51 protein-coding genes (1 of these 51 running past the window's edge) are annotated in these 57,671 nt (G+C 54.4%); 21 read left to right on the top strand and 30 right to left on the bottom strand.

Going from position 1 to position 57,671, the window contains the following annotated elements; translation table 11 throughout:
* Positions 1 to 574, top strand: partial view of an acyl-CoA desaturase gene (locus COA55_RS02510; protein WP_290500476.1) — the 3' portion only. It extends 620 nt beyond the left edge of the window; only the last 574 of its 1,194 coding nucleotides appear in the window; its start codon lies off the left edge, out of view; the stop codon is at positions 572 to 574.
* A 140-nt stretch (positions 575 to 714) separates the two neighbouring features.
* Here the strand turns inward: COA55_RS02510 and COA55_RS02505 are convergent, their stop codons facing one another.
* The 15 genes from COA55_RS02505 to COA55_RS02435 form a co-directional block, all read right to left on the bottom strand.
* Positions 715 to 2,388: a pilus assembly protein TadG-related protein gene (locus COA55_RS02505; RefSeq protein ID WP_290500474.1), complete on the bottom strand. Its 1,674-nt coding sequence runs from the start codon at positions 2,386 to 2,388 to the stop codon at positions 715 to 717.
* 201 nt (positions 2,389 to 2,589) lie between these two features.
* Positions 2,590 to 2,871, bottom strand: a complete 282-nt coding sequence (locus COA55_RS02500) for a hypothetical protein (protein WP_290500472.1) — start codon at positions 2,869 to 2,871, stop codon at positions 2,590 to 2,592.
* A 2-nt stretch (positions 2,872 to 2,873) separates the two neighbouring features.
* Positions 2,874 to 3,551, bottom strand: a complete 678-nt coding sequence (locus tag COA55_RS02495; protein WP_290500471.1) for a tetratricopeptide repeat protein — start codon at positions 3,549 to 3,551, stop codon at positions 2,874 to 2,876.
* A gap of 26 nt (positions 3,552 to 3,577) precedes the next feature.
* A complete protein-coding gene (locus tag COA55_RS02490; RefSeq protein ID WP_290500470.1) occupies positions 3,578 to 4,444 on the bottom strand; it encodes a type II secretion system F family protein in 867 nt (288 codons plus the stop codon).
* On the bottom strand, positions 4,437 to 5,360 hold the full coding sequence (locus tag COA55_RS02485; RefSeq protein ID WP_290500469.1) for a type II secretion system F family protein: 924 nt from the start codon (positions 5,358 to 5,360) through the stop codon (positions 4,437 to 4,439). The genes COA55_RS02490 and COA55_RS02485 overlap by 8 nt, the downstream gene beginning before the upstream one ends.
* Entirely contained in the window at positions 5,360 to 6,532 is a 1,173-nt protein-coding gene (locus COA55_RS02480) for a CpaF family protein (RefSeq protein WP_290500467.1), read from the bottom strand. The genes COA55_RS02485 and COA55_RS02480 overlap by 1 nt, the downstream gene beginning before the upstream one ends.
* 131 nt (positions 6,533 to 6,663) lie before the next feature.
* A complete protein-coding gene (locus tag COA55_RS02475) occupies positions 6,664 to 7,821 on the bottom strand; it encodes a hypothetical protein (protein WP_290500465.1) in 1,158 nt (385 codons plus the stop codon).
* A gap of 9 nt (positions 7,822 to 7,830) precedes the next feature.
* Entirely contained in the window at positions 7,831 to 9,057 is a 1,227-nt protein-coding gene (locus tag COA55_RS02470; protein ID WP_290500464.1) for a pilus assembly protein N-terminal domain-containing protein, read from the bottom strand.
* Positions 9,047 to 9,943 carry a Flp pilus assembly protein CpaB gene (gene cpaB, locus COA55_RS02465; RefSeq protein ID WP_290500462.1) on the bottom strand — a complete coding sequence of 299 codons (897 nt, stop codon included), beginning with the start codon at positions 9,941 to 9,943 and terminating at the stop codon, positions 9,047 to 9,049. The genes COA55_RS02470 and cpaB overlap by 11 nt, the downstream gene beginning before the upstream one ends.
* A gap of 201 nt (positions 9,944 to 10,144) precedes the next feature.
* On the bottom strand, positions 10,145 to 10,600 hold the full coding sequence (locus COA55_RS02460; protein WP_290500461.1) for a hypothetical protein: 456 nt from the start codon (positions 10,598 to 10,600) through the stop codon (positions 10,145 to 10,147).
* Positions 10,601 to 10,614: 14 nt separating this feature from the next.
* Entirely contained in the window at positions 10,615 to 10,848 is a 234-nt protein-coding gene (locus COA55_RS02455; RefSeq protein ID WP_290500460.1) for a hypothetical protein, read from the bottom strand.
* Between the two features lie 355 nt (positions 10,849 to 11,203).
* Positions 11,204 to 11,371, bottom strand: coding sequence for a 50S ribosomal protein L33 (gene rpmG, locus COA55_RS02450; RefSeq protein WP_007151127.1), 168 nt, complete (start codon positions 11,369 to 11,371; stop codon positions 11,204 to 11,206).
* A gap of 22 nt (positions 11,372 to 11,393) precedes the next feature.
* Positions 11,394 to 11,630 (bottom strand): 50S ribosomal protein L28, encoded by a 237-nt coding sequence (rpmB, locus tag COA55_RS02445; protein ID WP_290500458.1) that lies wholly within the window; start codon positions 11,628 to 11,630, stop codon positions 11,394 to 11,396.
* 239 nt (positions 11,631 to 11,869) lie between these two features.
* The gene (gene radC, locus COA55_RS02440; RefSeq protein ID WP_290500457.1) at positions 11,870 to 12,544 is read right to left on the bottom strand and encodes a DNA repair protein RadC; all 675 of its coding nucleotides are present in this window, start codon (positions 12,542 to 12,544) and stop codon (positions 11,870 to 11,872) included.
* Positions 12,545 to 12,546: 2 nt separating this feature from the next.
* A complete protein-coding gene (locus COA55_RS02435; RefSeq protein WP_290500455.1) occupies positions 12,547 to 12,936 on the bottom strand; it encodes a four helix bundle protein in 390 nt (129 codons plus the stop codon).
* A 175-nt stretch (positions 12,937 to 13,111) separates the two neighbouring features.
* On the opposite strand from COA55_RS02435, the gene coaBC reads away from it, so the two are divergent.
* The 5 genes from coaBC (at position 13,112) to slmA (ending at position 19,449) form a co-directional block, all read left to right on the top strand.
* Positions 13,112 to 14,311 carry a bifunctional phosphopantothenoylcysteine decarboxylase/phosphopantothenate--cysteine ligase CoaBC gene (gene coaBC / locus COA55_RS02430; RefSeq protein WP_063519826.1) on the top strand — a complete coding sequence of 400 codons (1,200 nt, stop codon included), beginning with the start codon at positions 13,112 to 13,114 and terminating at the stop codon, positions 14,309 to 14,311.
* Between the two features lie 150 nt (positions 14,312 to 14,461).
* Complete coding sequence (gene dut / locus COA55_RS02425) at positions 14,462 to 14,914, top strand: dUTP diphosphatase (protein WP_063519827.1); 453 nt, start codon at positions 14,462 to 14,464, stop codon at positions 14,912 to 14,914.
* A 119-nt stretch (positions 14,915 to 15,033) separates the two neighbouring features.
* Positions 15,034 to 17,433 carry a phosphomannomutase/phosphoglucomutase gene (locus tag COA55_RS02420; protein ID WP_290500452.1) on the top strand — a complete coding sequence of 800 codons (2,400 nt, stop codon included), beginning with the start codon at positions 15,034 to 15,036 and terminating at the stop codon, positions 17,431 to 17,433.
* 216 nt (positions 17,434 to 17,649) lie between these two features.
* Complete coding sequence (gene argB, locus COA55_RS02415; protein ID WP_007149034.1) at positions 17,650 to 18,549, top strand: acetylglutamate kinase; 900 nt, start codon at positions 17,650 to 17,652, stop codon at positions 18,547 to 18,549.
* Positions 18,550 to 18,864: 315 nt separating this feature from the next.
* On the top strand, positions 18,865 to 19,449 hold the full coding sequence (gene slmA, locus COA55_RS02410) for a nucleoid occlusion factor SlmA (RefSeq protein ID WP_063519391.1): 585 nt from the start codon (positions 18,865 to 18,867) through the stop codon (positions 19,447 to 19,449).
* Between the two features lie 21 nt (positions 19,450 to 19,470).
* Here slmA and COA55_RS02405 read toward each other — a convergent pair whose 3' ends face one another.
* The 3 genes from COA55_RS02405 to rph form a co-directional block, all read right to left on the bottom strand.
* The gene (locus COA55_RS02405) at positions 19,471 to 20,097 is read right to left on the bottom strand and encodes a hypothetical protein (protein ID WP_063519392.1); all 627 of its coding nucleotides are present in this window, start codon (positions 20,095 to 20,097) and stop codon (positions 19,471 to 19,473) included.
* A gap of 2 nt (positions 20,098 to 20,099) precedes the next feature.
* Positions 20,100 to 20,762: an orotate phosphoribosyltransferase gene (pyrE, locus tag COA55_RS02400; protein ID WP_290500447.1), complete on the bottom strand. Its 663-nt coding sequence runs from the start codon at positions 20,760 to 20,762 to the stop codon at positions 20,100 to 20,102.
* Between the two features lie 88 nt (positions 20,763 to 20,850).
* Positions 20,851 to 21,567, bottom strand: a complete 717-nt coding sequence (gene rph / locus COA55_RS02395) for a ribonuclease PH (RefSeq protein ID WP_290500445.1) — start codon at positions 21,565 to 21,567, stop codon at positions 20,851 to 20,853.
* Between the two features lie 341 nt (positions 21,568 to 21,908).
* Here rph and COA55_RS02390 point away from each other — a divergent pair, with 341 nt between their 5' ends.
* Positions 21,909 to 22,760, top strand: a complete 852-nt coding sequence (locus COA55_RS02390) for a YicC/YloC family endoribonuclease (RefSeq protein ID WP_290500443.1) — start codon at positions 21,909 to 21,911, stop codon at positions 22,758 to 22,760.
* 292 nt (positions 22,761 to 23,052) lie between these two features.
* Positions 23,053 to 24,270, top strand: a complete 1,218-nt coding sequence (locus COA55_RS02385; protein WP_290500442.1) for a site-specific integrase — start codon at positions 23,053 to 23,055, stop codon at positions 24,268 to 24,270.
* Between the two features lie 185 nt (positions 24,271 to 24,455).
* Here the strand turns inward: COA55_RS02385 and COA55_RS02380 are convergent, their stop codons facing one another.
* From COA55_RS02380 to COA55_RS02365, 4 genes are all read right to left on the bottom strand, one after another.
* Positions 24,456 to 25,688, bottom strand: a complete 1,233-nt coding sequence (locus tag COA55_RS02380) for an FAD-dependent oxidoreductase (protein WP_007149013.1) — start codon at positions 25,686 to 25,688, stop codon at positions 24,456 to 24,458.
* Between the two features lie 102 nt (positions 25,689 to 25,790).
* A complete protein-coding gene (locus tag COA55_RS02375; protein ID WP_007149730.1) occupies positions 25,791 to 27,446 on the bottom strand; it encodes a choline dehydrogenase in 1,656 nt (551 codons plus the stop codon).
* Positions 27,446 to 28,858, bottom strand: a complete 1,413-nt coding sequence (locus tag COA55_RS02370; protein WP_039926512.1) for a cytochrome P450 — start codon at positions 28,856 to 28,858, stop codon at positions 27,446 to 27,448. The genes COA55_RS02375 and COA55_RS02370 overlap by 1 nt, the downstream gene beginning before the upstream one ends.
* A gap of 14 nt (positions 28,859 to 28,872) precedes the next feature.
* Positions 28,873 to 29,193, bottom strand: coding sequence for a 2Fe-2S iron-sulfur cluster-binding protein (locus COA55_RS02365; RefSeq protein WP_007151505.1), 321 nt, complete (start codon positions 29,191 to 29,193; stop codon positions 28,873 to 28,875).
* Positions 29,194 to 29,315: 122 nt separating this feature from the next.
* Between COA55_RS02365 and COA55_RS02360 the strand changes: the two genes are divergently transcribed.
* Complete coding sequence (locus COA55_RS02360; RefSeq protein ID WP_007150482.1) at positions 29,316 to 30,359, top strand: AraC family transcriptional regulator; 1,044 nt, start codon at positions 29,316 to 29,318, stop codon at positions 30,357 to 30,359.
* A 69-nt stretch (positions 30,360 to 30,428) separates the two neighbouring features.
* On the opposite strand, the gene COA55_RS02355 is transcribed toward COA55_RS02360, so the two are convergent.
* Entirely contained in the window at positions 30,429 to 31,034 is a 606-nt protein-coding gene (locus COA55_RS02355; protein ID WP_007151233.1) for a TetR/AcrR family transcriptional regulator, read from the bottom strand.
* Positions 31,035 to 31,215: 181 nt separating this feature from the next.
* Here COA55_RS02355 and COA55_RS02350 point away from each other — a divergent pair, with 181 nt between their 5' ends.
* The 10 genes from COA55_RS02350 to COA55_RS02305 all read left to right on the top strand — a co-directional run bounded on the left by COA55_RS02350 (position 31,216) and on the right by COA55_RS02305 (position 44,874).
* Positions 31,216 to 32,160, top strand: a complete 945-nt coding sequence (locus tag COA55_RS02350; RefSeq protein WP_008930237.1) for a metal-dependent hydrolase — start codon at positions 31,216 to 31,218, stop codon at positions 32,158 to 32,160.
* Positions 32,145 to 32,984, top strand: coding sequence for an SDR family NAD(P)-dependent oxidoreductase (locus tag COA55_RS02345; protein ID WP_022983810.1), 840 nt, complete (start codon positions 32,145 to 32,147; stop codon positions 32,982 to 32,984). Before COA55_RS02350 ends, COA55_RS02345 begins: the two co-directional genes overlap by 16 nt.
* An 86-nt stretch (positions 32,985 to 33,070) precedes the next feature.
* The gene (locus COA55_RS02340; protein WP_230457773.1) at positions 33,071 to 33,982 is read left to right on the top strand and encodes an alpha/beta hydrolase; all 912 of its coding nucleotides are present in this window, start codon (positions 33,071 to 33,073) and stop codon (positions 33,980 to 33,982) included.
* A complete protein-coding gene (locus tag COA55_RS02335; protein ID WP_007149384.1) occupies positions 33,979 to 35,622 on the top strand; it encodes an NAD(P)/FAD-dependent oxidoreductase in 1,644 nt (547 codons plus the stop codon). Before COA55_RS02340 ends, COA55_RS02335 begins: the two co-directional genes overlap by 4 nt.
* Positions 35,623 to 35,956: 334 nt before the next feature.
* Positions 35,957 to 37,318: an outer membrane protein transport protein gene (locus COA55_RS02330; RefSeq protein WP_063509526.1), complete on the top strand. Its 1,362-nt coding sequence runs from the start codon at positions 35,957 to 35,959 to the stop codon at positions 37,316 to 37,318.
* A 34-nt stretch (positions 37,319 to 37,352) separates the two neighbouring features.
* Entirely contained in the window at positions 37,353 to 40,433 is a 3,081-nt protein-coding gene (locus COA55_RS02325) for an Ig-like domain-containing protein (RefSeq protein WP_008930242.1), read from the top strand.
* Between the two features lie 161 nt (positions 40,434 to 40,594).
* Positions 40,595 to 41,563 carry an alpha/beta hydrolase gene (locus COA55_RS02320; protein WP_363969278.1) on the top strand — a complete coding sequence of 323 codons (969 nt, stop codon included), beginning with the start codon at positions 40,595 to 40,597 and terminating at the stop codon, positions 41,561 to 41,563.
* On the top strand, positions 41,560 to 43,071 hold the full coding sequence (locus COA55_RS02315; protein WP_290500436.1) for an NAD(P)/FAD-dependent oxidoreductase: 1,512 nt from the start codon (positions 41,560 to 41,562) through the stop codon (positions 43,069 to 43,071). The genes COA55_RS02320 and COA55_RS02315 overlap by 4 nt, the downstream gene beginning before the upstream one ends.
* 10 nt (positions 43,072 to 43,081) lie before the next feature.
* Positions 43,082 to 43,948 carry an SDR family oxidoreductase gene (locus COA55_RS02310; protein ID WP_007150445.1) on the top strand — a complete coding sequence of 289 codons (867 nt, stop codon included), beginning with the start codon at positions 43,082 to 43,084 and terminating at the stop codon, positions 43,946 to 43,948.
* Between the two features lie 41 nt (positions 43,949 to 43,989).
* Positions 43,990 to 44,874 (top strand): metal-dependent hydrolase, encoded by an 885-nt coding sequence (locus COA55_RS02305; protein ID WP_007149555.1) that lies wholly within the window; start codon positions 43,990 to 43,992, stop codon positions 44,872 to 44,874.
* A 146-nt stretch (positions 44,875 to 45,020) separates the two neighbouring features.
* Here COA55_RS02305 and COA55_RS02300 read toward each other — a convergent pair whose 3' ends face one another.
* From COA55_RS02300 to COA55_RS02270, 7 genes are read right to left on the bottom strand one after another with little or no spacing between them, the layout of a single operon-like run.
* Positions 45,021 to 46,622 carry a GMC family oxidoreductase N-terminal domain-containing protein gene (locus COA55_RS02300; protein WP_007150726.1) on the bottom strand — a complete coding sequence of 534 codons (1,602 nt, stop codon included), beginning with the start codon at positions 46,620 to 46,622 and terminating at the stop codon, positions 45,021 to 45,023.
* On the bottom strand, positions 46,609 to 47,724 hold the full coding sequence (locus COA55_RS02295) for an acyl-CoA dehydrogenase family protein (protein WP_008930247.1): 1,116 nt from the start codon (positions 47,722 to 47,724) through the stop codon (positions 46,609 to 46,611). The genes COA55_RS02300 and COA55_RS02295 overlap by 14 nt, the downstream gene beginning before the upstream one ends.
* An 8-nt stretch (positions 47,725 to 47,732) precedes the next feature.
* Entirely contained in the window at positions 47,733 to 48,893 is a 1,161-nt protein-coding gene (locus COA55_RS02290; RefSeq protein ID WP_007150215.1) for an acyl-CoA dehydrogenase family protein, read from the bottom strand.
* Positions 48,894 to 48,940: 47 nt separating this feature from the next.
* Entirely contained in the window at positions 48,941 to 50,491 is a 1,551-nt protein-coding gene (locus tag COA55_RS02285; RefSeq protein ID WP_008930249.1) for a long-chain-fatty-acid--CoA ligase, read from the bottom strand.
* A gap of 58 nt (positions 50,492 to 50,549) precedes the next feature.
* Positions 50,550 to 51,530: a PaaI family thioesterase gene (locus COA55_RS02280; protein ID WP_230457772.1), complete on the bottom strand. Its 981-nt coding sequence runs from the start codon at positions 51,528 to 51,530 to the stop codon at positions 50,550 to 50,552.
* Positions 51,505 to 52,506, bottom strand: a complete 1,002-nt coding sequence (locus COA55_RS02275) for a BtrH N-terminal domain-containing protein (RefSeq protein ID WP_007150864.1) — start codon at positions 52,504 to 52,506, stop codon at positions 51,505 to 51,507. Before COA55_RS02275 ends, COA55_RS02280 begins: the two co-directional genes overlap by 26 nt.
* Positions 52,506 to 53,375, bottom strand: coding sequence for a metal-dependent hydrolase (locus COA55_RS02270; RefSeq protein WP_155134678.1), 870 nt, complete (start codon positions 53,373 to 53,375; stop codon positions 52,506 to 52,508). Before COA55_RS02270 ends, COA55_RS02275 begins: the two co-directional genes overlap by 1 nt.
* A 297-nt stretch (positions 53,376 to 53,672) precedes the next feature.
* Here COA55_RS02270 and COA55_RS02265 point away from each other — a divergent pair, with 297 nt between their 5' ends.
* Both COA55_RS02265 and COA55_RS02260 read left to right on the top strand, forming a co-directional pair.
* Positions 53,673 to 56,000 carry a TRAP transporter large permease subunit gene (locus tag COA55_RS02265; protein WP_290500433.1) on the top strand — a complete coding sequence of 776 codons (2,328 nt, stop codon included), beginning with the start codon at positions 53,673 to 53,675 and terminating at the stop codon, positions 55,998 to 56,000.
* Between the two features lie 888 nt (positions 56,001 to 56,888).
* Entirely contained in the window at positions 56,889 to 57,671 is a 783-nt protein-coding gene (locus COA55_RS02260) for a hypothetical protein (RefSeq protein ID WP_290500432.1), read from the top strand.

Genomic DNA, 57,671 nt, shown 5'->3' with positions numbered 1-57,671 from the left:
GCTGCACAACAATCACCACACCTATCCAAATTCCGCCAAGCTGTCCGTACGCCGCTTTGAATTTGATGCCGGCTGGGCCTGGATTCGCCTGTTCGAAATACTGGGACTGGCCAAGGTGAAAAAAGTCGCGCCGAAACCGGCCTTGGAGAAAAGTGCCCACGGAATTGACCTTGATGCCCTGCGCGGCGTCATGCAACACCGTTTTCAGGTTATGCGTCATTACCGCAAAACCGTGATCACCCCGGTCTTCAAGCAGGAACAGGCTCGCGCCTGTGACGCCACACGCGACCTTTATGCCCGCGCCCGAGCCCTGTTCCATCGCGACACCACTCTGATCAAACCGGGCCAAGAAAAGCGCCTGCAGAAGCTGACGGAAAGCAACGAAACCCTGCACGCCATCTACCAGTTCCGCCTGCGTCTGCAGGACATCTGGTCCCAGACCAGCCGTAATTCGACAGAAATGGTGGAAGCGTTGGAGCAGTGGTACCACGATGCCCGCGAGTCCGGCATTGCCGCCCTGCAGGATTTCGCCGATCAGCTGACCCGTTATCGGCCTGCTACCACGCAACACTGACACTCAAAATCAGGTGGCCAAATTCACTATGCCACTACATTTTTCATCTCGCCAAGATGAGCAGAGCCGATCAGAATCAACAGAGCGCCCGTCGCCACCCAGCGCACGAAACGTTCATGGCAACCCGATCGCCTGTGGCGTTAGTCTGGCGGCTCAATACCTTCAATTAAATGGATGCTCTGAGTCACAGATAAAAGCTGCAGGCGACTCTCGCCAAGCGATAACCCAAGAGCGTCAAGCAAAGGTTCAAGTACGCCGGTTACAATTGGCTGAAGGATCCCTCTAAGCAATCCCGTCAGCGGTGATAGCACCCCGCCAAGATCGATACCCAACAGTTCTATCTGGGTATCGTCCAGCAAATCGTCCAAGGCATTGTTCACCGCATCATCACTGCCACCCAACGACACAGCCGGCTGTGGTTGCGGGTCGAAGAGTTCCACATCAAAGAAGCTCCGCTGATTCCAGCTCCCCTCTCCTGGGTCACTCTCACCTACCTCCGCTTCCAATACGGATAGCCCCACGCCCAGCAGGTTGACATCCAAATCCAGATTTCCTGTTAGCGCCAACAAACTCGGTCGACCACGGACATGTATATCCACCTCATTTTCATTACCCCCTTGGGCACAGCGTGCTGCTGTCAATTCCGCCTCACCGCTCGCGACATTCAGCTCCAGATCAATGTCGCCCTCCAGGGTCAACAACACGGGAATACCCGCATCCACCTCAATGTGCACCTGCGCCCCTATATCTCGCGACCGCAATCGGGGCCAGCCCCAGTCCCCGGTATCCTCGTCTTCTATACGACGGGCAGCTGAGGTCAGGGATGCCGGCGCTTGGTCGATTTCTAAAGTCAGTGTCAAAACTTCAACCCCTAACCCGGAAAGAAGCGGGCCCACGATCGTCGTCTCATCCAGCAAATCAATATCGATACTGGTTGGCAACGCTGCCCCGACATTCATCACCAGGGCATTCACCACACCAAGCAAAGGCACCTTGGACCCCGGAGGAATGCTGGATTGCTCAATCCCGGAAAAAATGTCAGTCAGGTCCACATTTGTGCCCACCAAAGTTGATGATATTTGCTGCAAACCACTGCTCGCTCCATCAAGTCCACCGACCACCCCGAGCGCATTCACAACAACATTCGCTGCCTCTTCATCTCCCAAGAATTCCTGAAGAGGTGTATCCCCCGCCAACTCAGATAGCAACTCCTCTATATCGATCAGCGTATTGCCAAGCTCATTAAACTGAAGCGCAGACAACGAAACAGGAGCCCCGAGTATTTCCGAAAAAACAGCGTTAAGAAGAGCCGACTGGGTAGTATCCAAATCGGCAGCAAAGCTTTCCATGGATAATGAGGCGACAACCTCCTTGCGTGCCACAGCATGCGCCACCATGTCATCTTCTACTACAAACGCAAGGAGGCCGCCCACTGGGCGGCTCAAGGTTATCGCCACACCATTGCTACGCCTTGCATCACCATTGACGGAGGAAACCACATATTCTCCCATCGTTGATTCCACAAGCACACGCTGCGCGGCCGCAACCGTCACTTCACTATCAGGGAAAAAGCTATCCAGGTCACTCTGCGCAGTCCCTGGATCAAACACAGCCAGCTCGCTTCCAAAACAAGCCTGCCCCTCGTCCACCATTCTGGTAGCCAGAGAATTGGCCATGGTCTGCAATTGGCGCTTCTCGTGATACAGCCTGGCACCATCCACCACCAAAGCCGCCATCATAAAAATAAAAAACAGCGACACCACCCAAGTCAGGGCAGTGCCGTGCTGCTTTTGTTTTATAGTTGAGGAAATCATGGTGGCCTCTCCACTGTTTGATAATGGAGGGAGGGAGTCATGGCCAGATCAAGATCGCAACCGGGCAGTTGATTACCCTCTCCCTGTTCCTTTTCTCTGGAGAAAAGGAACGTCTATTCTGTTATAGCAGGCGGCTATGATGCCCCTCGCTTGAGAATGATGGCGGTCATGCTCCTTTGAGCATGGCCGCATCAAATAGCGTTAGTTGTTCTGTTTCAGTGAGTTTGCCCGTTCCTGCAAACTTTCCGGAATACTGGATTTGAAGGTATCACCAATACGCCGCTGGCTATCTACATACAGTTGGGCCGGGAGCTCACTGCTTTCGGCCACCGGTGTTTTTCGTTGCTGCTCCAGTAACCAGTCCGTCACCGTTGCGCGCTGCGGATTGGAAACCGTTTCCGAAAGACCGAATTCATAACTGCTATCTGCAACTACCAGGCCGCTCAGCATCAAGGCGGCACCTGCAATCATCCACTTTTTCATGGTTATTTCTCCATCTGCCCGGCCAGTTTTTTGGCGTAGGCCAGCTCGTCATCCGTGAAATGGTAGGTTTCCTGCAACAGCTCCAGGCCAGCCTGGTTATGGCCCAACAAATAGGCGACAGCCAGGTTCTGCCGTGATTGGCCGTTACCATTTTGCAATTCCAAGGCCGTACGCAGATGATATTGTGCGTTGTCATACTGGCCAGCCAACAACAACGCGTATCCATAGTCATTACGCACCGCTGCGGAGGCGGGAGACAGGTTTACCGCCGTTTCAAAATCACCCAGCGCCTTATCCAGGTTGTTTTGTTTCAACGCGATCATGCCCAAACCGTGAAACGCTTCGCCGCTTTCACATTTGTCACGCATGGCGGTAAAAACCAGAGAGGCACGTTGTAAATCTCCGTTTTTTGCCAGTAACTGCCCATAACGCTGCCAGTATTCCTGGTTGCTCTGCACACTCTCCTGGAGGTGAGCCAGTGCCGCATGGTTTTTGCCCCTGGCCATCAGAGTATCCACCATTTCCAGCACGACCCGATGCTCAGGATCCACATCCGCTGAACAACGCACCTTGGGATTGAACGAGGCAACATCCGCAGTCACCGGCGCCGGCGTCCGGTGTGCACAAGCGCCCAACATCAGCGCCATACTCACCATGATCCCTGATTTTTTCCATTCCATGTCTTGCTCCTGCTTCCAATCCCGAACTAGCGAGTTAACGCCTGCACAATATTGATCCCCGCTGGACCACCAATGATGATAAATAGCGCTGGCATCATGAATACCATCATGATCACTGTCATTTTTGCACCAACCCTGTTCACCTGCTCTTTCACCCGGCTTCTTTCCACATCCAAAGCCTCATTAATCAATTGCTCGATACTTTCGGTGATCGCACCGCCCAACGCCCCGCTCTGTTTCAGCAAACGGGTCAGGCTATGAAGGACAGGAATATCTTTCCCTTCGCCAATATCATCCAGCGCCGCGCTGCGATCCGCGCCACTTTCCATCAGGCGATTGAAACGGTCCAGACGAAAAGCCAGCCCTGGAATCAACGGCCTTGCCTGTAGCGCGGCAACGCGGAAGCCCCGCTCAATGGTTAGACCCGCCTCCAGCAGCATGGCCAGCATCTGTGCCAACTCGATGGCTTCCAGATTTTGCTGATAACAGGCTTTCCCTGCCAAACTACGGATATAGCGCCTGGAGCCGATAAAGCCGATGACACCCAACGCCATCGCACCCAGAAAGCCAGCCAACAATGCCCCCAGCAATAGCAACATGACCGGGAGTAGCCAGCATGCCAGCAGATAAATACCTTGGATTTTTTCCGGTTCCCGCCCCGTTATTCTCAGCGCCTTAAACACTTCCTTATAGTCATCGCGCATAAAGGGGGATGCAGTAAGTCGTGATGAAATCCCCTCCATCACCACATTTCGAGCCTCGGGTTCCGCGCTGGCGCCGCGCTGATTCAAACGCTCCAATACCCGGCGACGCTGCTCCCAGCGTCCTGCCTGCACCAACGCTAACCAGCATGCGACAACAGCAAACAACAAGGCGAGCAGGTAACTAGCCACGGCCCACCCCCTGCACCATGCGGAAAATAATCATTGTTCCCACCACGATCAGACCAATAGAGACCGCCAACATCTTGTGCCCAGTCTCTGTTCCCAGCAAAACATCACGGAAGCTCTCGTTCATGGCAATCAATCCGGCACCAATTCCCATAGGCAGGATGGCAAAAGCCACCGCCGTAAAACGGGTTTCCGCTGTGGCCGCCATGAACTCCCTGCGCATTTCCTGCTGGGAACGTAATGACTGAGAAACCTTCTTGAGAACAGGGCGAATGGAGCTACCAAACCTGCCGGATGTCCGTAACGCGACAGCCACGAACACCAGCGGCGGAACCTTGTACAGCTTGGCGAAATCATCCATTAGCCAGGTATAATCCCGCCCAGCCTCTACCGCGCTGCGCAAGCGGAAGGCAAGCGGCTCGAACACTGGGGCAGCATCATTGAAAGAGTCCACCAACGCTTGCTCCAATGATCGTCCTGCGTCCACGCCCCGGATAACATCATCGATGGCCCCTGGGAGGCTTTCAAATACCGTACGGCGGCGGCGCTGATAACGTAGATTCCAGTAAAGCACGGCCAGCAACACCGCCACCGCCGGCACCAAAAGGGCAAACAAAACGCCAACCAGCACCAGCACCAGCAAGGCCGCCGCCACCACACCAATCGCCAGTAACAGCAGAGTAGACTGGCCCAGCTCCAAACCCGCTTTCAGTTGCAACCGCTCAAAGCGCCCACCAACCAATTTGACATCCCGCTCCACCGGCGAAACCTCAACCGCTTTACGATTCAGCCGGGCATTCACATGTTGCTTTTCTGCTTGCCGAGCACGCACACGCAACAACCACCACTGACCAATCAGCAGCAACACGGCCAGAATGGCCAGGTTTCGCGCTGCGGTTAACAGGGTATCTGCGTCCATTACGCACTCACCCCCTCTTTGCTTCTGTACAGATATTCCAGGTGATACGCCTCATTCTCTGTAGGCGTCAGCGCAACCACTTCGCTCACTTGCCGGCGGCCATCCGGCAAGCGAACCAGTTGAATAATCATGTCCAGTGCCGAGCCAATCAATCGGCCAATCGCCTGCTCACTGGCTTCATAGCCACTCACCGCCAACAGCGTTTCAATACGCACCAGGGCATCCCGGGTGCCGTTGGCGTGGATGGTGCTCATTGAGCCTTCGTGGCCGGTGTTCATGGCTTGCAATAATTCGATAATTTCGCTGGACCGTACCTCACCCAGGATGATTCGGTCAGGCCGCATACGCAGCGCATTCACCACCAGTTCTCTGGCGGAGATACGCCCTTTCCCTTCGGTATTGGCAGGCCGCGTTTCCAGCCTAACCACATGTTGGTGGTTCAAGACCAGTTCCGCAGAATCCTCAATGGTGAGAATCCGCTCGTTACCGGGAATATACTGGCTGATCAGGTTCAGCATGGTGGTTTTACCGGTGCCTGTGCCACCGCTGACCAGAATGTTTCGGCGGCTCTGCACCGCATTGATCATTACCTGCAGACATTCTTCGGTCATTGAGCCGCTGCGGATCAGCTCTTCCGCGCTCAGGTGATGACGGTTGAATTTCCGAATAGAAATAGAAGGGCCATCCAGTGCCAACGGCGGAATAATGGCATTGACCCGGGAACCGTCCGGCAAGCGGGCATCCACCATGGGGCTGGCCTCATCAAGGCGACGGCCAAGCGGGGCCAGAATACGGCGAATCACCCTCACCACATGGGCATCATCGACAAAACGCGCCTGGGCCCTCTGCAACACACCCGAGATTTCCACGAACACGTTTTCCGGACCATTCACCAACACATCATTGATGCGGCTATCACGAAGCAGGGGTTCCAGCGGCCCGAAACCGGTTACCTCGTCAATCATATCACGGGCCAACTGACTCAAATCCTGCGTAGACAGGGGAATACGCCGCTCGGCGATATGCTGATGCACCGCACGGGTAATGGCATCATTGATACGGTTGCGATTACTTTTCGCCACCTCGATACCATCTTCATCCAGCTTGTCGACTACTCGCTGATGGGTATGCGCCTTGAGCTGCTGATATTCTTCGTCGATACGTCCGGCCACAATGCGTCCTTTCTGGTTTCCCGTAGGGCGGGCATTTCCGTAGAAAATCGCTACCGCCCTTTTCCCTGCCACGGCGGAAATTGGCTAGCGCCAATTTCCGCCCTACGCTATTTTTCGCGCTCAACGGTTTTTCATGCCCGCTTTTTCTGTTTCTGTTCTACACCCAGCAACGCCGCCGCCAATGCACGAATTTTTTTGCTGTACGGGCTTTTTGCCGCACTTTCCTGCATCGGCATCCCCAGGTTGATCGCTTCCAGACGACTCTTCCAATCCATGGGCAACGCTGCTGCCACATCCAACCCTGTGCTTTCAGCGATTTCATCAACGCTGGGAGGGAGCGCGGATTCGTGGCCATCCAGAACCAGGTGTACATGGCTTCCTGAAGGCAGGTGCGGACGCCAATCGCCAACATGTTCTCGCACAGAACGCAATTGCACGACTTCCGGGTTCGCCGCTACCAGCAAATCCTTCACATGTACCCCGATGGATTTCACCCAGGCAGAGTGTTGTTCGCTGCCCACATTCAACACAATCAAGTCGAACATGTTCATCAACCGGGAAAGCGCAATAAACAAATCCGCACCTCGGTCTCCGAGGAAATCCCCCCCTTCTCCGCCTGCCAACAAGCGCAAACCGGGACGAAACTCCTCCAGAGCATTATCAATCAATGTCTGGTCCAGCGTATCCGGGCTGGAAAGAAGCTGGCCAAGATCAAAACTATTGTGTCCATCCAGATGAAAAATCTGATCATTTCGGCTGGCCACATCAATCGCCAGAATTCGGCTGGCCGCATTCGATTCTGACAGCGCCGCCGCCAGGTTCTGGGTAAGAAATGCCGTATCAACGCGGCGATCCACCCCCGCCACCAGCACAAGATTGCGCCGCTGGGAATGCAGTTCCTCTTCCCAATGAGCAGGGCGAACCAATTGATGGCGGCGAAGACGGTCACGCAATTCCGCCGCATCACTACCGACCACCACGCAATCACGCGCGCCTGCACGCATGCATTGCAGCAGGGTGTCCTGGTCCACCAGGCGACACAGAGCGACCACGGTAACCCAAGGCCGGGCATTGCTTAACGCAGTGATGACCGCCATTGCCTGATCCGCATCAGTCTCGGACACTTCCACCAGTGCCACCCCGGCGCTGGTAGCTTCCAGCAAACGCAGCACCCGCCCCAGGTCCGCACGGCTCACCTTTTCCAGACGCCCCACATCCTGTAACGCTTGATCCAGCCACGTCTCGGTGCCCGACTCTTCCACTACCGCCAGCAAACTTTCTTCAATCATGACCGCCCCCTACCAGCTCAGCCCATGGCGGACAGACTGCGAACCTCGGCGGGTTTCGGTCATCATGTCCAGCCACCCCGTGCTGCTATCGTGGTATCCCGCGCCCGGCAGCGTCCCCGGTGGCATGGTAGAAGACTTGGGAGACACAAGATGGGGCGTCACCACCATCACCAGCTCTTTGTCTTCTCGTTCAATTCGCCCGGAACGGAAGAACGCGCCGAGAACCGGCAAGTTGCCCAGCCCCGGTATGCGGTCACTGTTATTCACCGTATTACGGCTAACCAGGCCGCTAATAATGAAAGTTTCACCAGGCGCCATGGAGACGGTGGTTTCCGAGCGGCGAACGCGCAGGCCCGGGACCGACACGCCCCCGGTTTGCACACCGGAAGAAAAATCCAGCTCGCTCACTTCCGGCGCCACCTTGAGAATGATCTGGTTCTCGTCGATTACCGTGGGGGTGAGGGCCAGACCGACCCCAAAGTTCTTGAACTCAATCTGGATACTGTCGTTGTTGCTACGGGTAGGCACCGGGAATTCACCCCCGGAAAGAAAAGACGCAGTCTGGCCACTCAATGCGGTCAGGGAAGGCTCCGCGAGCGTGTAGGCAAAGCCCCCACTTTCCAGCGCACTGATAATGGTGGTGGAATTTTTACCAAAGCGGAACAGATTGAATCCATCAACGCCTGACGCACCACCGGGAGACACGATACCCGCCTCCGTGTTGCCACCATCAAAGATGTTCGAGTATTCAAAACCGAATGCATTCAGCTCACTGCGGCTGACTTCGAGAATGCGAATATCGGTCTGTACCTGGGTCCCAAACGGCAACGCGTTCCCCGCCGTCGCCGCGATCACTACGGTGCTGCGCATGGGCTGATCCATGCCACTCAGCCAGACCGACAACACCGACGCACCCTCTGTCTTGGCTGTGAGCAGCAGTTCGCTGGACGCGCTGACAGCCACTGCTGCAACGTCTGGATCAGACGTTGCCACCTTGGTGACCCGCCCAGGGAACGTCAGCACGCGCTGGTCTCCCGGCGCCATACGCAGCACTTTTTCCATGGACTCTTCGGCACCAGCCAGCATTGGAACCGTCAGCAGCGACAACAACGCCACCGCCAGCCACAACACCAGGGAACCGGGGATCAACTGCTGCCAACCTGACGCCTCTCGGCCTTTGTGCCTGGCTCGCTTTGCCAAACCCGCCGACACCAACTCCGTTCCTTCAGTGTACATAGGTGCTCCTTGATGTTGATCCTTCATAAACTTCCACTTTGTCGCCTTTGGGTGCGGCACGCCGAACCGGCTGACGCTTCTGCGGGAACAGAGTGTCGAGCTTGGTAGTGAGGCTGATGGCATCCTTGTCTTGCTCTTTTTTCGCCACCTTGTCACTGCCTTCCTCGTCACCCTCGGCTTCATCATGATCACGGGCTTCGCCGGCCATAGCCAAGCGCAGCTCGCCATTGCTGTCGGCCAGTAGCAAACGGGGCAAATCTTCACGGGGAATGGCCAGCACGGCGGTGCTGTTACGGTTACGGCTACGCTGCTCGCCTTCCTCGGTGGGGGCATCCTGCAAACGCCCTTTTACCGCCAGCACTTCGATACCATTGAGCAGAATCAGGGCGGTGGGCGCTTCGTCCTGGCCTTTACGGAAATGGGCCAGCACATCCACCAGGTCACCCGGCTCAAGCAGCCCGCCCACGGCGGAGGTGTTATCAATCGCCACGGCAAAGGCACGAAACCCGGCAGGCACGGCCTGGGCAAGGCGGTTGCTGGCTTCAAGATGGGATTTGGCAAGAATTTCGCCTTCGCGCACATTGCGTCGCAACAACTTGTCCGTGATCACGGTGTCGGCATCCACCGCAGCTGCCAGCGGGACTGACACCCCGACTTTACGAAAGTCGTCTTCGGTGATGGTGTCACCGATATTCAATTCACGGGTGGCCACCCAGTAGGAATGCTTGAGCGCCTCTTCGATCTGTTCTTCGGTGACTTGCATCACCATACCCGATGCGCCCCCTTCCGGGGGTGCCGGATCCCGGGCCAGACCAATCAACGCCAGAATGACCGCCACGACGCTAAGAATTAGCGCCGGCAGCATGTAGAGCCAACGAGCCCCCATGGACCTCTCCTTGGTTTGGTGTTGTTGCAGCCCGCAGCGTATTTCTCTCTGCAGGTTTTGTTCTTTTTACATGGCCAGGTTCCGTGAATCTCTCACGAAAACGCAATGCCCTCTCAATGGCTGTAGGAGGTTGCTTGCAGCCGAACGGTGCGAGATTCGCTTGCAAATACCCGCAGGGCACAGAGAGCTCCTACAGCAAAACTAGAACGTCACCCGGGCTTCGGCCATCAAACAGTCCGGCAGGGGCGGGAACCCATTAAAGAAACCCAATTGCCTGGGCGCATCCCCCCCGGCGGTGGCCATGCCATCAGGACAGTCCCCTTCCATCGGCACGCCCAAGGTGCAAACAATGCTCTCCGGCGTGCCTGCCTCAAACGAACAGACTGCGCTTGTCGGGACTGTGCCCAGAAACGCCAGATCCATCGTGGCCATTGCTGCATCCGCCAACGCTTCCGCAGCCACTTGCGGGTCAGCGGTTGCGCTACGATCCAGCGCCATTACCGCTGCCGTTGAGCGGTCCACGGCGACCTGCATCCGCACTTGCCAAGAGAACAGGACGCCGTAGACGCCGGCGGCGTAGATCAGGCTAAAGATTAGAGGGAACAGCAGCAAAAACTCCAAAGCCACCGCTCCCCTTTCGGTTTTTTTGGCAACCATGGCCTAGCGCCTTTTTAAGTACCACTGCCACCACTGCCACCACCGCCCGCGCCGGTGAAAGCATCCTCAATTGGCTGAAAAATAGCATCTATCGTGCCCTGATCCACAAAAGAAATACCTGCAACAACGATAACGACAATAAGCGCCACCAATACAATATATTCCAGCGCACTCGCCCCACGCTGATTCCGCGCCCGGCCAGGCAATTGTGTAAAAAGACGAACAAAAAGGGTTCTCAACATATCCATAGTGCTCTCCATGCATCTACTGCGTAGATTGTTATGTGAATAAAACGTGAACGTTTATGCACATATATGAATTAAATTTTGTTCAATGCTATGCAAACGTGACGGACCTCACAACTCTGAGCGTGTAGCCTTTTGTTGCGAAACATCCCGTTCCTGTAACGCTAGCACCGGCGCCGTTTTGTGACGTAGGTCAAACCTCTATTCGGGGCCGGAAAGACGACAGACGGCTTTTTTCCGCGCAGATTTGATATGCAACGCCATATACATGGGGCGGCACTTTTCGCCAGGCATAAAAAAACCCGGGAAATCCCGGGTTCTTTTATGTCCGCTGCCAGGCAGGCAAGCTAGAAGATCATTACTTGATCTTCGCTTCCTTGTAGGCCACATGCTTACGCACGACCGGATCATACTTCTTGGTTTCCATCTTTTCAGGATGGAGACGTTTGTTCTTGGTGGTGGTGTAAAAATGACCAGTGCCAGCAGAGGACACCAGGCGGATTTTTTCACGAATAGGACCGGCCATGGGTTAACTCCTTCTGTTAGCCTTAAACGCGATCGCCGCGAGAACGGATATCGGACAGTACAGAGTCGATACCTTTCTTGTCGATGATGCGCATACCTTTAGAGCTGACCCGCAGACGCACAAAACGCTTCTCGGACTCAACCCAGAAACGGTGGTGGTGCAGGTTCGGCTCGAAACGACGCTTGGTCTTGACGTTCGAGTGGGAAACGCGATTGCCCGTTACAGGGCGCTTACCGGTCACCTGGCAAACTTTGGACATTGTCTTGCTCCGTAAATCTTCTTGCGGGGGACGGTAGAGCCCCGGAAAAGGCGCGTTTTATACCAATCCACCGCTCAAGTTTCAAGCGAAATCTTGAATTAAAAGATAGCCGGACGCCAAACGCCTGAAGCCAGACACCAACCAAGCGCCGTCTTTTAGCCGCCAGCTAGCGCCAAATGCCAGAAAGACTCACCATGCTCTTTTTACATCTGACATCCGGCATCAAGCGTCAGGGGTTTTCACAATGCTCCGCGGGAGGCCAGGGATACCCAGCCACCATCCCCAATCACCAGATGATCGAGTACCCGGACCTCAACCAGCCCCAGCGCCTCCACCAACCGGCGCGTAATAGCATGATCCGACTGGCTGGGCTCGGCCACGCCCGACGGGTGGTTGTGGGCCAGAATGACCGCTGCGGCGTTATGCTCCATGGCCCGGCGCACCACCTCCCGGGGGTAGACCGCCGCTGCGTCAATGGTGCCCTGAAACAGTTTTTCGAAGGCGATCAGCCGGTGCTTGTTATCCAGAAACAGGCAGGCGAACACCTCGAACGGCAATCCGCGCAGTTGCGCCGTGAGTAACTGCCCCGCCTTGTCCGGGTTATCCAGCGGCTGCCCCCGTTCCAGGGGTTCTGCCAGATAGCGCCGCCCCAACTCCAGCGCCGCCAGCAACAGCGCCCGCCGGGCGGTCCCCATGCCCGGCAAATGCGCCATGCGTTCCGGGCTCAGGTCCAGCATGGCACGCAAACCGCCGCTGCCCGCCAGCTGCCGTCGCGCCAGATCCACCGCCGTCATGCCCTGCTGGCCAGTACGCAGAAAAATCGCCAACAGCTCTGCATCACTGAGCGCCCCGGCACCCCGCGCCAACAACTTCTCCCGCGGCCGCTCATCCGTCGGCCAGTCTGTTATGGCCATGGTTATACGCCCCACGCCTGAGGCCGGATGCCTGACGCTAAAAACGCCTCATCCTGCATACGGGTGATCAACGCTGACAACTGGGCGAACACCTTCTCCGTTTGTCCAATAAGCACGTTGGCACCGGCATATGCCAGCCTTGCGGCTATGGCAATCTGGGTCTCGAGCTCCAATAACGAGCCTCTGGCGATATAAAAGAACCGAAGCCGGTCAGCCTGCGAACCCCGCCCATAACCCTCCGCTATATTGGAGGGAACGCTGACCGACGCCCTGCGCATTTGACTAACGAGTCCAAATTGCTCGCTCCGTGGAAAATCCTGCGTGGCCTTATAGATCAATACCACGAGATCCATGGCGGACTGCCAAACCCGTATTTTCTCGTACGTCCTCACAATCTTGCTCCCTCTTTTGCGTCAGGCATCCGGCATGTGGCGTCCTGCCAACCGTCCTGCGTGCCGCGTCTCCTATACAGTGCTACTCTATGCAGCCTGACTTGATAGCAGCCTTGGCGCTGCAGCGGCAGGGGAGATTCGCCATGACTGCCGTCATCCAAACAAGGGTTTTTGCATGCAACGTCTGATGAACAAACGGGTCCTGCTGGGCGTCACCGGCGGCATTGCCGCCTATAAAGCCGCTGATCTGGTACGCCGACTGCAGGATGTGGGCGCACAAGTACGGGTGGTCATGACCCAGGGCGCCTGTGAATTCATCACCCCGCTGACCATGCAGGCCCTGTCCGGCCACCCGGTCCACACCACCCTGCTGGACCCCACCGCCGAAGCGGCCATGGGCCATATCGAGCTGGCCCGCTGGGCAGACCTGGTGCTGATAGCCCCCGCGTCCGCCAACTTCATGGCCCGCCTGGCCCACGGCCACGGCAACGATCTGCTCACCACCCTGTGCCTGGCCACCGGCGCCCCCATCGCCATTGCCCCGGCCATGAACCAGCAGATGTGGGCCGACCTCAGCACCCAGAAGAACCAGCTGATCCTGCAGGAAAAAGGCATCACCATTTTCGGCCCGGGCAGCGGCAGCCAGGCCTGTGGCGAAGTCGGCGCCGGGCGCATGCTCGAGCCACTGGAGATCATTCAGCAGGCCGCGGAAGTGTTCGACTACCAGCTGCTCACCGGCAAGCATGTGGTGATTACCGCTGGCCCCACCCGCGAATCCATCGACCCGGTGCGTTACATCACCAACAAAAGCTCCGGGAAAATGGGCTTTGCGCTGGCCGAAGCGGCCGCCGAAGCCGGGGCCAGGGTCACCCTGATTGCCGGGCCGGTGTATCTGCCCACCCCATCACGGGTAGAGCGCGTGGATGTGGTACGCGCCGTGGACATGTACGAAACTTGCATGGACGTGGTGGAAAAGGGCTGCGATGTGTTTATCGCCACCGCCGCCGTGGCGGATTACCGGCCCACCGTGACCGCCGACCACAAGATCAAGAAATCCACTGAGGAAATTCACCTGACGCTGGTAAAAAACCCGGACATCGTGGCGTCCGTGGCCGAGCACGCCAAGCGCCCCTTTACCGTCGGCTTTGCGGCGGAAACCCAGGACGTGATGGCCTACGCCCAGGGCAAACTGGTGAACAAGAAGCTGGACATGATCGCCACCAACGACGTGTCCGGCACCAACGTGGGTTTCAACAGCGACAACAACGCCCTCACGGTGATCTGGCCCAGCGGCCACAAGGTGCTGCCACTGGCCTCCAAGGCCCAGATCGCCAAGCAGCTGATCGAATTGATCGCGATAAGGTATAAGGATTGATAGCGCCAGACGCCCGATGCGGGACGCCTGACAAACAGTAAAGTCTGCCGGACGCCAGACGCCAAACACCGGATCCACGTTGAAACGCCTGTTTTGATGCTTGTCTGGCCTCAGGCTTTTGGCGTCCGGCGTTTAATCAGGAACTGATCAATGAAACTGCAATACCGGGTACTCGACGCCCGCCTTGGCGACAGCATTCCTCTGCCTCATTACGCCACCGACGGCTCCGCCGGGCTGGACCTGCGCGCCATGGTCAAGGAACCGATGACACTGCAACCCGGGGATACCGAGCTGCTGCCCACCGGCATGTCCATTTTCATTGACGATCCGGGTTACGCCGGCATGATCCTGCCGCGCTCCGGTCTGGGCCATAAGCACGGCATCGTGCTGGGCAATCTGGTGGGGCTGATCGACTCCGACTACCAGGGTGAGCTGATGGTGTCCTGCTGGAACCGGGGGCAACAGCCCTTCACCCTGGAGCCCGGTGAGCGCATCGCCCAACTGGTGATCGTGCCGGTCATGCAGGTAGAGCTGGAGCAGGTGGAAAGCTTCAGCGCCAGCGAACGGGGCGAAGGCGGTTTCGGTCACAGCGGGCGGCACTGAGGCCCGACACAGAAAAACACCAGACAAACAACAACCACAGCAGCACAAGCACGCACCACAGCGCGCACCACGACCCAACCACAATAATACCGTGGCAGCGCCGGGCAAGCGGAGGGGATATGGGGAACAAGAACGACAACAAGCAAGGCAAGTCCACCAGCGCCATGAAGCAGCTACTGCCTCTGGTTGCCGCCGGCATCGTGGCCGTGGTCGCCGCCACCGGCTGCCTCTACGCCTACCAGGCCAGCCAGCTGCAGCCCGGGCAACAGAACGCCCAGGCCCGGCTGCTGGCCCAATCACTGGCCAGCCAGGCGAACAACACCATCCAGGCCTCCCGCCAGCAGCTGGAGATCCTCAGCGACCGCAGCGATGTGAACAAGGCGCTCTCCGACGACAACCTGTCCAGCTTTAACGTACACCAGAACCAGTGGCTTCCCGATGCCACCGTGCAGCTTGTTCCCCGTCGCGGCGCAGACACCGCCCAGTTCAGCTACACCGCCCAGGAACTGCTCAAGAACGTCCGCCTGGGGCAAGAACCCGGCCCGGTGATCATTGCCGGCAAAACACCTCAGCTGGTCATGGCCCGCGCCACCAAAAACCAGACCGGCACCCTGCTGCTCACCCAGTCCCTGGCTCCCCTGGCCGCCGCCCTGCGCGCCGCCATGCCGGAAGGCAGCGCACTCAGCATAACCTACGGCGGCAGCCCCCTGTTCGATAACAAACAACAGGCCAACGGCGGCACCGCCCAGGTCAGCCAGGGTCCGGTTCAGGTTACCCTGACCCTGCGCGCCCCCGACGACAACAGCCTGATCGTCGCTACCCTGGGCATCGCCCTGGGTGTAGTCGTCATCCTGCTTTGCACCCTGCTGGTGAACCGGCTGCTGACCCGGGCCCTGCGCCAGGATGCCGCCGAACTGATTCGCTACAGCGATGAGCTGACGCGCCAACCCGGCGTCACCGCCCGCGACCATTTCCATTTCCCGCTCTTCACCAGCGTCAACGAGGCCTCCGCCCGCCTGGCCAAAAAACTGCGCGAGCGCGCCGGCCCCGCACGCCCCCAGGCCACCGCCAAACCCGATGCCCTGATAGTGGAAGAAAGCGACGACGACAGCATCCTGTTGATGGATGACGACAACGGCGGCGAGTCCCTGCCGGACAGTATTTTCCGCGCCTACGATATCCGCGGCGTGGCCGGCGACACCCTCACCGCCCAGGGCGTTTACCTGCTGGGCCGCGCCATTGGCACCGAAGCCGGCGAACTGGGCCAACAAACCGTGCTGGTGGCCCGCGATGGCCGCCTGTCCAGCCCGGAGTTAAGCCGCTCACTGATCAAGGGCCTGCTGGAATCCGGCCGCGACGTGGTCAACTTAGGGCTGGTGCCCACCCCGGTGCTCTACTACGCCACCGAAGTGCTGGAAACCCAAACCGGCATCATGCTCACCGGCAGCCACAACCCGTCGCAACATAACGGCCTGAAAATCGTCATGAACGGCGAAACCCTGCACGGCGATCGCATTCAGGCCTTCAAGCAACGCATCCAGAACAAGGCCTTCAGCGAAGGCAGCGGCCACGAAGAAGAGCGTGATATCAGCGACCGCTACCTGAACGATATCGCCAACGACATCGTGCTGGCCCGGCCCCTGAAAATTGCCATCGACTGCGGCAACGGCGTCACCGGCGAACTGGCCCCGCGGCTGTTCACCCAACTGGGCTGCGACGTGACGCCGCTGTACACCGAGATCGACGGTAACTTCCCCAACCACGCCCCGGACACCGGCAACCCGGACAACCTGGCCGACCTGATCCGTATCGTCCAGCAGGAAGAGCTGGACCTGGGCCTGGCGTTCGACGGCGACGGCGACCGCGTGGCCGTGGTCACCAACAGCGGCGAAATCATCTGGCCGGACCGCCTGCTCATGCTGTTCGCCAAGGACCTGCTCGGCCGCAGCCCCGGCGCCGACATCCTGTTCGACGTGAAATGCAGCCGCGCCCTGCCCGCCGTTATCCGCAAGAACGGCGGCCGGCCCTTGATGTACAAAACCGGGCACTCGCTGATCAAGGCCAAAATGAAGGAAAGCGGCGCCGCCCTGGCCGGTGAAATCAGCGGACATATCTTCTTCGCCGACCGCTGGTTCGGCTGTGACGACGGCGCCTATGCCGGCGCCCGGCTACTGGAAATTCTCTCCCTGCAGGACGACACCGCCGGCCAGGTGTTCGACCAGTTTAAGACCGGCATCACCACCCCGGCGCTCTATATTGATGCCAGCGATGACAACAAGTTTGCGCTGATCGATGGCCTTATGGCCCGCGCCGAGCAGTTCGCCGGTGGCCGCCCCACCACCATCGACGGACTCCGCGTGGACTTCCCTGATGGCTGGGGGCTGGTGCGCGCCTCGAACACCACACCCTCACTGGTGGCACGCTTCGAAGGCCGCGACGAAGAGGCACTGGAACGGGTCAAAGGCCAGTTCCGCAAACACCTCAAGGCGGTGGACGAGAGCCTTGAGCTTCCGTTTTGAGGTAGAATCATGCGGTTGGGGAGTTGAAAGTTTAAAGTTCAAAGTTCAAACGCGAAGATGACACCGCGCTAACCGGATGTTTTTTTACTCCGCGGTTTACCCTTAGTCGAAACGCGGGCACGGCCTCTGCAAACAGAAAACGCAGTGCCCGCGCTTTTCAACTTTGAACTTTAAACTTGCAACTTCCCGGCTATCGCTAATGCCCAAGGAGACCCCATGGACACCAACAGTGCCCACGACACCGCCCGGATTCTGATTGAGGCGCTGCCCTACATTCAGCGCTTTTCCGGCACCACCGTGGTGATCAAATACGGCGGTAACGCCATGGAGAACGAGGAGCTGAAGAACAGCTTCGCCCGTGACGTGGTGATGATGAAACAAATCGGCATCCACCCGGTGATCGTGCACGGCGGCGGCCCCCAGATCGGCGATCTGCTGGAGCGTCTGGGCAAGGAATCGAAATTTGTTCAGGGCATGCGTGTCACCGACCGGGAAACCATGGACGTGGTGCAAATGGTGCTCGGCGGCCTGGTCAATAAAGACATCGTCAACCTGATCCAGCACAACGGCGGCCAGGCCATCGGCCTCACCGGCAAGGACGGGCGCCTGATCAAGGCCCGCAAGATGGTACTCAAGGCCAGCGACGCGGACAGCCCGGAATTGCAAGCCTCGGAAATCATCGACATCGGCCACGTGGGCGAAGTGCAGGGCATCGATACCCGCATTATCGACCTGCTCGCCGGCAGCGACTTCATCCCCGTCATCGCCCCCATCGGCGTGGACGACAACGGCACCAGCTACAACATCAATGCCGACCTGGTGGCCGGCAAGGTGGCCGAAGTGCTGCGGGCAGAAAAACTGATCCTGCTCACCAACGTGGCCGGCCTGAAAGACAAACAGGGCCAGATCCTCACCGGGCTCACCACCGAACGGGTCAACAGCCTAATCAAGGACGGCACCATCTACGGCGGCATGCTGCCCAAGATCGGCTGCGCCCTGGAAGCAGTCCAAAACGGCGTCCACACCGCTCACATTATCGATGGCCGGGTGTCCCACGCGGTACTGCTGGAAATCCTCACCGACAAGGGGATCGGCACGCTGATCAGCAAAGACTAGCTGAAAGATGAAAGTTCAAAGTTGAAAGCGCGGCCAAACGTGTTTTTGGTTTTTAACGGCAGCAGCCCGCGCCCTTACCGGCAATCGCGGGCATGCCCCTGCAAAATCCACAGACTCAAACCGCGTTTCAACTTTAAACTTTTCACTTTCAACTAAACCTGCGGCGAGGGGGATTGCCGCGAAACGCTACAACAGTGAAAAACAAAACCGCAGTAACACGCCCGGGAACGTTGGGCGCGGTGCTTGCCTGTGATATACCTCTGGCACTCGCGTTGCAGCCAGAAGCTTGTTGCTTAGAACTGGGAACGATACTTCATGACCGATAAAAAACCGTCGCGCAAAGAGCAGATTCTGCAGTCGCTCGCTCACATGCTGGAAGCCGCACCCGGTGGGCGCATTACCACCGCCGGGCTCGCAAAAGAAGTGGGGGTGTCCGAGGCGGCGCTGTACCGGCATTTTCCCAGCAAGGCGAAGATGTTCGAAGGGCTGATCAGCTTTATTGAAGAAGCCATTTTTTCGCGCATCAACCGCATTATGGAAGACGGCAAGGCCAGTGATCAGGTAGAGCAGATTCTCACCCTGCTGTTGGCGTTCACCGAGCGCAACCCGGGGATTACCCGGCTGCTCACCGGCGACGCTCTCACCGGTGAAAACGCACGCCTGCATCAGCGCATTCAGCAGTTCTACGACCGGGTGGAAAGCCAGTTAAAGCAAGTGCTACGGGATGCAGAATTCAAGGAAGGGTTGCGCACCCAGGCGACCCCGACCATCACCGCCAACCTGCTGCTGGCCGTGGCCGAAGGGCGTATTGCGCAATTTGTACGTTCCGGTTTCAGGATTAAGCCAAGCCAGGACTGGCCAGCACAATGGGCGCTGCTGCAGCCCACCCTGTTTCGCTAAGCGCTCACCACGAAGGCGGCCTCAGCCGCCTTCGTTTTGTTGCTTCTCAATCGCCTCAAGCCGCTCGATAATCGGGGCGTATTGCTGGTTCGCCTGGTCGATTTCCTTGTCGAATTCCTGCAACTTGTTTTCCGCCGTTTTGATTTGCCTCTGCAGGCGATCAATCGCTTCCTTCACCGCCTCTGGCACATCCCGGCCCGCCCTTTCATTACGCGCTGCCGTGGCGATTTCGTCATCCAGCTTCATCTGCAACTGGGCAAGATTGTTCTCTTCATAGCTGATGCTCAACTCCAGCGCCTCGACCTTGCGATCGCGCGCCCGTACCGCATCTTCCGGGCCGGCATACAAGCGCAGCATGTCCCGGTCCTCGCGGGCCTGGCGAGCCCGCTGCATACGCAGGGCCTTGGCTTCTGCATCCCCCAGCGGAACCCCTTCAACCTGTTCCAGCACACGGCCGTGCTGATCCAGCAGCTGATAACCGTTACGGATCGCATCCATGGTCAGGGTTCGGTTCAGGTGCACCACACCGTCAGACGTTTGATGCCGGAAGTAGGCGCCATCCGGCATGCGCTCATTGGCGCGCTGCCCCGAGCGCGCCCACACTGACGAAGTCAGGATCAGCGCCATCAACAAGACGACGATTTTCATTATTATTGCACTCCATAACGCTCCCGGTACTCACGCATAGGCGCCACCATTGTCTGGCTGTCCGGTTGCTGTTCCAGCCAGTCGATAATATCACTCATGGTGACGATACATCCCACTGGCACCCCCAATGCTTGTTCCACTTCCTGAATCGCCGACAGGCCCTTGCCCGCTTCGGCAGGCTCTTTAGCGCATTCCTGCCGATCCAGCGCCACCATTACCCCCGCCATGGTCGCGTCAGTCTTTTCGAACAGCGTCGCCACTTCGCGAATCGCCGTTCCCGCTGTAATCACATCATCTATCACCAGCACCCGGCCCTGCAATGGCGCACCGACCAGCCAGCCGCCCTCGCCATGGTCCTTGGCTTCCTTGCGGTTGAACGCCCAGGGGTAATCCCGGCCATGGTGCTCGGCCAGCGCCACGGACACCGCCGCTACCAGCGGGATGCCTTTATAGGCCGGCCCGAACAACATATCGAATTCCAGCCCGGATGCCATGATCGCATCCGCATAATAGCGACCCAGCCGAGCCAGGGCCTCGCCGGTGTTAAAAGTGCCAGCATTGAAGAAATACGGGCTTTTGCGCCCGGACTTCAGGGTAAATTCCCCGAACTTCAACGCCTCACGCTCTTCGGCAAAGCGCAGAAAATGCTTCTTGTAGTTCTTCATACTCAAGCCTGTGTACTAGCCAGTCTGTTCGCAACAGCGCGAAACCGCGCCACCACAGCGACACGGCCCGCCTTTCTCTCTTGGCGTGTTACCAGCCCAGCGCCACCTGCTGGGCCTTGATGATCTCGCCAATGCCCTTTTCCGCCAGCCCCAACAGACTGTCAGACTGCTCACGGGTAAATGGCGCGCCCTCTGCGGAACCCTGAATCTCGATAAAGCCGCCCTGCTGGGTCATCACCACATTCATGTCGGTGCCCGCATTGGAGTCTTCGGCGTAATCCAGATCCAGCACCGGAGCATCCTCGAACATGCCCACGGACACCGCGCCCACCAGGCCAGTCAGCGGGTCACTCTTGATCTTCTTGGTTTCCAGCAGGTGGGTAAAAGCATCCACCAGCGCCACACAGGCTCCCGAAATGGAGGCGGTACGGGTACCACCGTCTGCCTGAAGCACATCACAATCCAGATAAATGGTGCGCTCGCCCAGTTTGCTCAGGTCCACCGCCGCACGCAGGGAACGGCCGATCAAACGCTGGATTTCCAGCGTGCGTCCGCCCTGCTTGCCTCGTGTCGCCTCACGGCCGGAACGGGTGTGGGTGGAACGCGGCAGCATGCTGTATTCCGCGGTCAGCCAGCCCTGACCTTTGCCCTTCAGGAAGCGCGGCACACCCTCTTCCACGGACGCGGTACACAGCACCTTGGTGTTCCCGAACGCCACCAATACGCTGCCCTCGGCATGAACGGTGTAGTTGCGGGTAAAGCTCAGTTCACGCAGTTGGTCGGGGGCTCGGCCGGATGGGCGCATGGAATCTCCTGGTAGTCTTGGAATCAAAAGGGCGACCATTGTAGCAAACACCGGCGCCAATGCCTGCCTTGCACCCAACCCCGTCTCGACTAGACTAGGGAGCCCGGCACCGCCCGCGGTGTTTCATGCCGCAGGCGCCTGCCTGCAGGCGAAAAGACAGTCCCGAGTGACGAGAAGCGAGTTTCGAAAGGCAAGACTTGATATTGGGAAAGCCGGGGGTTCGCAACTCGTGACTCGATACTCGCTTCCGGCATTGCCTTTTCGCTTGCAAGCAAGCTCCTACAGGGCACGAACACCGGGACATTCCATGGCCAACACAGAGGTTCACCATGATTTGCAGCATGACCGCTTTTGCCCGCGCCGACCGCCCGCTTGAAGGCTACGGCCTGGTCTGGGAAATCAAGGCCGTGAACCACCGTTACCTGGAAATCAGCCCACGTCTGCCCGACGCCCTGCGCTCACTGGAAAACACCGTGCGCGAACGCTGCCGCAAGGCCCTCGCCCGGGGCAAGGTGGAAGTCACCCTGCGCTACCAGCAGGACGCCAGCGACGCCGACCTGGAACTGAACGAGCCCCTGGTCAAACAGCTGTCCGAGATCTCCCGCCGGGTAGGCGACCTGGTGCAGCACCCCGGCCAGGTCAACCCCATGGAAATCCTCCGCCACCCCGGCGTGCTCAGCACCCGGGAACTGGATGTGGACCTGCTGCAACGCGAATCCCTCACCCTGCTGGATGAGGCCCTGCAGGCCCTGATCGACACTCGCAGCCGTGAAGGGGAACAACTGGGCAAACTGATCGAAGAACGCCTGGACGGCATTATTACCCAAGTGGAAATCGTCAAAACCGCCGTGCCACGCATCAAGGAAGCCCAACGCGAACGCCTGCGCAGCCGCATCCAGGACGTGATCGACTCCCCGGACCCGGATCGCCTGGAACAGGAACTGGTCCTGCTGGCGCAAAAAATGGACGTGGACGAAGAACTGGACCGCCTGCTTACCCACGTCACCGAAGTGCGCCGTATCCTCAAAAAGGGCGGCCACATCGGCCGGCGCCTGGACTTCCTCATGCAGGAACTCAACCGCGAAGCCAACACCTTGGGCAGCAAATCCGTCGACAGCGAAACCACAGCGGCAGCGGTGGAATTGAAGGTGCTGATTGAGCAAATGCGGGAGCAGATCCAGAATATCGAGTAAAATCCAGGGAAGTCCATAATCGTATTTAATTCATTGTTTTTAAAGAATTAAATGCGAATCTCAGTCCATGGAAATCCACTGCCATCCACCCCTATCCAGACAAAAGTGGTGGGCAAAATGGTGGGCAAAAACGTGACTTTTTCCTCCCCCGCACCTATATTGACCTGAAATGGTGGGCAGCTCTCAAGGGGCTGCCTGCAAACCATTGATGACAGAGAATTTTTCTCTTCAATCAACAAACAAAAAGTGGTGGGCAGCCTGTTTTTATAGGCTCAAACGCCACAAGGTCAAAATGAGCAAACTCACCGCCACTCAGATCAAGTCCCTGGCAAAGCAGGCCCCCAAGAAACACACCGATGGCGGCGGCCTCTATTTCTGTGTACGCAAGTCCGGCATGCCCTACTGGATGCTGCGCTACAGCGCCCAGGGCAAGCGCCACGAAATCACCTTGGGCCAATACCCACAGATGTCCCTGGGTGACGCCCGGGAAGCCGCTGTGCTAACCAAGCAAGGCATCCGCACGGGCACCGATCCAATCCAGGAAAGAGCCAAAGTTGTCCAGCCCGACATCCGCACCGTCAAAGACCTTTTCCAGGACTGGCATGAGACCGATCTGTCCCGGCGCCTGAAACACCCCAACATCCCCAAGCGCATCTACCAGAAAGAAATTCACCCGGTGATCGGCCTCTACCCGATTGCCGACGTCACCCCAAGGGATATCCGGGCCGTCCTGCAGCGCGTCCAGCGCAGCAACCGCCCCACCATCGCCAATGACACCCTGATGTACATGAAGCAGTTGTTTCGTCATGGCATCAAACTGGACCTGTGCCAGAACAACCCGGCCAGCCCATTCACCGTCAGCGACGCCGGCGGCGTCGAAGCCAGCCGGGAGCGCACCCTGACGCAGGAAGAAATCGAACATGCCTTTGGGGTCTTCCGTGAACACATCAGCAGCTTTGGTCGAGACAACTATCGGGCCTGCTGCTTGTTCCTGGTGCTAGGCGTGAGAAAAAGCGAGCTATGCGAGGCCCGCTGGGAAGAATTCGATCTGGAAGCCGGAATCTGGGATCTCTCCAAAGAGCGCAGCAAGACTGGCGCAGCGATCACCATCCCTCTGCCAACCCAAGCCATTGAGTGGCTAAAGGTACAGCAAGGCCATGCCTGCGGCTCCCCCTATGTGTTCCCTGCCAGGCGCGCCAGCAAACGCCCACACATGGGCCCTGACACCCTGAACCGCGCCATTTCCAAGCTATTTGGCCGAGAGCCAGGCCGGAAGGTGCAGCCACCCAACAAAATGGGCGACCTGGAACACTTCACCATCCACGACCTGCGACGCACCTTCCGCAGCCTTGCGGCTGCGGAAGGCGTGCCGAGTCATGTGGCGGAACGGTGTTTGAATCACAAGCTGAAGGGAGTTGAGGGTATTTATGATCGGTATGATTATTTTGAGGAGCGAAAAGTGGCTCACCAGAGAGTAGCTAGCCTCATAGAAACTATGACACACCCATGATGCACAGGTGTGTTTGCGGCTGTTTTTACTGCTTTGGATAAGGGATATAAGGCTAGCTACACCATAAGCTATACAAAAACCGTGGTTTCAGCTGGATGGACATGGACACTCTTGGACGAAAGTACGACCTTCATTGACACACCTCGTCATTAAGACCGGTTACAGATAACAATTAGTTCCGTACTTCAGATTAAAGACTTCAGTTCAAAATTCAGATCACGCAATGCTTTAGCGCTGATGCTTTTGCGTTGCTGCACCAGCTTCTTACCCACCATGAAAGCAATAGGCAGATTGACTGCATCAACAGCAATGACACACCCCTCGCATAGATAGAAAACTGCAAATTCCTTGTCAGTGATGTTGCCACGTAGTACGCGCTGGTCATGATTTTGCGACAACCCTACCATCTGCAGGCGAACGTCATACTGGTTCGACCAGAACCAGGGGGCGCTATCGTAGGGCTTCTCCTCGCCCATAAGAGTCGCCGCCGCCGTACGCGCTTGATCCACAGCGTTAGCCACAGATTCAAGGCGCTGCCTCTTGTCGAAGAATAGATTCCGGTGGCGGGTACAATCGCCGATTGCCAAGATGTCAGGATCATCGGTGCGAGTAAATTCATCGACGACAATGCCGTCATCACAGAGCAGGCCAGCATGCTCAGCCAAGACCGTTTCCGGTATTACACCAATTGAGACAAGCACGATATCCGCTGGCACCTTGCCCCCACCGGACAAGGTCACGCCAGAGACGTGCCCCTGACCATCTGATTCAAAACCGGTTACAGCCGTCTCCAAGCGTACATCAACGCCGGCCCTCGCATGTTTGGCGTAGAAAAATTCGGACATCTCTGGCCCCGTAACACGCTGCATCAGACGCTCAGCAGCTTCCAGGACGGTAACATTAACACCTTGCTTGGTCGCACTGGCTGCCACTTCAAGTCCGATATAACCGCCCCCCACGATGACTAGGCGTTTGCCGGGTGCTAGCTCACTACGCAGGGCATCCGTGTCCGCGATATCATGCAAATAATGAATGCCTTTCAAATCTGAGCCCGGCGCGTTAAGGCGGCGGACATGTGAGCCAGTGGCCAAGACCAGTCGGTCGTACTGTAAGGTGCTTTGATCTGACAAAATGAGGTTTTTGTCGTCTCTGTTAATCTGTTCTACGCGCACGCCGAGCCGTAATTGCTGTCCCGCATTCTCGTAAACCGAAGGCGGTTTAAGGTATAACGATGCCTGATCAACCTCCCCCGCAAGGTAATTCTTTGACAAGGGCGGCCGCTGGTAGGGAGGGTGTGGTTCTTCGCTAACCAAAATCACTTCATTTGGGTATTTTTTTTGCAGCAAGGCGGTCAGAAGTGTTCCCGCTGCGTGTCCACCACCAATGATGACGGTGGTCTCTTTCTTTTTTTTGGTCATAACTTGTCTCTTTCTATGCGCCTTGGAACCGAGTTATCCATAAGCCAAAAACTTAGTGAAGAACAAGAAACTGTAATATCCAGCGAGCTAGGCACATGATGCCTAACCGCCTGCCATCGCGGCGTCCTCAAGAATCATCGCAGCCCCTTTCTCACCGATCATGGTCACCGGCTGATTAGTATTCCCACCAACCAGCGTTGGCATGATGGAAGCATCAACCACCCGCAACGATTGCAAACCGTGCACGCGAAGTCGGGAATCCACCACAGCCATCGGATCTCTCCCCATCTTGCAGGTGCCGACCGGGTGATATGCCGATTCGCCGCTGCGACGCACCCACTCGGCGAGATCTACGTCCTCCTGTATGGACTGGCTTGGTGAAATCTCTACGTCCTGGTGCACATAAAATGCACGCTGCGACAAGATCTTACGAACAAGCTTTACCCCACGAACGAGCTGCTCGACATCGGCAGGCTCAGCCATATAGTTGGGATCAATCAACGGGGCCGCCAGCGGATCGGCACTGTTTAAACCAATACGGCCACGGGACAAAGGCCTGAGCCCATAGAGCATCACTATGTAGCCATAACCGCTCATTGCGGTTTTCATGTCTCGCCCGTGATCGGCGTACAGCATTGGCCCGAAGTGTAGTTGCAGATCAGGTATCGCCAGCTCTGGCCGGGAGCAGATGAACCCACCAGCTTCAGCCCCGTTGCTCGACAGCACACCTCGACGACCGCTCAGGTATTGCAGTAAGGCCCACGCGCCCTTCAGCCAGTAGCTCGGATGCATCGAGATACTCTGACGGCTGCGAGCCCTGACCCGGACAAAAACATCGATATGGTCCTGAAGATTGCGACCCACACCCGCCAGTGCATGACGTAGCTCAATGCCATGTCGAGCAAGTTCCTCGCGGGGACCGATGCCTGACAACATAAGCAGTTGCGGCGAGTTAAACGCACCACCGCAGAGGATAACCTCACGCCCTGCACGAGCTCGCACCAGACCCTTTGCGCTGCGATACTCGACACCAATAGCGCGAGTGCCATCAAACAACACCCGAGTAACATGTGCATCACTACGAACGTTCAGGTTCGAACGCCCCGTCGCTGGATCAAGATAAGCACGCGCATTACTAAAACGCGAGCCGTCCTTCTGGTAAGTATAGTAATAGCCCACCCCCTCCTGTTCGGGGCCGTTGAAATCCCGATTGCGTCGATGCCCCGCCTGTACTCCCGCCTCGACAAACGCCGCACTCAACGGGTTGGTATAACGTCGCTCCGCCACATTGAGAGGGCCATCCTTACCATGGAATACTGCCGTACCCGGCACCGTCTCAGGCTCGTAATGTTCTGACTTACGAAAATACGGCAGCACCTCGGCGTATGACCAACCGTGACACCCCTGCCGTGCCCACTCGTCGTAATCCCTGGCGTGACCACGGATATAGACCTGGGCGTTAATCCCGCTCGAACCGCCAAGCATCTTGCCCCGCGGCTGGAACAACGAACGACCGTACATGTGACGCTGTGGCTCGGTATAGAACTGCCAGTTGAAACGGCGACTGAACATCAACTGCAAAAATCCCAGCGGCGTGTTGACGAAAGGGTTGCGGCGACTCTCCGGCCCGGCTTCGAGTAGCAACACCGAATAGAGGCCACTCTCGGACAAACGATTGGCTACCGCGCACCCTGCCGAGCCAGCGCCCACAACGATATAGTCGAATTCTTCAGTCGCCAGCCCGGTCAAACTTTTCATTAATTTTTTGCCGTCAGTTTGACCATCAACTTCGAATAACCGCGCACGAAGTTGGACTGTACACGCTCCGGCTCGCCAACCACTTCGATATTTTCGAAGCGCTTGAGCAGTTCTTCCCACAAAATGCGCAATTGCAGTTCGGCCAGGCGGTTACCCATACAACGATGAATACCGTAGCCAAAAGAAATATGGTTCCGTGCGTCCTTGCGATCAATAATGAGTTGATCGGGGTTGTCAAACTTGCGTTCGTCTCGATTACCTGAGGCATACCACATTAACACCCGGTCCCCTTTCTTGATGGTCTGGCCACGAAGTTCTACGTCCTGTGTCGCGACCCTGCGCATGTTGGCCAGTGGAGTTTGCCAACGAATGATTTCCGAAACCATGTTCGGAATCAGGTCCGGATTAGCCTTCAGCTTGGTGAACTCCTCGGGGAATTGATTCAAGGCCAAGACACCACCGCTCATGGAATTCCTTGTGGTGTCATTGCCGCCAACGATGAGCAGAGCCAGATTCCCGATAAACTCCATCGGCCGATTGATCAGGTCTTTTGTGTCGTCGTTGCTCTGCAACATATTGATCAAGTCAAAACCGGGTTCTTCGCCGGCTGCACGACGTGCCTCCTTGTCTCGCCACAGCCTTGAGAACGCCCTCGCCATGTCTGCCGCATCGTCAAACATGACATCTGGGTCGGTAAATTCGCCACCCGTGGCAGATGCCGCACCGGACAAGCGATCAGACCATTCAACGAGTTTATGGCGGTCTTCATAAGGGAAATCCAGCAGTGTAGCCAGCATGCGGCCAGTCAGCTCTTTGGATACTGCAGGCACCCAGTTGAAGGGTTTATCCAGCGGCAGGCTGTCTAGCACTTCGGCTGCTCGGGACCGGATTAAACCTTCCATTTCCTTAAGGTTTTTTGGCGCTACCACACCCTGCACCGCCCGACGTTGCACATCATGCTTGGGCGGATCCATGGCGATAAACATTTCCACCGATAGTCCGTCCGGTGGATCACCCAGAATAATTTGCGGTTCAGAGGAGAACAGTTCGTGACTCTTGTCCACGAACAAAATATCTTCATAGCGAGTTATCGACCAGAAAGGCCCGAATGGACTCTTCTTCTGGTAGTGTACCGGAGCTTCATCTCGCAGCCGCTTAAAATAGGCCCGCCACTGATCTTGTCGATACAAAAAAGGGTTGCTGGTGTCGATATCTTCGAGTGCCAAGGTGTTGACATCAGGCAAGGAGGTTTCGACGAATTCCATTTGTGTGGATCGAGAACCCACTGTCTTTCTCTTCGCCTTCATCAGCATTTTCATCGTTTTAATCTGAAAATGCATCGGCACCACTTTGGACGAGGCGTTGAATACTTTTGTCTGAAACGCATTGCTTGATCTTGTTTTTGTTGACATAGCATTCTCCCTGTTTACATCTGGAATTCAGGCAAATGCACGGTCATACCGTCCATCGCCTCAGTAATTTCTACCTGACACCCCAGGCGCGAGGTTCTCGCCCGCTCCGGGGTCATGGACAACATCTGTTCTTCTGCGTCACCAACCCTTCCGGTCTTGCCGAACCACTCATCGGGAACAATCATGTGACAGGTACCACAGGCGCATTCGCCGCCGCAGTCACCGTCAATACCTGGAACGGCGTTATCAACGGCGATTTGCATTAGCGTAGAACCCACCCCGAACTCCGTAACATGCTCGGTGTCGTCATGTTCAATAAAGATAATTTTTCCCACAGCGTGTCTCCTAGCATTTATATCTACCTTGAAGATTGGCTATGTGTCGGAACACCGACGAGGACATTTCTTGACAGACCGGGGACATTTAAAGACAGTTACCGCATTCCGAGGAATCGCTGATGGCAATAACGACGCTCAAACAGGGTTTGAAAAACGTGGATGCGGATATCCCGTCGAACTACTCACGCCTTATCGCCCGAGAACTTGGCTTGAGTGTACGAGAACTCCCTAGCCTCTTGCGCAACACGGGTGTAGATGTCGAACAATTACTCAAAGATGAAAGCTTGCTCACTGCAACCCAGCAGATTCAGATCTTGCGTAATGCTTTAGATTTATCCGGCAAACCAGAGTTCGGGTTACGGCTGGGCAGGCGTCTCACCCCCGCAACCCATGGGGTGATGGGATTTGTTGCTAACAGCAGCCCCGACCTTTATACCGCGCTGCAAGCCGTTCACACTTTCCTGCCTACCCGGGCGAGCTTTATTCAAGTGGACTTGCAGCGGGCTGAGGACTACCTGGAATGCGTTGTAAACTTCCAAGTACCGATGGAAAATGATGTGGAGCGCTGCCTGGAAGATACTGTGATCAAGGCTTTTTTCGAAATCGGCGAGTTCATCGTAGGCCGCCCTCTATATGAATCTGAAGTCCACTTCCCTCATCCAGCTCCCGTCTACCAGGGCATGTACCGTGAGTATTTACCAGGCAAGGTTTACTTTAACTCCGATCACTTCAAGCTAAAATTGGCAATGGGGTTGTGTCGAAAACCGAACGCATCGGCCAATCATGAAAGCTATCATCTAGCCTTTCAGCAGTGCGAATCCATGCTTGCGCGTCTTCAGAGTCCTGAACCGGACTATCGGACTCGGTTACAGAAAATGATGCTGTCCCGGCCACCCGGAACACTTAGTGAAGAAGAGGCGGCTGCCTCTCTCTTTATAAGCAAGCGCACCCTGGCACGGAAACTCAAAAATGAGAACAGCAGTTTCAGGAAGATTCGCGAGGAGGTACTATCGAAGCAAGCAGTAAGCTATTTGTGCAATAGCCAGCTGTCCGTCGAAGCCACCGCCACACTGTTGAATTATCACGACACGGCGAGCTTCAGACGGGCATTTAAACGCTGGTTTGGTCAGACACCCGATCAATACAGGCAGCATGCAGGTTAGTGTTTATAAACAGACTGCACTCACAATCAGCAGCGAGTACGGCCATCAGTTCTCACTGAATAGCAACGTCTACCGCTTGAGCACACCATCCTTAATTACCGTCCACACAAAATCTCCGACATCCTTCACCGTATATCGCCCCCCCTCATTGAACCACGTTGCTACCCAGTTCAACGCGCCCAGCCCGATAAGACGCAAAAGATCACGATCCACATCAGCACGAATCAGGCCCTGAGAGGACAAAGATTGCAACATGGCAGACCAAAGAAGCTCGTATTTGTCTCGTAGATCAATCATTTCCTGGCGGGACTCACCATGCAAGGAGCGCCATTCAAAAAGGAGGACATAGACCATATCCGACCCACCAACCAGCAACTCAAGGTGAGCATTGATCCCCTGACGCAACTGCTCAAGCGGCTCACTTTCCCCCCGAATGGCCTCAGACAAGGCCGTAGACGCTTGCTCAAGCGCAAGGCGCATCAAGTCGACCAGAATGCTTTCCTTGGAGGGGTAACGGTAATGCAAGCTGCCAGGCAGCATGCCACAAGCCTCGGCGATTTCTTTAACGGTGGTTTTATCGAACCCCTTTTGACGAAATAGACGAGCTGCAGCACCGAGCACAAACACTCGATCCGCCTCCGCCACCGGCGTTACCTGATTTTTCTTTCTTCCCACAAGGCACTCCCATGCTGTAAGCCTTTGATTCTAGCATTCCTTTTAAAGTCGGCCCAGCCTTCCTGGCCGATGGCACTATTCGATCTATACAGATAAAAACACGCTGTCTACCTTATAATCTTGAATTTGGTTGGTCATACAAATAAAGTCCAATGAATGCACTTTACTTGGGAGCGATCCAATGGCTCTGGCAAACCGCAAGATTGGTTACGACGAGGTTGTAACCCGTGACATTCACTTTCCCATGAACATCGAAAACGTGGCTCGCCACTGGTTTCGCAACGACCCGTGGTCCACTCACTGGATGAATGCCATTCTCGCCGCCGTCCCCGACGGTGAACGCTGGGTGATGAATTCTGCAAGACGGCAGCTTGGCAAGCTTGACGATCCAGAAGTGCTGAACGCAGCTAAAGAATTCATTCGCCAGGAGCGCATTCATGCTCGTGAGCACGATGAAATGAACGCCATCGGCGTGCAACACGGGGTTCCCATCGACAAGGTTGAAGGCGTGTTCAAGCTGATCCGTAAGCAACTCCAACACCGCCTCAGTGACGATATGCAGAGCTCCATCGCAGCGGCGTTTGAACATTTCACGGCCATTATTTCCTCGGTACTGCTTGAGCACCCGGAGCTGTTTGACGAAACCCACCCGGATTTGCGTGCCATGCTCTACTGGCACTTTGTCGAAGAAACCGAGCACAAGAGCGTCAGTTATGACGTCTTCGTCGATGCCAGTGGTGGTGGCTACCGCAGTTACCGACTGCGTATCAGTGGCATGCTACTGGCCATTGCCCTGGGCTTCCCCATTATGATCGGCAACCAGACCTATCTGCTCTACAAGGATCGTCAAATTCTGAATTTGTGGTCCGCCGCCAAAATGACCAAAGTCCTGTTCTGGCGTCCCGGCATTCTTTCCAAGGTACTCGCTGGCGTGCCCCCCTATTTCTCCCCCACTTTCCACCCGTGGGATGACGATAACCGTGATGTAATCCGGATCTGGAAACGCGCCTACGAAAGAACTGGCGACCCTCATAAGGCCTATCAAGCGCTCAGAGACCACCGAGCCAACAATGTACACGGTACATTCGAAACGCCACAACCTGAACCCGCATGGGGGCAGGCATGAAAAAGAAACCCTTGCACCCGTCAACTCAGGCGGCAGCTGTCATCACCGGGGCGGGTAGCGGCATCGGTCGTAGCTTTGCTTACGAAGTTGCCCGTCGAGGCGGTTCGGTACTGTGTGTCGATATCAATGAAGAGCGCGCCGAACAGGTGGCGATCAGCCTGCGAGCACTCGGTACTCACGCGGTAGCCCTGGGGTGTGATGTCGGCGATGAAAAACAGATGGCATACCTGGCGGAAAATGCCGAGCCTTTGCTCGGCAGGCCGGTAACCCTGGTAATCAACAACGCCGGCGTCGGCCTCGGTGGCCCAATCGGCGAGGTGTCACTTGAAGATTGGCACTGGTGCATGAACGTCAATCTATGGGGGGTTATTCACGGCTGCCATTATTTTGCCCCTCAGCTTCGCGATCTGGGCTATGGAGGCATCATCAATGTGGCCTCTGCTGCCGCATTCGGGTCCGCCCCGGAAATGGCCGCCTACAACGTCACCAAGGCGGGGGTGCTGGCCCTGTCCGAAACGCTGTCTTCTGAACTGACCGGTACCGGCGTAAAAATCACGGCCCTGTGCCCAACCGTGGTCCCGACCAATATCGTCGAGAATGGGCGCCTGCCTGAACGTCGCCGTGACTTTGCCCGTTCAGCGATGACCCGCTATGCCCTCACCAACGCCGACCAGGTGGCCCGACAGACCCTCAGTGCCCTTGATCGAGGTGAGCTTTACATGCTGCCACAAATTGACGGCCGGCTTGCCTGGCGGTTGAAACGCCTGACGCCACGACTATACGCCCGCGCGATTGGCGAAGCTTACAGAATGCTGGCTGATTAAACCGCATTAGTGGAAACGAAACACGCAAGGAATTCAATATGGCCTCCATTCCTACAACAATTTTGAAGCTACTTTTTCGCGCCGGCATGAAGCGTGATATACGCGACCCGGACAAACTGGTAAGACATCTTCGCAGGGTGATGAACGCGCCTTTGGCCCCCTCTCTGCTGCCACGCGGAGTGCGACTCAAGCGAGGCAAGGTTGCAGGAATAGCTGGCCACTGGCTAGGCACCGCAGACCCACAAATCACCATACTCTACCTGCATGGTGGCGCCTTCATCGGCGGGCGGCTTGATACCTATCACCACTTTTGTGGCCGTTTGGCTCACGCCCTGAATGCGCGGGTCTTTCTTCCGGATTACCGACTAGCCCCTGAGCACCCCTTCCCGGCAGCAACGGATGACGCCTTTAATGTGTATCGTGAACTGATCGCAGACCCTCGCCCTGTGGTCATTGCGGGAGACTCTGCGGGAGGCAACCTGACGTTAGTCACATTGCTGCGTGCCCGTGATCAGCTGCTGAAAATGCCGGCTTGCGCCCTCGCCATTTCGCCGGCATCGGATGCGCGAGGCACCCTGATGTCCAGACAGGCGAATAGCGACAGCGATACCATGCTTTCCCATGGCATGATTGAGGTGGCAACGGATATCTATCTGGCCGGCGCGGACCCCGCTCACCCGTATGCCTCACCAATCACCGCGGATTTCACCGGCTTGCCCCCTCTACTTTTCACTGTCAGTAGCGAAGAGTGTCTGCGCGACGATACCCATGCAGCAGCACAATGCGCGCGAGATGCGGGGGTGCCCGTGCAGGTTCTGGAGCGCGATGATATGCCGCACGTGTGGCCCGTATTCACCTTTTTGCTACCAGAGGCAAAGCAGGACTTCCCTACCATCGTCCGAATTCTGGGAAAGTATCTGACCAGCAATAACGTCGGCAAAGCCCCATCCCAAACGGTCAATGCTAGCGATAGCGCCATAGTTGAGGTTGCATCATGAATATGGCTGCTGTTGCAATCCATAACCCTCGTCCCAGCGTTACTCCTGATCATGAAGTCATTATCATCGGCGCGGGAATTTCTGGAATTGGTGCGGCAATCCAGCTGCGTGCCGATGGCATCAAAGATATCTTGATCCTTGAGCGAAGCAAGGATGTGGGAGGAACCTGGCGCGACAACCGTTATCCGGGAATCGCTGTCGACATTACCTCGTTTACCTATTCATTTTCCTTCGAACAAAACGCAAATTGGTCTCGCGTTTTTGCGCCGGGAAACGAGCTTTACCAGTATACAAGACAGGTAACAAGCAAGTATGGCATCTACCCACTGATTCGCTTTGGTGTCGAAGTCGCTAGCGCCCGTTTTGATCTCGACAGCCATGTCTGGTTGATCGATCTTACGGATGGCAGGCGACTTAGTGCACGCCATATTGTCTCCGCCTGTGGCGGTTTGATATCACCCAAGATGCCAGATATTGAAGGGCTTGATACGTTCCAGGGCAATGTCATTCACACTGCACGCTGGCCAGATGACCTTGATCTTAGTGACAAGCGAGTAGCGGTAATAGGCACTGGCGCCACTGCAGTGCAACTGATTCCGAAAATTGCCCGCCAGGCTCGTCAACTTGACGTCTACCAGCGCACCCCCATCTGGGTGCTGAAGAAGCCGGATCAGACTCTGCCTGGCTGGCTCAAGGTATTGTTCCGAACCGTACCGGGCTTGCAACGCAGCCTTCGCGGCGCTACCGACACCGTCAGCGAAACCCTGATGGTGCTTTCCGCAATATATTACCGGCAGGCCCCTTGGCTGGTTCGCATGTGTGAAAAGGCGGGCATAAACAACCTGCGCGAACAGCTGCCCAACCGCCAGGACCTGTGGCAAGCACTGACACCGAAATACGGCTTCGGGTGCAAAAGGCCAACGTTTTCCAACGACTATTTCCGAACCTTTGCCCGAAACAACGTTGAGCTTGTCACGACCCCGATCAAGCGTATTACGTCCCGCGGCATCACCACCCAGGACGGCCGCTCACGGCGTATCGATACCTTGATCCTCGCCACCGGTTACAAAACCTTCGAGAAAGGAAATATTCCCTCGTTCGACGTCATCGGCAGCAACAACATCAATTTGGGCGATTTCTGGCATGACTACCGTTACCAGGCCTATGAAGGGTTGACCATTCCGGGCTACCCGAACTTTTACATCATGCTCGGTCCCTATGCCCTTATCGGCACCTCTTACTTCAAGATGGTCGAAGGGAATGCCATCCACCTCTCTCGCTGTATTCGCGAAGCCAACCGACGTGGAGCCAGCCAAGTGGAAATACGTCAGTCCGTCCATGACGCGTATTTCCGCAATATCCAGAAACGCCAGCAAAACACCGTGTTCCTTAACCACAACTGCGCGCTGTCGAACAGTTATTACTTCGACCATCATGGTGACGCGCCAATGCTGCGGCCCTCTACCTCTCTGGAAATGCTGTGGCGAGCCAAGCATTTACCGATGGATCACTACCGATTCAGTGTACTGGCCGGGCACACTCCCAGCAGACACGACGGCGGGAGACAAGCCTGTGAGCCACATCCCCAGCTGCCAGAGAAGGGCATTCCGGCAAAACAAACAGATAACAATTCTCAGTGACTGTGCCAGAGAAAGTGTGGAGCCTGCTTGTACATGTCACGCCAGCAGAGCTCTCCAGATCCAGTTGACCGTGCGCTTTAGCGCTGCCCAGGAGGCGTTATACCACTCGATAACCCATGCCTGGTCAGCAACAGAACACGGCATCTCGTCATAGACGACGGCTGGGCGTCACGCATTAATGTGTGACATTACCGGAGCGCCAGAGCACAACGTCATTACAGTCATGGACACAGACAGCTAAGCCTGAGACCAATATTGGTTGTTTAACCAAACAAACAGAAAATCAGAACAACTCACCATCTATAACCAGAACAGCCCCCTTTAGGAGCCTGAAATGTCTGCAAAAAAAACAAAACGGTTACCTCTCCTTTTCTTCACGTGCACTACAGCATTGCTCTCACCCGGCTTGGCCATTGGCGGTGCTGGCGACGGAGCGAGCACTTATGGGCTAGGCCCGATGAATGCCGGCACTGCCTTGGCATTCAGTCCTTTTGCATCCAACAGCTGGTCGGTGTACTACAACCCGGCCGCCATGGCCCGCTCCCCGGAGGGCGAACTGGGAGTCATTGTGCAGTATGGCGACCAGGAATTACGTGCTAAATCACTGGGAGGAACAGACCCTTTGGAGCGAGAGAATGATATCCTCTCTGACACCAGTTCCGAACTATTATTAATCGGCTTCAAAAGCCGCGTCGCCGGCATTTCCAGCATCGACAAGCCCATTTACTTTGGCCTGAACGTGGGTGTAGACCAATACACATCCAACCTATTGCCCTATCAGGCCAATACCAGCCAGAAAGGGCAGTTTCTACGCTATGAATCTCAGCCACTTTATCTCGCCTTTGGTGGCGCTATCAGCAACGTCCTGAGGGGCGTTGACGTCGGCGCATCAGCACGTCTTACCCTCCAGGCCAAAGCCAACCTGGAAGCAGTTTCAGACCTTGGCGGCAACACAGACTCTGAAAAACTTTCCCTGGAAGCCTCTCCATCCCTATCACCGGCACTAGGTATCAATATCCGCTCTGGAGAAATGTTTTGCGGTACAAGCGAGTGCATGCCTTTTGGAATGGATAAGATGGAGCTGGCTCTTTTCTGGCGGGGGGAAAGTAGCTATGAGGTATCCGTGGATGCCAATGTGGTTGTGCCGGGAGTTATCCCTGAACCAGGCCTGAGCCTAGCGCTTAGTACAATTGATACCTATCAACCTGAAGTTCTCGGCGCAGCCATTTTGCTTCCCGTTGGCAAATTCGAATTGACGGCAGGCATTGAGCAGCACAATTGGTCTGCGCTTGAAAGCGAGTTTGCCGACGATACTATTCGCGATCAGGCTAATCTAGCGTTTGACGACATCACCATTCCCCGAATTGGCGTTAGCTATCAGTGGTCGGAGTCCATGAAACTCTTTGCCGGCGCAGCCCTGGAGGACTCACCTTTAAAATCCAGCCGATCCCAGGACGTTAACTATCTTGACACCGATAAAAAGGTTTTCGGTCTGGGTGCCAGCTACCGTCTGTCCAGCGCGCCAATAATAGATATGCCATTAGAACTCTCCTTCGCTTACCAGTATCAAATGCTGGATGAAGCTGATTTCGAATTGACCTCCATCAACTCTTCCACCGATCCAGCCCCTTATGAAACGGTAAGGGCTGATGGTGAAATAAACGTATTTTCTTCCTCCCTGTCGCTAAAGTTTTAACAACAGGCATGCGATTAATACCAGGAGAAGAGCAATGAATAATAACCCCATCACAATCCACCAGTTTCTGATTAGTCTGGCGGTCGCCATAGCAGCCCTTCTGACCGGGTGCGGTGGCGATCAGGGCGATGTAAGCAATCCCTGGAGCACACCAGAGACATTAATTTTTTCTTACCCTTATCCTGGCCAGACCGAGGTTCCAGCTACCGCGCCAGTAATCCTGCGATTTTCCTCTGCACTTGAGCAAGAGGTTATTGATGACATTGACTCACGCCTACAGCTGGTCAGTGATACTGATGGGAATACCGTCATGGTTGACTATCAGGTGGTAGACAATGGCAGAGGCCTGGCCCTGTATCCTCAATCGCGGCTGGCTCCGGCGGAAGCGTACCATCTGGTTGTCAACGATGATGGCCTTGGAGCCATTGATGATAACTCCGTGGCCCGCGTTCGGTTTCGGACTGCAGGCAGTCAAGCCGGCGCATCGCAAACCATGGGAAGCGGCTCTTTCACCCTGCTTTCAGCCACTCCTCTAGACCAACCGTCATTGCTAGAGCCGATTGATGATGCCAGCCATCCCAACGACATGAGCACCTTCAGGATGTCGTTTAACCAAACGGTTGATCCGACCAGCACAGCATATGGCGAAACCGGATCGGTTCAACTTCGTGACAACCTCGGCAAGTTGGTTCCCGCATCGCTATTTTTGCAGGGTCGTTACCTGACACTGGATCCTGACCAGGATCTGAAACCTGTGGAACACACACTAACGATTGCTGGGCTGCGGGCCCAGACTACCGGTGAACAGTTGCCGGAGTACAATCGGACTTTTGTTCCGGAAGCCACTCTTCCCCGTGCTACATCCGTTCTAAAAGTTGGCAGTCTTGGAGCTGAGCAACCTGGACTAGTGTCAACTTTAACCGGCAACCCGATCAATCAGGTGCCAGTACAATCCTTTGTGCTGGGAGATGAATCATTTACCGGGTTGAGCGGGGATCTAGCTGCAGATCTGGCTTTTGCTCCCAACTTTCCTAATGCCGTTCCACTGCGAGTACCCGCTGGTTCCGTACTCCGAGGCACCCCCGTGGACGTCAATATACTGGGCGAAATACCGTCCGGGCTGGAAACCGGTGAAGTCACCATCACGATACTCAGCGACGCTAATGGGTATCTGATCCCTAATCCATTCAGTGATTCCCCATCGGTTCCCCGCTATGCCCTGCTTAATATGGACGCAGCAATGACTGCAGCAGGTCAAGAGCCCAATGCGGCTCTCAGCCAGAACCTGCTTAATGTGCAGGTAGCGGGTTTAGCCGTTGTAAAGGATGGTGTACTAGTACTGGATGCGGTCAGTGTGGTTGAACCTGATGTACTGGGCCTGGAGAAGGCATCCGGTCTGCTCTCATTCCGCATGGAGGCCTATCAAAACCAGCGCCAAGCGCCTGCCCCAAGCCAAGACACTCGACCCTTGCAGCTTCAGTCTTGGGCACCGGGAGAAACGTTCCAACCCAATGCAAGGCCTGGTGACCCCGTTATCCTGAACTTCAACAAACCATTAGACCCAGCTTCGGTGTTCCTTGACGGTGCCGTACAGGTTTCTGTTGATGATGTAGTAAAGACGTACCCAATACGTCACGATGGAGCCACGATCATCATCGGAGGAGATATCCTTCAACACGGAAAAGACGTCGAGCTCACCCTCACCAGCCTGCTCCGAGATACGCAGGGAAACCCGCTCAACCAGGACCAGACACTCAACATCCGCCTACCGGACTTCGTGCTTCCCAATGGCAGCACCAATGAGCTACGTGCACCACTTGTCGCTGCTGTTTTTCCCGGTTACCCCTGTGCGTTAACCGATGTCGATCTTACCGGCGAAAGAGAGACTTGGCGCAATGGCCGATGTGTAGGAGGTAAAAATAGCGACCCGCTCTATCCTGTACCGAATATGTTCAAGGATTTTAGTATTCGAGTCATCTTTAGCCGCAGTATCGACGGCGACACGGTTAATGATCAGACTTTTGTTGTTGAACACTTCGATACCGTTAATAACGTATGGCAACCCGTCAATGGTCGCCATAAAGTACTTTCACAGCGAATCGAATTTTTACCGAACAGTCCCTGGCGGGTTGGTGACCTTTACCGTTATACCCTGCACTCCGAGGAAGGAGCGCCGAACTGTGGAGTCAACGCCATATGTTCAAATGATGGAGCCCCTCTGCAAACACGGCAAATTTCTCAGTCCAGCTCCACAGCGCCTGGCCTTAGACAAGGAGGTCCGGACCTGACCAATCACTTTGTGGTAACAGGAGAAGAGGACAGGATTACCCGCGTATCATTACGGTCACTACCTGTAGCGGATGTCAACGCGAACCTCAGTCTCGATGACAATGAGCAAGGTGCGGTACCCGATGGTAACGGCGGTGCCATTGCCGATGCCAACTACCTACAGCTTAGGCTAAAAAACAAATCGGGAGTAATAACCCATGCCAACATTGGCTGTGGTATAGGCGACGATTGCCCGGAAAAGAAATTTGCCTTTGTCGGGTCAGGCGCCTTGCAAGCCGGGGTAAGCCAGTATGAGCCGGATGTCACCATCAACCGACGCCTCATCGACAGCGACCCAATGACATCAAATGAAGTCACCGGCGCCGTCATTGCCAAAGTCTTCCCTACCGTTCTCTCAACGACCAGTGTCTTTCTGGAAGCTCGCGCACTGGGATTAATCACAATACCGCTGGACACCGGTCCTCTGGTACTTCGATTGGGATACGAAAACAATCAACCCATTACGGGCTATATCACCGAAACCCCGGATGGCCCCTGGTTCAGTACTACGTTTGATCTCATGGTGGATGCACCAGAGTTAGAACCACGGCTAATTATAGAACTCGGGCATGACATCCGCAGCAAAGTAATTACCGGAGTCACCCTCGAAGGCCCCCTGCGCTTTGTCGATGATGGTCGTCTGATTCTCAAAGTCCGTAACCCCGACCCTCTCATCATACCGGCCAACATTGATCTCTTGGGAATCGGCTTGGCGGGTGTTGAGCTGGAAGTCCCCCCCCTCGGCGTAGATCTGACCTTTACCTTTTTGCCGGTAAAAGATTTTTAATATATTCCCCTTGTGCTAACGCACTTTCATGCCCCCTTTATGGGGGCTTTTTTCTGTCCTCACCGTATGCCACACCGCTGAATGATCATCAATATCGTCAAATAGGACTTTTCTTTGTGTAGAAGAAACGCTAATATTTGGTTGTTTGGCCAAATAAATAAATGCCTATAATGATGCATCCTCACGACAGCCTCGCAAGCCTTGCCTACAGCGATTCAAAGCACTCACCGGAATCTGGCAGGGATATACAGTTCCCGGGAAACGGCGGGTTGGTTCTTAGTGCAACCCAGTTCGGGGACCCGAAGTCACCGCAGGTGCTTTTGCTGCATGGCGGCGGACAGACCCGTCATGCCTGGGCGCACACGGCAACAGCTCTGGCCAGATCAGGGTACTGCGCTACCTGCATTGATGCCCGCGGTCATGGTCAAAGCCAGTGGTGCCCTGAAGGGGATTACAGCGGCACCGCGCTGGTATCAGACCTCCGCGCCATCATCCAATCACTTCCCACATCACCTTATATCGTGGGAGCGTCAATGGGCGGACTGACGGCCATGCTTACCCTTGGGGAGGAGCCCCCCTTGCCCTGTCGAGGTCTGGTACTGGTGGATGTGGCCCCACGGCTTGAGACCAAAGGCGTTCGCCGGGTGATTGAGTTCATGCGCCGCCACCCTGACGGTTTCGACTCTCTGGATCAGGTTCAGGATGCCGTGGCTGCCTATAACCCAACACGAAAAGCACCATCAAGCTCACAGGGCTTGCGAAAAAACCTCCGCCAGGACGCTAATGGCCGTCTCCATTGGCACTGGGATCCTGCGTTTCTTGATCATGCGGTAATCCCTGAAGCAAATGAAGGCATGTTCGGCCGAGCGCGACTCAATCTTGCAGCAAGCAAACTCAAATTACCGATATTACTCATCCGCGGCCATCACAGTGATGTACTCAGCGAAGCAGGAGCCCAGGAATTATTAGCCCTCGTGCCACATGCCAAGTACCGAGTAATCCATCAAGCAGGTCATATGGTAGCGGGTGACCGCAACAGTATTTTTACCGGAGCAGTGCTGGACTTTCTTCAGCACCTTGACCCGCAAGGAAATCACATACGCTCCACCGATCGGAGACTTACACCATGAAACATAAACACCTCGACGTGCTGATCATTGGCGCGGGCCTTTCCGGCGTCGGTGCGGCTTGTCACCTAAGCCGCAAGTGCCCAGATCTACGCTATGGCATCCTTGAGCGACGCAAGCGCGTTGGTGGCACCTGGGATTTATTTCGCTATCCCGGCATCCGTTCGGACTCCGATATGTTCACACTCGGCTATAACTTTCGGCCTTGGACAGACACCAAGATGCTTGCCGATGGCCCCTCTATTCGCAATTACATCGAAGAAACCGCTGAGCATCATCAGGTCCACAAGAAAATTCATTTTGGCCTGAAAGTCACTGCCGAGGACTGGAGCAGCGAATTCAATCGCTGGACGGTTACCGCGTTGAACGAGGAAACCGGTGAAGAAGAAGTTTTCACCGCTGGGTTTGTCCTCAACTGTACCGGTTATTATAACTATGACGCCGGCTACACACCGAAAATCCCTGGAATCAATCGTTTTGGCGGCGAGGTTATTCACCCGCAACACTGGCCAGATGAATACGACTATACGGGTAAGCGAGTTGTCGTGATCGGCAGCGGCGCCACCGCCGTAACACTGGTGCCCGCGATGACCGACCGCGCTGCGCATGTCACCATGTTACAGCGCTCCCCTACTTATGTTGCCTCCGTCCCTGAGCAAGATCTCATCTCGAAAAACCTGCGCCGAGTACTGCCAGAAATGCTTGTTTACCGCATGGCGCGCACACGCAATATCCTGCTGCAGAGAACCGTATTTAACCTATCGATTCGTAAGCCCAAAGCGATCCGCAGATTACTGCTGGCCGCTGCTCGCAAACAACTGGGGCCTGATATCGACATGAAGCATTTTCAACCTCACTACAACCCATGGGAGGAACGAATGTGCGCAGTTCCCAAGGGGGATCTGTTCAAGGTGCTTCGTGAAGGCAAGGCTTCCGTGGTGACGGATCATATAAAAAATGTCACCAAAACCGGTATAAAACTGGAATCTGGGGATTGGATACCTGCCGATATTATCGTCACAGCTACCGGTCTGGATTTGCAAATGTTGGGCGGCGCAGAGCTACGTGTTGATGGTACGCACGTCAATCTCTCAAACACCATGATGTACAAAGGCTTAATGCTTGAAAAAGTGCCTAATATGGCACTGGTCTTTGGCTATACCAACGCGTCCTGGACCCTCAAGGCAGATATTGCCTCCGAATTTGTTTGTCGGCTTCTCAAGCATATGCGCAAGACAGGCGCAGAAAAGGTGACCCCTATCGACGAGGAAGGGTGTGGCTCTGATGTCAACTTTCTCAACCTTCGATCTGGCTACATTCAACGTGCTGATGACCGCCTGCCACGCCAAGGCAACAAAGATCCTTGGCAAAACCTCAACGATTATCTTCACGACCTGCCGGCGCTTCGTTATGGAAAAATGAATGATGGCCACCTTAAATTCGAAACGACAAACCTACATAAAACGAAACGCAATCTCGTCCAAAAACTTCTGAGCAACACATCAATATAGAGGCGCAACGATGAAATCATTTTCAGGAAAAGTCGCGGCGATCACTGGCGCCGGGTCGGGCATCGGGCAAGCCACGGCGATTGCTCTAGCAAAAGAAGGTTGCCACTTAGCGATCTCTGATATCAGCGAAGAAAGCCTAGAGAAGACGGTCGAATTACTGGCAGGCTACGCCGTCAACATCAGCACTCATGTTGTTGATGTCAGCAACAAAAATGCGGTTTATCAATACGCGGAAGATACCGTATCAACACACGGAAAAGTAAATCTCATCATGAACAATGCCGGTGTGGGACTGGGTGAGACCGTCGAGAACATGAGCTATGAAAACTTTGAATGGCTGATGAATATCAATTTCTGGGGTGTCGTATACGGTACAAAGGCATTTCTTCCCCATCTCCAGAAAATAGGTGAAGGCCATATCGTCAATATCTCCAGCGTTTTCGGCATTATCGGTGTTCCAACCCAGTCAGCCTACAACGCCGCAAAATTTGCTGTTCGCGGATTTACAGAATCATTACGTGAAGAGCTGGATATCGCGGGCGGCCTTGTCAGCGCGACTTGCGTTCATCCAGGTGGAGTAAAGACTAACATCGCGCGTAATAGTCGCATGGGAGACATGGGCAGCATGAACATGGGCGACAAAGAAGAGATTGCCAGCATGTTCGAAAAAATTGCCATGACCACACCCGAAGCTGCCGCTAGAACCATCCTGAAAGGCGTGCGGAAAAACCGGCGAAGAGTTTTGGTAGGCGGTGACGCGGTCATGCTGGACACCACACAGAGACTGATACCCACAGGCTACCAACGCTTGCTTGAAATTATGTTTAAAAAACAGCAAAGCAGCAAAAATAAAAAAACGCATCAGGGCATGGCCTGACATTTTTCTCTTTAACTATCACATTATTGATTGGAGGCGATATGCGCTCGTCTAATACGGTAAAAAGCATTAAGAAACTCAGCGGCGCGCTGGTGGGCATTCCACCGCGTCATATCAATTTTCAATTTCCGGATTCCATTCCAAAGTATTTTTATGCTGGAAATGCCACAGCAACGACTTTCTTTGCCATGCTCTCCGGTTTTTTCCCACCTGGTGAACGCTATTTCATGGAGTCCGTTAGACACTTTCGTGGTCAGGTTAAGGACGAATCTCTACGGGCGGCCATATCGGGCTTCATGGGGCAGGAGGCCATTCACGGACGAGAGCACGACAGGCTGAACCAGATTCTCGCCGAGTACGGCTATGACATGCAGTCGCCAGATCGGTTTGTCAAAATTGGCTTGGCCATACTAGAGAAGTTGCCGCCGAGCACTCGGCTAGCCGCCACCACGTTTATGGAGCACTTTACTGCGCTTCTCGCCGAGCAGCTACTTGAAGACGAGAATTTTGTACGCCAGGCAGACCCTGAAATGCTCAAAATATGGCAGTGGCATGCGCTCGAAGAGCTGGAACACAAATCTGTTGCCTACGACGTATATGAGCTTATTGGTAACAGCCGTACAGAGCGCGTGGCTGCAGCCCTCGCCTCGATGGTCGTCTTGCTGCCGATGCTGGGCATCACCTGGAGCTGGATGCTTGTCAAAGACGGCCAGCTCGGCAACATCAGCGATAATGTTAAAGGTCTGAATATTTTGCTAGGTCGTAACGGGTTTGTATCGCAAATCCTTTCGCGCCTTCCTGAGTTCATTCAGCCGGATTTCCACCCTGATCAACATGACACCAAAGGGCTGGAAAAACTGTGGCGTGAGAAGTTGTTCGCTGAAGGTGGCCAACTGCATGAGCTGTATAGCAATCCGGCGGCATAATAATGCTCAAGGGGGTTTAGGGAACCTCTGAATAGTTGACGACTCTGTCACCACCGTTTGCTAAAAGACACACAAAAAAATGCCGGAATTGCTTCCATGCAACTCCGGCATTACACCTTTTATCATAGCTTTTCTCTAGCCGATCTTTATTGCGCATCCTCTAGAATGAATTGTGCCGCTCGCTCGCCAATCATCATACATGGCGCGTTCGTATTACCACTGATCAACAGTGGCATGATCGAGGCATCGGCGACACGCAACCCCTTCACACCGTTTACCCGCAGACGGACATCCACCACCGCTTTTTCATCACTACCCATTCGGCAAGTGCCGACGGGATGGTAGATTGTTTCAGCGCGCTGGCGAATATCCGCGTCAATCTGGTCATCACTCTCCACGCTGGAAGCCGGTTCGTCATCACCGCCAAAAGCAGAGCTGAAAGAATGACTGTGAAACACTTTTCTGGCTAGTTTCACGCCTTCACGGAGCACAAGAATATCGTCAGGATGAGAAAGATAGTTTGGGTCTATCAAAGGCGCAGCAAATGGATCGCTATTGGCCAATCGAATCTGTCCTCGACTCTTAGGCCTGAGTTGGCACACATGAATCGTACAACCAAACCCAGGCGTCAACTGACGTCCATGATCTCGAAGATAAGCCGGTAAAAAGTGTAGCTGAGCATCCGGACGATCCGGCTCGCTGAGCAGGCTGACAAAAGCCCCTGCTTCCGCCGCGTTACTGGCAAGAAAGCCGCGCCGATGACGAAAATACTGGTAGAAGGCACTAATCAGCCGAGGTATAAAAAACGGTGACATGCCGATTGATTGACGGCTTTTGTCCTTGATCATGACGGTCATATCAAGGTGATCTTGAAGGTTCTCCCCAACTTCCGGCGAGTCTTGCAAACAGGTGATGCCGATTTTCGATAGGTGCTCTCGCTCTCCAATACCCGACAACATCAGCAACTGAGGGCTATTGATCGCCCCACCGGACAGGATGACTTCTTTGTTCGTACGAATGACCGATTGAGCACCATCACTATCACAAATTTCGACGCCAATCGCCCTGCCGCAATCCAGTAACACCTTGGTTACCTGCACATCCGTCATGATGTGCAGGTTATCGCGGCCACGTGCAGGATCCAGGAAAGCACGCGCGGCACTCCATCGGCGCCCTTCTTTTTGTGTTACCTGAAACCGGCCAAAGCCTTTCTGTTCCGGCCCGTTAAAATCATCGTTTCGGGTATAACCCAGCTCTTCACCGGACTTAATAAACAGCGGGGTTAACGGGTTAACATCCCTGACTCGGGTAACATTCAGTGGCCCACCCACACCATGCCAATTGTCAGCGGAGTATTGTTCATTGTTTTCATGTGCATTGAATACCGGCTGCACATCTTTCCACGCCCACCCTGTTGCGCCTTGCGCTGCCCAGTCATCATAGTCTTGTTGTTGGCCTCGAATGTAGACCATGGCATTGATTGAGCTGCTGCCCCCCAGTGTTTTTCCTCGCGGCCAGTAGAGGCGCCTTTTATTAAGGTGACTCTGTGGCGCGGTGTCGTAGCCCCAGTTTCGCTTTCCTTGTTTAATTAGACCGATGAGTCCAAACGGAATATTAATAAAACCGCTATTATCGTGGGGGCCGGCCTCAATAAGACAAACGGAATACTTGCCGCACTCGCTTAACCGGTTGGCAAGAACACAGCCCGAAGAGCCCGCCCCTACGACGATAAAATCAAACGACTTCATTTTGCTTCTCCCCCGCCTGAATAAACCGTGACATGTGGTGCTCTCGGTCGCCATGACTCAATGATGCATGTGTCACCAGACGGAAGTAATGGCCAATGTTCAGCTCTTCCGTAACACCAACGCCACCATGGATCTGGATACCTTGCTGAGTGATACCAACGGCCCGGTTTGCGTAGTAAGCCTTTGCCGCCGCTGTCGCGCGCCCGCGCTCACAGACGTTTGCGCTCTCTCCTTTTACTGACACCATCAAGAGCATGGATTCCAGCTGCTGGAGATCAATAAACGCATCAACAAGGTAGTGCTGGATTACCTGAAAACTGCCAATCGTTGTACCAAACTGTTTACGCGTTCGAGCGTATTCCAGAGTGGCCTGATACACCTCTCGGCAGGCGCCGTACATACGTGCGCAGTCCAATGCGCACAGATAATCGAACCAGGCAGAAACCGCTTGCTTTGCCGCATCACCACGACACAAAACCATTTCGTCTGTGATGAGCACATCATCAAGCGTCAAACTGGCAGCACGGCTTCCATCGAGCAGTCGATATCTTTCAACGTCACAGGCGTCGAAAGGTAGCGCGACAATGGCCAACTCATCACCAGACATAGCGGAGACGAGCACGGCGTCTGCAACGCCACCATCAGACACAACGTGCTTCTGCCCGGAAAGTCGTTCTCCGTTTAGCCTCAAGGAAGGGTTCAGCACGTGATAACCGGCATGCCGGTCATAAAGACCGCAAGCCACACGTGCCTCACCAGAAATAATGCGATCAAGCAACGCCAAGGATGTTGGCGTATTGGCGAACTCCAATAACTTGCCGGGGGAAACAATTAAATCGACAAAAGGGTCAAGACAAAGCGCGGCTCCTAACTCCTGAACAATGGCGCACACGTCAAGCAATGAGCCGCCATACCCTCCAACAGATTCAGCAAACGGAAGGCCAAACCAACCCAAATCATTCATGGCCTGCCAGCGATTCGCTTCAAGGTGATTACTCTCATTCAACTGTGCAATGTAGCTGTCAAATGAATAGTTGTCTTTAAGATAACGGCGCGCGGTATCCGCAATCATGGTGGTATTTTCGGGTAACTTGAAATCCATTTTTCACCTCACAATCCGAGCAACATCTTCGCCAACACGTTTTTCTGGATCTCGTTAGATCCACCATAGATGGTGCACGCACGCAGGAAGTTATAGCGGCGACTGGCCTGATTAAAAATTTGCTCCCCAATGGGCTCCTCGTTATCCCATGGCAAAGACATCAAACCTCCGATTTCCACCATCGCTTGGGAAACCCTTTGCTGTAGTTCCGTGCCTTTGATTTTCAGTCCTGACGATTCTGGGCCGAACGGCTTGCCTTCATCTGTGGCAGCAACGGTGCGAAAGTTGGTGTATTCCAGTGCCATAAGATCGACTTCCAAGCCAGCCAACCGACGCACCGCCAACTGCTTATCTGTTTCCGTTGGTAGCGCATCGATAGCACTTTTAAGGCGATTGATTTCGTAGTGAATATCCGCCACACCGGCAATGGTGGTGCGTTCGTGGGTAAGAAGAAACTTGGCAATGGTCCACCCCATTCCTTCTTGACCCACCAAATTTTCCACAGGCACTTTCACGTCGGTAAAATAGACTTCGTTAAGGTGATGATGCCCATCAATTGAATAAATCGGCCGTACTTCAAGCCCGGGGGTTTTCATATCGATCAGCAGGAATGAAATACCCTGCTGCTGTTTCACGGTGCTATCCGTTCGCACCAAGCAAAACATCATGTCTGCCCAATGGGCCTGTGTCGTCCAGATTTTTTGACCATTAACCAAATAATGGTCGCCATTACGCGTGGCTCGCGTTTTTAACGAGGCCAGATCTGAGCCCGCATTGGGCTCAGAATAACCTTGGCACCATAGCGTTTCGCCACGCTGAATGCCGGGCAACCACCGTTCCTTCTGTGCTTCAGAACCAAAGGTATATAACACCGGCCCAACCATGGCCACACCAAAAGGACTTGTTGGCGGAGCCCCTGCCGAGGCGCGTTCCTGATCGAAAATATACCGCTGGGTTGCACTCCACCCTGGGCCACCAAATTGTTCTGGCCAAGTAGACGTGAGCCAACCTTGACTGCCCAGCAAACGCTCCCATCGTTGCTGCATATTCTTGTCTGGCATCGCTCCTCGGGCAGTACAGCGCCGAATATCATCAGGCACATTTTCCTTCATCCACTGCCGGATACTCTTACGAAATTCTTTTTCGTCATTACTGAAATCCAGATTCATGGAAGCCTCCAAGCCAATAAATTTCGCAATACAAGGTCATCGATTACTCAATTAACCTGTTTACCGTTGCTCTCCCAAAAGGGGGCTCGCAGTTCGTTTTTCAGCACCTTACCTGCCCCACTCACCGGCAACGACTCTGCCTTAAAATCAACGCTACGAGGCACTTTGTAACCTGCAATTCTTTCACGGCAATGTTCGATAATCTCTGCCTCACTGGCGTGCTCTCCTTCACGCAGCACCACGATTGCATGCACAGCTTCACCCCAGCGTTCATCGGGAATACCAATTACCGCGCACTCCTGTACCTCAGGATGGCTATAAATGGCACCTTCAACTTCAACAGAGAAAATATTTTCTCCACCGCTAATTACCATGTCCTTGGCTCGATCAACGATGAAGACAAATCCATCCTCGTCCATGTAGCCAAGGTCGCCGGTATGTAGCCAACCATTGCGCAAGGTATCAGCGGTTGTTGATTCCATTCCCCAGTAACCCAACATGACGTTTGGTCCCCGCGCACATATTTCGCCAACCGTACCTTGAGATACCACCTGATCATTTTCATCAAGCACCACCACCTCCACACCCAGTGCTGCGCGACCGGCGCTACGTAATTTTTCTCCGCCGGGAATGTGATGTTCTGGCCCGAGTGAGGTAATGATTGGGGAGGCTTCGGTCTGGCCATAGCCCTGAGCAAATGACACTGTCGGCATTTGTTCCATAGCACTAATCAATACCGCCTCTGGCATTGGCGAGGCGCCATACAGCATGCGTTTTATGCTGCTGACATCGTAATTGGCGATGCGCCCAGATGAGGCTAGAAGATTGACCATGGTCGGCACCAACAGGGTGTTCGTGACTTTCTCCTGCTCAATGAAAGCCAGCACTTCATCAACATCAAAGCGAGGAACAATGCCATGTGTCCCCGCAGCCAGTGTCACGGCAAACGTGCTGGCCATATCAGCCAAGTGGAACATGGGCCCGGCATGCATATATATGGTGTCACTGTCATAGCCCATCTCGGCAACCACGTTCAGGGCATTGAATACCAGGTTGTCATGACTCAGCATCACGCCTTTTGACCGCCCAGTGGTACCACCGGTATAAAACAGCCCCGCCAGATCGTCACCGCCAGCATTGGCGTCACGGATTCGACCGGCGTTGGCGACAAGGGATTCATAATCAATACACCCTTGTGGACACTCACCCTCACCCATGAAGACAACATGCTTGATAGACTCAAGCTGTGGCTGTAGGGATGGCAGCAATGCTGCAAAGGTGTCATCAACGAAAAGCACTTTAGAACCTGAGTCATTCAAGGTATAGGCGATTTCAGGTGGTGCGAGCCGAATATTGACGGGATTCACTGCCGCACCGGCCCACGGCACTGCATAGAAATACTCCAGGTAGCGATCGCTGTTTAATGCCAGTATGGCAACCCTGTCACCCGCATTGATGCCCAGACTTAGCAACCCGTTAGCAAGGCATGCGATACGGTCTTCAAACTCTCGCCAGGTTTGCCGCCGACCAGCAAAAACGGTAGCCGTACCTTGGCCGTTTAATTGAACCGCACGGCGCAAAGTCTGTGAAATATACATAACAGAACTCCTCTATTGAGGCAGAAAAGGAAGGGGGGAGGGTTGTTTATAGATTGGATTAGCTGGAAGCGAAGGCTCTCTTATAAATGAAGCGACCTCGGGAAACCTGGGCGCCATCAAGAAACACATCCACAACAACCACAATGAAGCGCTTTCCTTCACGAATAATGTTCGGCTTGGCCACCAACGTACCCGCAAAGGCCGGGCGCAAATAATCCAGAGTCATACTTGAACATACTGGCTTATTTTGTTCAGTCTGATTCGCTGTTAAGTGCGCGCCAGCAACAAGCTCCGCGAAGCTTGCGATAATACCGCCATGAAAAGTCTTGATCAGAGGGTTGCCAATGTGCTGCTCGCGAAACGGCATTTTATAGGTTGCTTCGCCGTTATCGTCCGAAGCCGTCATACCAAGAAATTTTTCGTATGGTGATACATCGCCGACCACAGTAGAGAGAGCGGTTACCCTTTCTGTTTCGAAGCTGATGATTCCTTCATCATCGATTGTTTTTTTCTTGGAGGGGGCTCTCTTATTGCTAGGATTCACAGATTGATCAAAGGACGGGCCTGCCGTTCCTATCGCAAAACTGCCTGATACCGACGCCAGCAAATTGCCGCCATCACGCCCAAATGCCTCTCCACGGACATAGGCAATATTTTCTTCAACTGCAAAACAGGTGACATTACATGCCACCCCTTCGCCAGCCTCGGGGTTAGCGATGAAATCAACGCGCAAGTCAATTGTCGCAATTGGGCGCATGTCGCCGAGGCGCACAAAAATCGCCAAACCACATGCCGTATCAAGCAAGGTAGCGATGGCTCCCCGATGAAGCTTTCCCTGTTGATCACAAACCTCTTCCACACAAGGCATGCTCATTACCGCGCCATCTTTGGTAATGTCATCCATTGCGATACCAAAAACCCTGAACAACGGATGCCCTGAACCAAAAAAAGCCTTTGCGGCAAGCAGTTCTCTCGGGAGTGATGTCTCAGCTGTCATAGTTAGCAACTTTTTATCAGAATGTTGAAGCGGCATCCGCATACCGGGTCTCTGCAACACGCACAGATTCAATGGCGTCCGTTATTGCCTCTTCAGGGAATGTTTCACTTTCGGACCCCTTTCGCAGACAATCAGCCAGAGCGGACCATGCCGCAGCACTCGTTCGCATCAACTCGACCAAGCCTGCCTCATGTATTTCAGGAACAATTTCACTCGCTTCATCGAGAAATTCTGAATACATCGCTCTAAAGCCGCTGCCCCCCGTTCCACGCTTCTCGATCACTTGATAGGCGAAACGGAGCAACCATTGCCATTTATCCACTGCCTTCCAGCGAGGAAGTTCCTGGATCCAAGTTGTTAGCGCTTGAATACCGTGATTCCTGCTTCCTTGCAGGAGATTATCTGCATTCTTCACAATCGCACTGCGCACGTTCTCGGCAGACACCTGAACCGAAACACTTTCGGGTGCGAACAATGAACCATGATGGATAAAGGGTGGCGACAAGGAGAATCTGGCTTCAACCAACTTGTCACGAGGCACCTCTAAAAGCCCTGGGCGCTCGGTATCGCTAACGAGCATCGTCTCGCCCTTCTCGGCTCGCTGCCAGGCGACGATGGCGTGACCGGGGAAATGTGTACTGCTCTTGAAATAAGGAAGGTAAAAAATATCAGTTAAGAGAAGCGCAGGCCGCCCCGCATCAAGATGGGCATCCAGCGCATCGGCGGCAGCACATTTATCTTGCCAAGTTTCCCAGCGAAACGGCACGCCCAGTGTAGAGAACACCGTTTCCTCAAATCCCATTGAACGGACATGGACAATAAACGGGGTGTCCGTGCCTGGTATTTCCACATAAGTAATACCAAGCCCGGCACCGAGACCGAAGCAGAAAGCTTCAGTTAAATTAAGCCCATGAAACTCCAGAAGATCCCTGATAGCTGAACTTCCACAGTGGCGTCCGGGCCTATGAGTGTGCCGAAAATCAAAGGCACCGGGGTTACCCTGATCGTTGGTCTGCATCAGGCTGCCTCTCTCACAGGATCCGGACCATAAATGGTCTCCGATGCCTGCATTGGATCACCATGAGCCTCATACTCTGCCAACCAGGCGGCAACCTTCTCAGGCATACCGGTGTCCCAAGGGTGAAACCCGGGACGAAACCAGGCAAGAAAATCAGGCAACATTCCTGTGAGAATACCTTTTCGCCCATAAAGTTTGTTCAAACCCTTCAGAATCACACCGGGCTGGCGCGTGACACCATCAAGCTTGAGCATATTCCAGAATACCGGTGCCACGACCAAATGAACCATCAGTGTCGCAACCACCAGCGCCGAGGCACGAGTCAGGTAGCCCCCCCCAGCCGCTCCCTGATAAAGATCATAGGCCACAGCCTTGTGCTCTACTTCTTCAACCCCGTGCCAAAGAAATAGAGCCCTCATTACCGGGTCGGCCTCGCGGAACATGTCGCTTTTCTCGCTGACCATTGTTTCGCCCAAGGTTGCCGTAAAGTGCTCAAACGCCGCAGTCATGGCGAGCTGATACTTCTTCGGCAAGTACTTTTGTGTGGTGCGAATAAACGTCCTTAAATTCGTAGTGACCTTATCTACATCCACGCCCTGGCTGGCCATCACATCGTTGAAACGATCATGGACAATGCCGTGCTGACCTTCCTGGCGAATAAAGTGACGAATGTCCTCGATCAGCTGATCATCTGTCACCTGATCCTTGAAGTTACGCACTGACTGGATAAAGAAGCGCTCTCCCTCCGGGAAATGTACCGAGAGGGCGTCAAAAAAGCGGGTCAGCACGGGATCACCGCCATTCCAGTGCCGCGGCACTGATGAGACATCAAAAGCAACTTTACGTGGCTGGATTGGCAAAGAAGTCATAATTCCTCCAATGAAACAGGTTGTCTTTAGGTTGACATCCTTCGATGTTATTTGGTCAACTGACCAAATGTCAACCAGAACAAACCTACAAAGCGGCAAAACCACGTAAGTTTCATGCTTATAACTTTCGAAGTAGTGATTCGACCATGAAAGATGCGCTAAATATCAGCGCTATGGGCCGATCAAAAGCCAAGAAGTGAGAATCACCACATTTTACGAAATATTCAGAATTCCCTTAAACATTCGGTTCGACCCTGTCGTTTGTAACCGATAAATTTATAGAGCAAGGAAGTACCGATGAATATTGCCAGTTTGAGCATGGCACAGCGATCTGCGGGAGAATGGCTTTCCTCCTTGCCAACCATAATCCTGCTATTGCTCACTATTTTTCTAGCCTCTGGCGAAGTGATTCATTCCCAGTTACTCAAGATTGGTGAGAGCACATGGGAAGGTTACTTCAAGCTGCGAACAGCGGGACTTGTCGGCGCCCCCACCTGTAATTCAGATCCTAACATTGAACAGGAGATCCAGAAGGCCATCACCGAGAAGAAAGCACGAATGGCGGCCGATCCATTAGCCGGAATTTTGGGATCAGAGGTGAACGAAGGAGCGATACGTCAATCGCTGGAGTCATCCCGCTCCATTTGTCGCAATAAATGGAGCGACTACAGGATGGTTCAAGAGAACGCCACTCCTGGAGTGATTGCCTTCCGCAACCTGGAAACAGGGGTCGCCCATCTGGTCACCACCCTTGGGGGTTACAAGCGCCTTTTACTCTGCCTACTTATCATAATCTGTGCAGCAACAGCTACATTCTCCCGACACCACATCGCACTTCGGCCTGCTCAAACGCGCAAGGATCATTTGGTCTCAACTGTTGGTCAGCTAAGTGCAAACCTGATGCTATTGGCGTCAGCATGGGTTTATCGCAGTGCAGAATTATCCGCAGTGGCAGATGGAGTCAACGTTGATCACTTCTATCTTCATCAGTTCTGGATTGCAGGATTTAGTATTCTCAGCCTGGCAGCGTTCTACCAGTTGCTCCGTCCGCCGAAAGATCTAAGCGATGGCGGCTCTTGGGGGAAATCGCTGCTGACCATTCCGCTGTACAGCATCATGTGTATTTCCGCAGGTATCCAGTTCGCCCAACAAGGTTACTATCACGGAATAAGTGTATACCTAGGTATGCTCATGGAGCTTTCCACACTGTTTTTGAGCCTCGCGCTGTATATCTGGATAGGCATGATGTTACGTCAAACCAAACTCGCCCACCTGGTATTTGATGTACTGCGACCCTGGAAAATGTCTCCAGAGCTCATGTGTTTTGTCGTGCTAGCAATTACCGCAATCCCGACAGCGTTCACCGGCGCTTCAGGTATTTTTGTAATCGCAGCTGGCGCCACCGTTTACCATGAGCTGATTCGCGCCGGAGCCCGCAAGCAGTTAGCTCTGGCAGCCACTGCTATGTCTGGCTCTCTCGGCGTCGTTCTTCGACCTTGTCTTCTGGTAGTGATTATTGCCGCATTGAATAACGCAGTGACGACAGATGAGATGTTTTCCTCAGGCTTGAAGGTTTTCTCTTTGTCTTTGTTCTTGTTCTTCGTTTACAGCCAGTTTGTACGCACATCACCCGCCCGTATTGCACCCTTATCTGAAGCAGTACCCACCAGTCTTAAACGCCTGGTCCCACTGCTTCCCTATATAATCATCATGGGCACGGTGGTAGTATTTTTCCGAGATATTCTGGGTGCGGAGTTAAACGAAATCTACGCCCCCATCATTTTGCCTGTAATGATGCTGTCGATTCTGTGTTACGAGAAACTTAGCGTAAAATCTCTACACGTCTTCTCGTTGACGCTAGTCCCCCTCATTCTCTACTCCTCTTACAATATGGCTGGTATGCAGGAGGCCCTGAATAGCGGCAACATTCCTACTGGCACTTCAAAAAATGAACTTAACAGCCTGTTCTGGGAGCTTTTCTGGCGCAATATGTTACTTAGTGTCAGCCTGATTCTGCAGCATCTAGTAAAAAAACCCTCGGCAAAACCTCACCACCAGCCTGAACCAGGCACAGGAGAGAAGCTAGAGTCTTCACTGCGTTTTGCCACCAATGAAACCACCGGACATATCGGTGCCTTGTTGATTTTGATGGGCATGTCGGTAAGCCTTGGTGGCATCGTAGAACGTTCTGGGATGATGGAAAACTTACCTGAAACTTTTGCCAATATCTGGGTTGCAATGACTATATTGGTGATCACTATGGTAATCATTGGCATGACCATGGATCCGATGGGCGCGGTGTTACTGGTGAACGCCACGATAGCTCCTGTGGCGTTCGCCAATGGAATTGAGCCCCTGCACTTCTGGATGATCACTCTAGCGGCCTTCGAACTGGGCTACTTGTCACCACCGGTGGCACTTAACCACTTATTAACAAGACAGGTGGTCGGCGACGAGGAAGTGGAATCCGCCAAAGTTCACGGAGGCAGCTTTTACCGTCGCCACGAGAAGTATCTTCTGCCTATTGCCGTGATGCTGACCGCTCTATTGATGGTATCCTACCTGCCACTGATGTCAGATACGCTCCACGGCTATATGTTCCAGAAAATATCGCACGGTGGTTAATCGCGAGTCAATTTTAAAAGTTGGCTTTCAATAACTGATTCCATCGCTCAGCGAAAATTAAAATGTAAACTGATTGCATTTACAATAAGACGAAAAATTTTGGTCAGGAATAATCAAACTTTATCTGAACTCCTGACCAAATCCGCCCCCCCATCAACAGATGATGACCAGGGCAAACTCGACCGGCAACGTGCCGGGTTTGAGGCCCCAGCCACACCGCCGTGATACGCCCCTACTCCTATTTTGTATATCACACTCTGTCGTGACTGGATGCCTACGAAATCTGCCGCTTTTGCATTAGAAAAGACGATGGAGAGGGCGATGCCATTACCTATTTCTGAGGTGGCAGGCTCAATGACGCACATTCACTGATCGGCGCGGGCAAATGTGGTGTCGCTCTGTACCATGCATCACCCAGAGAGCAACGCCAGCATGACTGAAAACGATTCGCCGCCGCGCCAACTGATAGAACTCATGCCGGATAGTCGCGTGAAACCCCAATCGCCCCCTGATTTAGGACTGACGTGCGTTTTGGGGATGTCCTCAATTGAGAAAGGGAAAAGTCTCGCTCCCTAGAGCAATTTTCATATCATGCCCACTTTTATTTAATGAACCAATATTCGGAGGTAAAGTGGGTTTTTCTGATTCAACATACATCAATAATACAAAGGTCTATAAGACAGAAACCAAGGCTGTTTCAAAGTCTTCGGACTGAACTACTACACTAAATGCTACACATTCTGGTTAGGTAGGGGACCTAACACAAATATCGTCATTCATCTTTCATTACTGTACTGGAATAGTTGACCACAACTGATAGACCACGACAGGACAGTAGAGTAAAAATAGACTTTTAGACTGCGGAACCACCTCTGGCACGGAGCCCCCATGGCCTGGTATTCATCTGATTCCCCCGACTCTGAGCCAAACCACGTTCAAGTAAATAATTACCCCGATAGCATCCAAGCAGAAACTCCTCCGCCACCGAAGAATATTGAGCAAATTTCGGAGCGAATAGAAGAGTCAGCACGTCTATTTAACTTCAAAAGCCTAACATTCTGGTCTGGCGCGGCTCTTTTAGTCTTAGCTCTATCGGTTAAGGCGGGAGAAGCCTTTCTTATTATCTTTGCCTTCTGGGTTCCCATTCACATCATCACAAGAAGATGGGACAAAGAACGTCGGTTCATTAAAATTAGCTATGATACAGGCTCACTTCCGGAACATTACCGATCACTAATCCGTTCTTTTGGATTCTTGGAAGAAAACCATAAGCTATGGACTTTAGATAGATCCGAATCAATTTTCGGCTTTCATGAACAAAAACGGCATGCGGGGGCCAGTTCACTGATTGATATGAGTCGTTGCAACGTCGGGAAACCCCCTCCGCCCTGGATCAGGAGCAACATAAACTTTCCCTCACTACACACCAAGCAGGGATCATTCTATTTTCTTCCCGAGGGGATACTGCTTTTTAACGGCCTCAAGATCGAGCCACTCAACTATAGCGATGTAAAGCCCAGTTATAGCTTTGAAAGCGTGATTGATGAAAACCCGCCAGAAGATGCCACGATCTGTAGTGGTCTAATGAATCCGGACACCAACATAGGTGGTAAAGTTACCACCTTAATCGAGGTGCCAGATGACCAGAAAACGACGTTCCTTTACTCCTGA

The sequence above is a fragment of the Alcanivorax sp. genome, from assembly GCF_002733835.1.
In the GTDB taxonomy this organism is placed as follows: domain Bacteria; phylum Pseudomonadota; class Gammaproteobacteria; order Pseudomonadales; family Alcanivoracaceae; genus Alcanivorax.
This window is presented reverse-complemented; position numbering and strand designations above follow the sequence as displayed.

What these genes read in the sequence shown, in the direction of transcription:
- COA55_RS02505 (WP_290500474.1), bottom strand. Translation starts at nt 2,388, where the DNA reads ATGATTTCCTCAACTATAAAACAAAAGCAGCACGGCACTGCCCTGACT.
- COA55_RS02500 (WP_290500472.1), bottom strand. Translation starts at nt 2,871, where the DNA reads ATGAAAAAGTGGATGATTGCAGGTGCCGCCTTGATGCTGAGCGGCCTG.
- COA55_RS02495 (WP_290500471.1), bottom strand. Translation starts at nt 3,551, where the DNA reads ATGGAATGGAAAAAATCAGGGATCATGGTGAGTATGGCGCTGATGTTG.
- COA55_RS02485 (WP_290500469.1), bottom strand. Translation starts at nt 5,360, where the DNA reads ATGGACGCAGATACCCTGTTAACCGCAGCGCGAAACCTGGCCATTCTG.
- COA55_RS02475 (WP_290500465.1), bottom strand. Translation starts at nt 7,821, where the DNA reads ATGATTGAAGAAAGTTTGCTGGCGGTAGTGGAAGAGTCGGGCACCGAG.
- COA55_RS02470 (WP_290500464.1), bottom strand. Translation starts at nt 9,057, where the DNA reads ATGTACACTGAAGGAACGGAGTTGGTGTCGGCGGGTTTGGCAAAGCGA.
- cpaB (WP_290500462.1), bottom strand. Translation starts at nt 9,943, where the DNA reads ATGGGGGCTCGTTGGCTCTACATGCTGCCGGCGCTAATTCTTAGCGTC.
- COA55_RS02460 (WP_290500461.1), bottom strand. Translation starts at nt 10,600, where the DNA reads ATGGTTGCCAAAAAAACCGAAAGGGGAGCGGTGGCTTTGGAGTTTTTG.
- COA55_RS02455 (WP_290500460.1), bottom strand. Translation starts at nt 10,848, where the DNA reads ATGGATATGTTGAGAACCCTTTTTGTTCGTCTTTTTACACAATTGCCT.
- rpmG (WP_007151127.1), bottom strand. Translation starts at nt 11,371, where the DNA reads ATGGCCGGTCCTATTCGTGAAAAAATCCGCCTGGTGTCCTCTGCTGGC.
- rpmB (WP_290500458.1), bottom strand. Translation starts at nt 11,630, where the DNA reads ATGTCCAAAGTTTGCCAGGTGACCGGTAAGCGCCCTGTAACGGGCAAT.
- radC (WP_290500457.1), bottom strand. Translation starts at nt 12,544, where the DNA reads ATGGCCATAACAGACTGGCCGACGGATGAGCGGCCGCGGGAGAAGTTG.
- coaBC (WP_063519826.1), top strand. Translation starts at nt 13,112, where the DNA reads ATGCAACGTCTGATGAACAAACGGGTCCTGCTGGGCGTCACCGGCGGC.
- dut (WP_063519827.1), top strand. Translation starts at nt 14,462, where the DNA reads ATGAAACTGCAATACCGGGTACTCGACGCCCGCCTTGGCGACAGCATT.
- COA55_RS02420 (WP_290500452.1), top strand. Translation starts at nt 15,034, where the DNA reads ATGGGGAACAAGAACGACAACAAGCAAGGCAAGTCCACCAGCGCCATG.
- argB (WP_007149034.1), top strand. Translation starts at nt 17,650, where the DNA reads ATGGACACCAACAGTGCCCACGACACCGCCCGGATTCTGATTGAGGCG.
- slmA (WP_063519391.1), top strand. Translation starts at nt 18,865, where the DNA reads ATGACCGATAAAAAACCGTCGCGCAAAGAGCAGATTCTGCAGTCGCTC.
- COA55_RS02405 (WP_063519392.1), bottom strand. Translation starts at nt 20,097, where the DNA reads ATGAAAATCGTCGTCTTGTTGATGGCGCTGATCCTGACTTCGTCAGTG.
- pyrE (WP_290500447.1), bottom strand. Translation starts at nt 20,762, where the DNA reads ATGAAGAACTACAAGAAGCATTTTCTGCGCTTTGCCGAAGAGCGTGAG.
- rph (WP_290500445.1), bottom strand. Translation starts at nt 21,567, where the DNA reads ATGCGCCCATCCGGCCGAGCCCCCGACCAACTGCGTGAACTGAGCTTT.
- COA55_RS02390 (WP_290500443.1), top strand. Translation starts at nt 21,909, where the DNA reads ATGACCGCTTTTGCCCGCGCCGACCGCCCGCTTGAAGGCTACGGCCTG.
- COA55_RS02385 (WP_290500442.1), top strand. Translation starts at nt 23,053, where the DNA reads ATGAGCAAACTCACCGCCACTCAGATCAAGTCCCTGGCAAAGCAGGCC.
- COA55_RS02380 (WP_007149013.1), bottom strand. Translation starts at nt 25,688, where the DNA reads ATGACCAAAAAAAAGAAAGAGACCACCGTCATCATTGGTGGTGGACAC.
- COA55_RS02375 (WP_007149730.1), bottom strand. Translation starts at nt 27,446, where the DNA reads ATGAAAAGTTTGACCGGGCTGGCGACTGAAGAATTCGACTATATCGTT.
- COA55_RS02370 (WP_039926512.1), bottom strand. Translation starts at nt 28,858, where the DNA reads ATGTCAACAAAAACAAGATCAAGCAATGCGTTTCAGACAAAAGTATTC.
- COA55_RS02360 (WP_007150482.1), top strand. Translation starts at nt 29,316, where the DNA reads ATGGCAATAACGACGCTCAAACAGGGTTTGAAAAACGTGGATGCGGAT.
- COA55_RS02350 (WP_008930237.1), top strand. Translation starts at nt 31,216, where the DNA reads ATGGCTCTGGCAAACCGCAAGATTGGTTACGACGAGGTTGTAACCCGT.
- COA55_RS02345 (WP_022983810.1), top strand. Translation starts at nt 32,145, where the DNA reads ATGGGGGCAGGCATGAAAAAGAAACCCTTGCACCCGTCAACTCAGGCG.
- COA55_RS02340 (WP_230457773.1), top strand. Translation starts at nt 33,071, where the DNA reads ATGAAGCGTGATATACGCGACCCGGACAAACTGGTAAGACATCTTCGC.
- COA55_RS02335 (WP_007149384.1), top strand. Translation starts at nt 33,979, where the DNA reads ATGAATATGGCTGCTGTTGCAATCCATAACCCTCGTCCCAGCGTTACT.
- COA55_RS02330 (WP_063509526.1), top strand. Translation starts at nt 35,957, where the DNA reads ATGTCTGCAAAAAAAACAAAACGGTTACCTCTCCTTTTCTTCACGTGC.
- COA55_RS02325 (WP_008930242.1), top strand. Translation starts at nt 37,353, where the DNA reads ATGAATAATAACCCCATCACAATCCACCAGTTTCTGATTAGTCTGGCG.
- COA55_RS02320 (WP_363969278.1), top strand. Translation starts at nt 40,595, where the DNA reads ATGCCTATAATGATGCATCCTCACGACAGCCTCGCAAGCCTTGCCTAC.
- COA55_RS02315 (WP_290500436.1), top strand. Translation starts at nt 41,560, where the DNA reads ATGAAACATAAACACCTCGACGTGCTGATCATTGGCGCGGGCCTTTCC.
- COA55_RS02310 (WP_007150445.1), top strand. Translation starts at nt 43,082, where the DNA reads ATGAAATCATTTTCAGGAAAAGTCGCGGCGATCACTGGCGCCGGGTCG.
- COA55_RS02305 (WP_007149555.1), top strand. Translation starts at nt 43,990, where the DNA reads ATGCGCTCGTCTAATACGGTAAAAAGCATTAAGAAACTCAGCGGCGCG.
- COA55_RS02300 (WP_007150726.1), bottom strand. Translation starts at nt 46,622, where the DNA reads ATGAAGTCGTTTGATTTTATCGTCGTAGGGGCGGGCTCTTCGGGCTGT.
- COA55_RS02295 (WP_008930247.1), bottom strand. Translation starts at nt 47,724, where the DNA reads ATGGATTTCAAGTTACCCGAAAATACCACCATGATTGCGGATACCGCG.
- COA55_RS02290 (WP_007150215.1), bottom strand. Translation starts at nt 48,893, where the DNA reads ATGAATCTGGATTTCAGTAATGACGAAAAAGAATTTCGTAAGAGTATC.
- COA55_RS02285 (WP_008930249.1), bottom strand. Translation starts at nt 50,491, where the DNA reads ATGTATATTTCACAGACTTTGCGCCGTGCGGTTCAATTAAACGGCCAA.
- COA55_RS02280 (WP_230457772.1), bottom strand. Translation starts at nt 51,530, where the DNA reads ATGCGGATGCCGCTTCAACATTCTGATAAAAAGTTGCTAACTATGACA.
- COA55_RS02275 (WP_007150864.1), bottom strand. Translation starts at nt 52,506, where the DNA reads ATGCAGACCAACGATCAGGGTAACCCCGGTGCCTTTGATTTTCGGCAC.
- COA55_RS02270 (WP_155134678.1), bottom strand. Translation starts at nt 53,375, where the DNA reads ATGACTTCTTTGCCAATCCAGCCACGTAAAGTTGCTTTTGATGTCTCA.
- COA55_RS02265 (WP_290500433.1), top strand. Translation starts at nt 53,673, where the DNA reads ATGAATATTGCCAGTTTGAGCATGGCACAGCGATCTGCGGGAGAATGG.
- COA55_RS02260 (WP_290500432.1), top strand. Translation starts at nt 56,889, where the DNA reads ATGGCCTGGTATTCATCTGATTCCCCCGACTCTGAGCCAAACCACGTT.